52 protein-coding genes and 1 tRNA gene (1 of these 53 running past the window's edge) are annotated in these 57,671 nt (G+C 33.3%); 26 read left to right on the top strand and 27 right to left on the bottom strand.

Features of this window, described 5'->3' with window-relative positions; genetic code table 11:
* Window positions 1-48, top strand: partial view of an NAD(P)/FAD-dependent oxidoreductase gene (locus tag AB671_RS08565; RefSeq protein ID WP_066678740.1) — the 3' portion only. The gene continues 984 nt to the left of window position 1, outside the view; only the last 48 of its 1,032 coding nucleotides appear in the window; the start codon falls outside the window, past its left edge; the stop codon is at window positions 46-48.
* A gap of 30 nt (window positions 49-78) precedes the next feature.
* On the opposite strand, the gene AB671_RS08560 is transcribed toward AB671_RS08565, so the two are convergent.
* Entirely contained in the window at window positions 79-459 is a 381-nt protein-coding gene (locus AB671_RS08560) for a hypothetical protein (RefSeq protein ID WP_066678741.1), read from the bottom strand.
* Between the two features lie 246 nt (window positions 460-705).
* Between AB671_RS08560 and AB671_RS08555 the strand changes: the two genes are divergently transcribed.
* From AB671_RS08555 to AB671_RS08535, 5 genes are all read left to right on the top strand, one after another.
* Window positions 706-1,095: a hypothetical protein gene (locus AB671_RS08555; RefSeq protein ID WP_066678742.1), complete on the top strand. Its 390-nt coding sequence runs from the start codon at window positions 706-708 to the stop codon at window positions 1,093-1,095.
* A gap of 144 nt (window positions 1,096-1,239) precedes the next feature.
* Entirely contained in the window at window positions 1,240-2,322 is a 1,083-nt protein-coding gene (locus AB671_RS08550) for an efflux RND transporter periplasmic adaptor subunit (RefSeq protein WP_066678816.1), read from the top strand.
* Between the two features lie 74 nt (window positions 2,323-2,396).
* Complete coding sequence (locus AB671_RS08545; RefSeq protein ID WP_066678743.1) at window positions 2,397-5,591, top strand: efflux RND transporter permease subunit; 3,195 nt, start codon at window positions 2,397-2,399, stop codon at window positions 5,589-5,591.
* Entirely contained in the window at window positions 5,578-7,017 is a 1,440-nt protein-coding gene (locus AB671_RS08540) for a TolC family protein (protein WP_066678818.1), read from the top strand. Before AB671_RS08545 ends, AB671_RS08540 begins: the two co-directional genes overlap by 14 nt.
* A gap of 156 nt (window positions 7,018-7,173) precedes the next feature.
* On the top strand, window positions 7,174-7,872 hold the full coding sequence (locus AB671_RS08535) for a hypothetical protein (protein WP_066678744.1): 699 nt from the start codon (window positions 7,174-7,176) through the stop codon (window positions 7,870-7,872).
* A 224-nt stretch (window positions 7,873-8,096) separates the two neighbouring features.
* Here the strand turns inward: AB671_RS08535 and AB671_RS08530 are convergent, their stop codons facing one another.
* From AB671_RS08530 to AB671_RS08520, 3 genes are all read right to left on the bottom strand, one after another.
* Window positions 8,097-8,951, bottom strand: a complete 855-nt coding sequence (locus AB671_RS08530; RefSeq protein ID WP_066678745.1) for a TraB/GumN family protein — start codon at window positions 8,949-8,951, stop codon at window positions 8,097-8,099.
* 260 nt (window positions 8,952-9,211) lie between these two features.
* Window positions 9,212-9,298: transfer RNA gene (locus tag AB671_RS08525), tRNA-Ser, on the bottom strand.
* A gap of 60 nt (window positions 9,299-9,358) precedes the next feature.
* Entirely contained in the window at window positions 9,359-10,375 is a 1,017-nt protein-coding gene (locus AB671_RS08520) for an asparaginase (RefSeq protein WP_066678746.1), read from the bottom strand.
* 83 nt (window positions 10,376-10,458) lie between these two features.
* On the opposite strand from AB671_RS08520, the gene AB671_RS08515 reads away from it, so the two are divergent.
* Entirely contained in the window at window positions 10,459-11,133 is a 675-nt protein-coding gene (locus AB671_RS08515; RefSeq protein WP_066678748.1) for a TrmH family RNA methyltransferase, read from the top strand.
* On the top strand, window positions 11,133-11,768 hold the full coding sequence (locus AB671_RS08510) for an XAC2610-related protein (protein WP_066678750.1): 636 nt from the start codon (window positions 11,133-11,135) through the stop codon (window positions 11,766-11,768). The genes AB671_RS08515 and AB671_RS08510 overlap by 1 nt, the downstream gene beginning before the upstream one ends.
* A 1-nt stretch (window position 11,769) precedes the next feature.
* Here AB671_RS08510 and AB671_RS08505 read toward each other — a convergent pair whose 3' ends face one another.
* From AB671_RS08505 to tsaD, 3 genes are read right to left on the bottom strand one after another with little or no spacing between them, the layout of a single operon-like run.
* On the bottom strand, window positions 11,770-12,465 hold the full coding sequence (locus tag AB671_RS08505; protein ID WP_066678752.1) for an RsmE family RNA methyltransferase: 696 nt from the start codon (window positions 12,463-12,465) through the stop codon (window positions 11,770-11,772).
* Between the two features lie 50 nt (window positions 12,466-12,515).
* On the bottom strand, window positions 12,516-12,926 hold the full coding sequence (locus AB671_RS08500) for a hypothetical protein (protein WP_066678753.1): 411 nt from the start codon (window positions 12,924-12,926) through the stop codon (window positions 12,516-12,518).
* A complete protein-coding gene (gene tsaD, locus AB671_RS08495; protein WP_066678754.1) occupies window positions 12,926-13,942 on the bottom strand; it encodes a tRNA (adenosine(37)-N6)-threonylcarbamoyltransferase complex transferase subunit TsaD in 1,017 nt (338 codons plus the stop codon). The genes AB671_RS08500 and tsaD overlap by 1 nt, the downstream gene beginning before the upstream one ends.
* Before the next feature lie 4 nt (window positions 13,943-13,946).
* Between tsaD and AB671_RS08490 the strand changes: the two genes are divergently transcribed.
* The 3 genes from AB671_RS08490 (at window position 13,947) to AB671_RS08480 (ending at window position 19,803) form a co-directional block, all read left to right on the top strand.
* Window positions 13,947-18,746, top strand: a complete 4,800-nt coding sequence (locus AB671_RS08490) for a translocation/assembly module TamB domain-containing protein (RefSeq protein ID WP_066678755.1) — start codon at window positions 13,947-13,949, stop codon at window positions 18,744-18,746.
* 128 nt (window positions 18,747-18,874) lie between these two features.
* Complete coding sequence (locus tag AB671_RS08485) at window positions 18,875-19,345, top strand: Lrp/AsnC family transcriptional regulator (protein WP_066678756.1); 471 nt, start codon at window positions 18,875-18,877, stop codon at window positions 19,343-19,345.
* A gap of 68 nt (window positions 19,346-19,413) precedes the next feature.
* Window positions 19,414-19,803, top strand: a complete 390-nt coding sequence (locus AB671_RS08480; protein WP_066678758.1) for a hypothetical protein — start codon at window positions 19,414-19,416, stop codon at window positions 19,801-19,803.
* A gap of 227 nt (window positions 19,804-20,030) precedes the next feature.
* Here AB671_RS08480 and AB671_RS08475 read toward each other — a convergent pair whose 3' ends face one another.
* From AB671_RS08475 to AB671_RS08415, 13 genes are all read right to left on the bottom strand, one after another.
* Window positions 20,031-20,975, bottom strand: coding sequence for a transketolase family protein (locus tag AB671_RS08475; protein WP_066678760.1), 945 nt, complete (start codon window positions 20,973-20,975; stop codon window positions 20,031-20,033).
* 88 nt (window positions 20,976-21,063) lie between these two features.
* Entirely contained in the window at window positions 21,064-21,915 is an 852-nt protein-coding gene (locus AB671_RS08470) for a transketolase (RefSeq protein WP_066678764.1), read from the bottom strand.
* Window positions 21,916-22,261: 346 nt separating this feature from the next.
* On the bottom strand, window positions 22,262-23,263 hold the full coding sequence (locus AB671_RS08465) for a WG repeat-containing protein (protein WP_157444168.1): 1,002 nt from the start codon (window positions 23,261-23,263) through the stop codon (window positions 22,262-22,264).
* Between the two features lie 26 nt (window positions 23,264-23,289).
* Window positions 23,290-24,864, bottom strand: a complete 1,575-nt coding sequence (locus AB671_RS08460) for a sodium:solute symporter (RefSeq protein ID WP_066678768.1) — start codon at window positions 24,862-24,864, stop codon at window positions 23,290-23,292.
* A 348-nt stretch (window positions 24,865-25,212) separates the two neighbouring features.
* The gene (locus tag AB671_RS08455) at window positions 25,213-25,494 is read right to left on the bottom strand and encodes a GNAT family N-acetyltransferase (protein ID WP_185114093.1); all 282 of its coding nucleotides are present in this window, start codon (window positions 25,492-25,494) and stop codon (window positions 25,213-25,215) included.
* A gap of 2 nt (window positions 25,495-25,496) precedes the next feature.
* Window positions 25,497-25,895 carry an OsmC family protein gene (locus AB671_RS08450; RefSeq protein ID WP_066678769.1) on the bottom strand — a complete coding sequence of 133 codons (399 nt, stop codon included), beginning with the start codon at window positions 25,893-25,895 and terminating at the stop codon, window positions 25,497-25,499.
* Window positions 25,896-26,064: 169 nt separating this feature from the next.
* Complete coding sequence (locus AB671_RS08445) at window positions 26,065-26,595, bottom strand: NADPH-dependent FMN reductase (protein ID WP_066678771.1); 531 nt, start codon at window positions 26,593-26,595, stop codon at window positions 26,065-26,067.
* A 44-nt stretch (window positions 26,596-26,639) separates the two neighbouring features.
* Window positions 26,640-27,512, bottom strand: a complete 873-nt coding sequence (gene blaCPS / locus AB671_RS08440) for a CPS family subclass B3 metallo-beta-lactamase (protein WP_066678772.1) — start codon at window positions 27,510-27,512, stop codon at window positions 26,640-26,642.
* Between the two features lie 33 nt (window positions 27,513-27,545).
* Entirely contained in the window at window positions 27,546-28,445 is a 900-nt protein-coding gene (locus tag AB671_RS08435; RefSeq protein WP_066678773.1) for a pirin family protein, read from the bottom strand.
* 76 nt (window positions 28,446-28,521) lie between these two features.
* Window positions 28,522-28,839, bottom strand: coding sequence for a GNAT family N-acetyltransferase (locus AB671_RS08430; protein ID WP_066678775.1), 318 nt, complete (start codon window positions 28,837-28,839; stop codon window positions 28,522-28,524).
* 136 nt (window positions 28,840-28,975) lie between these two features.
* Window positions 28,976-29,851: a pirin family protein gene (locus AB671_RS08425; protein ID WP_066678777.1), complete on the bottom strand. Its 876-nt coding sequence runs from the start codon at window positions 29,849-29,851 to the stop codon at window positions 28,976-28,978.
* 103 nt (window positions 29,852-29,954) lie between these two features.
* Complete coding sequence (locus AB671_RS08420) at window positions 29,955-31,358, bottom strand: MFS transporter (RefSeq protein ID WP_066678778.1); 1,404 nt, start codon at window positions 31,356-31,358, stop codon at window positions 29,955-29,957.
* A 75-nt stretch (window positions 31,359-31,433) separates the two neighbouring features.
* Window positions 31,434-31,868: a GNAT family N-acetyltransferase gene (locus AB671_RS08415; RefSeq protein ID WP_066678779.1), complete on the bottom strand. Its 435-nt coding sequence runs from the start codon at window positions 31,866-31,868 to the stop codon at window positions 31,434-31,436.
* A 106-nt stretch (window positions 31,869-31,974) separates the two neighbouring features.
* On the opposite strand from AB671_RS08415, the gene AB671_RS08410 reads away from it, so the two are divergent.
* Window positions 31,975-33,039: an NAD(P)H-dependent flavin oxidoreductase gene (locus AB671_RS08410; protein ID WP_066678781.1), complete on the top strand. Its 1,065-nt coding sequence runs from the start codon at window positions 31,975-31,977 to the stop codon at window positions 33,037-33,039.
* 119 nt (window positions 33,040-33,158) lie between these two features.
* The gene (locus tag AB671_RS08405; protein ID WP_066678783.1) at window positions 33,159-33,884 is read left to right on the top strand and encodes a hypothetical protein; all 726 of its coding nucleotides are present in this window, start codon (window positions 33,159-33,161) and stop codon (window positions 33,882-33,884) included.
* A gap of 95 nt (window positions 33,885-33,979) precedes the next feature.
* Here AB671_RS08405 and AB671_RS08400 read toward each other — a convergent pair whose 3' ends face one another.
* The 7 genes from AB671_RS08400 to AB671_RS08370 form a co-directional block, all read right to left on the bottom strand.
* Window positions 33,980-35,317 (bottom strand): UDP-N-acetylmuramate--L-alanine ligase, encoded by a 1,338-nt coding sequence (locus AB671_RS08400; protein ID WP_066678787.1) that lies wholly within the window; start codon window positions 35,315-35,317, stop codon window positions 33,980-33,982.
* A 9-nt stretch (window positions 35,318-35,326) separates the two neighbouring features.
* Window positions 35,327-35,761 (bottom strand): hypothetical protein, encoded by a 435-nt coding sequence (locus AB671_RS08395; RefSeq protein WP_066678820.1) that lies wholly within the window; start codon window positions 35,759-35,761, stop codon window positions 35,327-35,329.
* 7 nt (window positions 35,762-35,768) lie between these two features.
* Window positions 35,769-36,575 carry a lysophospholipid acyltransferase family protein gene (locus AB671_RS08390; RefSeq protein ID WP_066678788.1) on the bottom strand — a complete coding sequence of 269 codons (807 nt, stop codon included), beginning with the start codon at window positions 36,573-36,575 and terminating at the stop codon, window positions 35,769-35,771.
* Between the two features lie 28 nt (window positions 36,576-36,603).
* A complete protein-coding gene (locus AB671_RS08385) occupies window positions 36,604-37,230 on the bottom strand; it encodes an NUDIX hydrolase (protein WP_066678790.1) in 627 nt (208 codons plus the stop codon).
* A 171-nt stretch (window positions 37,231-37,401) separates the two neighbouring features.
* Window positions 37,402-38,961, bottom strand: coding sequence for an Rne/Rng family ribonuclease (locus AB671_RS08380; RefSeq protein WP_066678792.1), 1,560 nt, complete (start codon window positions 38,959-38,961; stop codon window positions 37,402-37,404).
* A gap of 297 nt (window positions 38,962-39,258) precedes the next feature.
* Window positions 39,259-39,549 (bottom strand): HU family DNA-binding protein, encoded by a 291-nt coding sequence (locus AB671_RS08375; protein WP_034674127.1) that lies wholly within the window; start codon window positions 39,547-39,549, stop codon window positions 39,259-39,261.
* A gap of 140 nt (window positions 39,550-39,689) precedes the next feature.
* A complete protein-coding gene (locus AB671_RS08370) occupies window positions 39,690-40,361 on the bottom strand; it encodes a response regulator transcription factor (protein ID WP_066678793.1) in 672 nt (223 codons plus the stop codon).
* Window positions 40,362-40,539: 178 nt separating this feature from the next.
* On the opposite strand from AB671_RS08370, the gene tssO (AB671_RS08365) reads away from it, so the two are divergent.
* From tssO (AB671_RS08365) to AB671_RS08305, 13 genes are all read left to right on the top strand, one after another.
* The gene (gene tssO, locus AB671_RS08365) at window positions 40,540-41,070 is read left to right on the top strand and encodes a type VI secretion system TssO (RefSeq protein ID WP_066678821.1); all 531 of its coding nucleotides are present in this window, start codon (window positions 40,540-40,542) and stop codon (window positions 41,068-41,070) included.
* A 22-nt stretch (window positions 41,071-41,092) separates the two neighbouring features.
* Window positions 41,093-41,611 (top strand): type VI secretion system TssO, encoded by a 519-nt coding sequence (gene tssO, locus AB671_RS08360; RefSeq protein ID WP_066678794.1) that lies wholly within the window; start codon window positions 41,093-41,095, stop codon window positions 41,609-41,611.
* 36 nt (window positions 41,612-41,647) lie between these two features.
* Entirely contained in the window at window positions 41,648-42,559 is a 912-nt protein-coding gene (locus AB671_RS08355) for a PKD domain-containing protein (RefSeq protein ID WP_066678796.1), read from the top strand.
* A 48-nt stretch (window positions 42,560-42,607) separates the two neighbouring features.
* Window positions 42,608-45,007, top strand: a complete 2,400-nt coding sequence (gene tssR / locus AB671_RS08350; RefSeq protein WP_066678797.1) for a type VI secretion system protein TssR domain-containing protein — start codon at window positions 42,608-42,610, stop codon at window positions 45,005-45,007.
* Window positions 45,008-45,101: 94 nt separating this feature from the next.
* Complete coding sequence (locus tag AB671_RS08345; RefSeq protein WP_066678800.1) at window positions 45,102-45,605, top strand: DUF4280 domain-containing protein; 504 nt, start codon at window positions 45,102-45,104, stop codon at window positions 45,603-45,605.
* Between the two features lie 18 nt (window positions 45,606-45,623).
* Window positions 45,624-48,077, top strand: a complete 2,454-nt coding sequence (locus AB671_RS08340) for a peptidoglycan DD-metalloendopeptidase family protein (protein ID WP_066678803.1) — start codon at window positions 45,624-45,626, stop codon at window positions 48,075-48,077.
* Between the two features lie 16 nt (window positions 48,078-48,093).
* Complete coding sequence (locus AB671_RS08335; RefSeq protein ID WP_066678804.1) at window positions 48,094-49,488, top strand: tetratricopeptide repeat protein; 1,395 nt, start codon at window positions 48,094-48,096, stop codon at window positions 49,486-49,488.
* A 57-nt stretch (window positions 49,489-49,545) separates the two neighbouring features.
* Complete coding sequence (locus AB671_RS08330) at window positions 49,546-51,252, top strand: peptidoglycan-binding domain-containing protein (RefSeq protein ID WP_066678806.1); 1,707 nt, start codon at window positions 49,546-49,548, stop codon at window positions 51,250-51,252.
* Window positions 51,239-52,126, top strand: a complete 888-nt coding sequence (locus AB671_RS22755; protein WP_228390944.1) for a hypothetical protein — start codon at window positions 51,239-51,241, stop codon at window positions 52,124-52,126. Before AB671_RS08330 ends, AB671_RS22755 begins: the two co-directional genes overlap by 14 nt.
* 56 nt (window positions 52,127-52,182) lie before the next feature.
* Complete coding sequence (locus AB671_RS08320; protein WP_066678808.1) at window positions 52,183-54,678, top strand: peptidoglycan DD-metalloendopeptidase family protein; 2,496 nt, start codon at window positions 52,183-52,185, stop codon at window positions 54,676-54,678.
* Window positions 54,671-55,672 (top strand): hypothetical protein, encoded by a 1,002-nt coding sequence (locus AB671_RS08315; protein ID WP_157444167.1) that lies wholly within the window; start codon window positions 54,671-54,673, stop codon window positions 55,670-55,672. Before AB671_RS08320 ends, AB671_RS08315 begins: the two co-directional genes overlap by 8 nt.
* 128 nt (window positions 55,673-55,800) lie before the next feature.
* Window positions 55,801-56,832: an XAC2610-related protein gene (locus tag AB671_RS08310; RefSeq protein ID WP_066764759.1), complete on the top strand. Its 1,032-nt coding sequence runs from the start codon at window positions 55,801-55,803 to the stop codon at window positions 56,830-56,832.
* Between the two features lie 148 nt (window positions 56,833-56,980).
* Window positions 56,981-57,619 carry a hypothetical protein gene (locus AB671_RS08305; protein ID WP_066764756.1) on the top strand — a complete coding sequence of 213 codons (639 nt, stop codon included), beginning with the start codon at window positions 56,981-56,983 and terminating at the stop codon, window positions 57,617-57,619.
* Window positions 57,620-57,671: the final 52 nt, after the last annotated feature.

The following is a 57,671-nucleotide window of genomic DNA, read 5'->3' as shown; positions in this document are numbered from 1 at the left end:
GAAGAAAATATTCCATTACCTAAAGAGATTTCAATCGATAGATTTTAAAGAAAAAGACGCTTTAAAAAGCGTCTTTTATTATTGGGAGGCCATCTTTGTCGTTGGCTTTTCTTTTTTTGCATGAAACAATACCATATCTGCATCTTTTTTCAGGAAAGTGACTTCATATTTTGTTTCAGTAAATTGATATTTGTTATCGTTAGTAGAAAAACTGGGATTTTCTATATTTTTTTTAAGCTCATAGCTTTGTCCGTTCAGTCTCACAACAACAGTATTTTTAGTATTGTTGGTCATAATCTCCATTTCGTCACCGTAACGGTCTGTAACAGTTACTTTTGTAATATCATCTTGTGACTTGGGTGTTTCTTGCTTTACAGTGGATGTATCTGGGTCTTTAGCGGAGTGTTTACACGCTGATAGAGTGAGGATTATAAAAAATCCTAGGAAAAAATTCTTCATTTGTAATTTTGGTTTTTAAGGGTTTTCTAATATATTGCTTTGGTTGTGTAAAATTACAATTATAATTTATTAAAATGTGTTAATTTTTAATAAATTATAAAATTTAACTTTGTTTTGCTGGATTATTTTAATGTTAAATGTAATCGACTGCTTCTCTCATTCATTTTTCAGAAGATTTCAAGAAGAGTTAAATTTTGTTAATAGTGAATCGACTATTAAAATCTAAGCATACATTTGCATCTTCTAATGAGAAACTATATCGTATTTTTTTTGACCAGCCTTTTCCTGCTTTTTATGGTGGAAAGCAAGCTCAATGTCAAAACTTTGCGTAGCGACTTTTCGGGTCATATTGCTCACAACTATCCAAATAAAATTAATCAGTCTCATCAATCGGTTACAAAATTTTCGGTTAATCAAATCGCAGATACTACCGATGGTACTTCTATAGAGTTGGCTGAAGACGATTTTCAATTCTCAGATACGGTGCAGGCAATAATTGTTTTTGCCAGTGTTTTTGGATTGATTTATTCATTTGGATTATTATTCAAAAAAAGGTTTAAACCTTCAATTTCAGATTTTTTACAGCACTTCAATTCTGTAAAAACATTTATTCTGATTCGTTCTATCAGAATCTAAAATTTTATTTTCCGATTATCTTTTTGCTCCAAAACTGGGGCCAAAAGCATTACGTTATGACTATCCTGGTTTCATAATGTAAATATTTCCAGAATTATTTATTCAAATTAAACTTTTAACGATTTATACCACTCTAAAATTATGATGAAAAGAGTTGTCTCAGGTGCTGTCTTAAGCGCTGTTCTCCTACTGTTTAGCTGTAACGAGAAAAAAGAAGAAAAACAAGAAGATTCAGTGTATCCGGTGACTTCACCTGTAAAGATGGATACCATTATTAACAAAGATTTTGTAGCTCAGATCCAATCGGTAAAAAATATTGAGATTCGTGCTCAGGAAAAAGGTTTCCTTGAGAAGATCTATGTAGACGAAGGTCAATATGTAAAGGCCGGACAAACATTATTCAGAATTATGCCTCAATTGTATCAGGCTGAATTATTAAAAGCAAAAGCAGAAGTAGAGCAGGCTTCAATTGAGCTGAGAAATGCAAGTACATTATCCGACAATAATATCGTTTCTAAAAATGAAAGATTAATGGCTAAAGCTAAATTGGATGCAGCGAATGCTGAAATGAAATTAGCACAGATCCATCTTTCATTTACAGATATTAAGGCTCCGTTCTCAGGAGTGATCGACAGAATTCCTTTGAAACTGGGAAGTTTGGTGGATGAAGGTGACCTTTTGACGACGCTTTCAGACAACACAGATATTTACAGTTATTTCAATGTTTCCGAACCTGAATATCTTAATTATCAGAAGAATGTTGCAGACCGAGGAAATCAAAATGTAAATCTGGTAATGGCAAACGGAGATCTATTTAATCAAACGGGGCAGATTCAAACGATTGAAGGTCAGTTTGATAATGAAACCGGAAATATCGCTTTTAGAGCAAAGTTTCCAAATCCTGAAAAGCTATTAAGAAACGGTGAAACAGGGAAAATCCGTATGACTTTACCGCTGAAGAATGCTTTAATTATTCCCCAGAAAGCTACTTACGAAATTCAGGATCAGAAATACGTTTTCGTGGTTGATAAAAACGGGGTAGCAAAATCTAAGAATATTAAGGTTGCCTATGAACTTCCAGATATCTATGTAGTTGCGTCTGGTCTTTCAGGTGGTGATAAAATCTTGTTGGAAGGAGTTCAGAAAGTGAAAGATGACCAAAAAGTAAAAGTGAAATTCCAGGATCCGAAGAAAGTTCTTCAATCTTTAAAATTAAAAGCAGAGTAAAAATAAATGATAATTGATAAGCGGTCATTGATCCATCATTCATCATTAATAATTTATCATTTATAATTATTTTTATGTTTAAAAAATTCATACGCAGACCAGTTCTGTCGATTGTAATCTCTTTGATTATCGTTTTTATGGGAGTTTTATCGTTAATGAAACTTCCTATTACTCAGTTTCCTGCGATTTCGCCACCAAAAGTAAATATTACGGCAACCTATCCGGGTGCGAATAACGAATTATTGATCAAATCTGTAGTTATTCCTTTGGAGAGAGGGCTAAATGGTCTTCCAGGAATGAAATATATGACTTCTGATGCCGGAAATGATGGTGAAACTTCCATTCAGGTGGTGTTTGATCTGGGAACAGACCCGAATGTTGCGGCGGTTAATGTTCAGAACCGTGTTTCTTCGGTAGTGAATAAACTTCCACCTTTGGTGGTGCGTGAAGGGGTAAAAATTACCCGTGAAGAACCCAATATGTTGATGTACATTAACTTGTATAGTGACGACCCTAAAGCTGACCAAAAATTCCTTTTTAACTATGCAGATATCAATGTAATGTCTGAATTGAGAAGGGTAAGTGGAGTTGGTTTTGCCGATATTTTGGGAACTCGTGAATATGCAATGCGTATTTGGTTGAAACCTGACAGATTAACGGCTTACAATATTTCAGCTGATGAAGTAATGGAAGCTTTAAATCAACAAAGTTTGGAAGCTTCTCCGGGAAAAACTGGTGAAAGTTCAGGTAAACGTTCTCAGTCTTTTGAATATATTTTAAAATATTCCGGACGTTTTAATAATGAAAAAGACTACGGAAATATTATTCTTAAAGCTAAATCTGCCGGCGAATTTGTACGATTAAAAGATGTTGCAGATATCGAATTTGGTTCTTCGATGTACGATATTTATTCTACATTGAACGGAAAACCATCTGCTGCGATCACTGTAAAACAATCTTATGGATCAAATGCAAGTGACGTTATTAAAAATGTAAAAACCTTGATGGCTCAGTTGGAGAAAACCAACTTCCCGAAAGGAATGCATTACGACATCAGTTATGACGTTTCAAGATTTTTGGATGCATCAATTGAAAAAGTAGTTCATACTTTATTTGAAGCATTTATTTTGGTAGCAATTGTGGTGTTCTTATTCTTGGGAGATTGGCGTTCAACATTGATTCCGGCAATCGCAGTTCCGGTTTCATTGGTAGGAACCTTTGCGGTGATGTCCGCATTTGGAATTACTTTAAATATGATCTCACTTTTCGCTTTGGTAATGGCAATTGGGGTCGTCGTCGATGATGCAATTGTTGTGATTGAAGCAGTCCACGCCAAGATGGAAGAAAAAGGTCTTTCTGCATTAAAAGCAACGGAAGAAGCGATGCACGAGATCAGTGGAGCAATTATCGCGATCACATTGGTAATGGCGGCGGTATTTATTCCGGTGGCATTTATGTCGGGTCCGGTGGGGGTTTTCTATCGTCAGTTCTCCATTACAATGGCTTCGTCAATCATTCTTTCAGGAGTTGTTGCGTTAACGTTGACTCCGGCCTTATGTGCTTTAATTTTAAAAAATAACCACGGAAAGGCTAAAAAGAAAGGTCCGATCACGATTCTTTTAGATAAATTTAATAATGCATTTAATAAAGGAGCAGGTAAATATGAAAAGTTATTGAACAAAACAGTAACTAAAAAGTTTATCACACTTCCTTTGTTATTAATTTTCTGTGCTTGTACTTACTTTTTAAGCAACTCATTGCCTTCAGGATTTATTCCTAGTGAAGATCAGGGAATGATCTATGGGATTATCCAGACCCCGCCGGGTTCAACATTGGAAAGAACGAATCAGATCGCAAGAGAATTGTTGAAAGAATCTGAAGATATTGATGGAGTACAGTCTGTTTCATCTTTGGCTGGTTATGAGATCCTTACGGAAGGAACGGGTTCAAACTCAGGAACGTGTTTAATTAACCTTAAAAGTTGGGAAGAGCGTTCAGAATCTGCTGCCGAAATCATCGAAAAGTTGGAAGAGAAAGCCAAAAATATTCCGGGAGCGAATATTGAATTTTTCCAACCGCCTTCTATTCCTGGTTATGGTGCTGCTGGTGGATTTGAATTAAGACTTTTGGATAAAGCAGGAAGTGGAGATTACCATAAAATGGAGCAGGTAAGTACTGATTTTGTAAAAGAATTGAAAAAACGTCCTGAATTGGGTTCCGCATTCACATTCTATTCTGCGAGTTTCCCTCAGTATATGCTTAAAATAGATAACGATCTGGCCGAACAAAAAGGCGTAAGTATCGAAAAAGCAATGGACAATCTTTCTACTTTGATCGGTTCAAACTATGAAACAAGTTTCATTCGTTTCGACAGACCTTATAAAGTGATCGTTCAGGCGGGCCCACAATATCGTGCTTTGCCAAGTGACTTGATGAAATTGTATGTGAAAAATGACAAAGATCAAATGGTTCCATATTCAGATTTTATGCATTTGGAAAAAGTGTATGGTCTTTCAGAGATCACAAGACATAATATGTATAATTCTTCTGAAGTAAGTGGAACTCCGGCTCCGGGTTATAGTTCCGGACAGGCGATCAAAGCTATTCAGGAAGTTGCTGATAAAACGTTACCAAGAGGTTTCGGGATTGACTGGGCGGGAATTTCAAAAGACGAAGTAGGTCGTGGAAACGAAGCGGTTTATATCTTCTTGATCTGTTTAGGATTTGTTTATTTAATTCTTTCGGCGCAGTATGAAAGCTTTATTCTTCCTTTACCGGTAATTCTTTCGTTGCCTACGGGAATCTTCGGAGCGTTTTTATGTTTAAAACTTTTAGGTTTAGAAAACAACATTTACGCACAGGTTGCAATGGTCATGTTGATCGGACTTTTAGGTAAAAATGCGGTATTGATCATTGAATTTGCTGTTCAGAAAAAGGCTGAAGAGGGAATTTCGGTGGCGAAAGCAGCGATTGAAGGTGCAGCAGTGCGTTTCAGACCTATTTTGATGACCTCATTTGCATTTGTTGCAGGATTAATTCCTTTGGTAATGGCAACCGGACCGGGAGCTGTAGGAAACAGAACTATCGGAACCGCGGCTGCAGGAGGTATGCTTTTAGGAACCGTTTTCGGACTGATGATCATTCCTGGATTATATTACATTTTCGGAACGATTGCCGACAAAACAAGATTGGCAAAATACGAAGAAGAAAATCCTTTAACAGAACAAACAGAACCTTACCAACACGATGATAAACATGAAGATTTATAATAAATATATTACTGCCATTGCCGTATCGCTTGTTTTGGCGGGCTGTAAAGCTCCGATGGCAACGGTGATTCAAGACGACGTAAAAAATAATATCCCTGAAAATTTTAAGCAAGATGAACAGCAGGATGTTAACAACAGCGGAACAACACCTTGGAGACAGTTTTTTACCGACCCGAATCTGGTAAGTTTAATTGAAACTTCTCTTAAGAATAATCAGGAACTAATGATCACGCTTCAGGAAATTGAAATTGCCAAAAGTGGAGTCGTTGCTAAAAAAGGAAAACTTTCTCCAACCGTAAGAGCAGGTTTAGGAACTGGAGTAAAAAAAGCAGGTCGCTACACCAGCGAAGGAGCAGGTGATGCTTCAACGGAAATTGAGCCCGGAAAAGAAATGCCCGATCCGCTTGGGAATTTCGAAGGTGGCTTGATGGCAAATTGGGAGATCGACATCTGGAAAAAACTCAGAAATGAGAAAGATGCCGCTGTTGCGCACTATCTTTCAACCGTTGAAGGAAAGAATTTTGTGCTTTCTAATTTAATCGAGGAAGTTGCTGATAATTATTACGAATTGCTGGCGCTCGATAACCAAATGGATATTATTCAGCAGTACATCAAATTGCAGACGAGAGCTTTAGAAATTGCTAAGATTCAAAAACAAGCCGCTGCTGCAACAGAATTGGCAGTGAAAAAGTTTGAGGCTGAATTGGCAAAGTCAAAAGCGACAGAATACACGATCCGTCAGGAAATCACTGAAAAGGAAAATCAGATCAATGCGCTTTGTGGCCGTTATCCGCAACCCATTGTGAGAACGAAAGAGAGTTTTATGTCGACCATTCCGCAAACGGTTTACACGGGAATTCCGTCTCAGTTATTGGCAAATCGTCCCGATATTAAACAGGCTGAATTAGAATTAAAAGCTGCAAAATTAGATGTGGAAGCGGCAAGAAAAGAATTCTATCCAAGTTTGGAAATTTCTGCAACATTAGGATTGGAAGCATTTAAACCTTCGTATTTAGTGAAACTTCCGGAATCTATTGCTTACAATTTGGTTGGTGAATTGGCTGGTCCGCTGATTAATAAAAGTGCGATCAAAGCTAATTTCCAGACAGCAGATGCGAAACAGATCCAGGCTTTGTATGAATATGACAAAACCATTCTGAATGCGTATTTAGATATTTCAAATCTAATGTCGAAAGTGAAAAATATTGATCAGTATTATCAGCTAAAGTCTCAGGAAACACAGGCTTTAGACCAATCTATTGATATTGCGAATCAGCTTTTCAAAAATTCAAGAGCAGACTATTTAGAAGTTCTTTTAAACCAAAGAGATGCTTTAGATGCAAAAATGGAACTCATCGAAGCAAAACAAAAGCAATTAAGCACCGTTGTCGACATCTACAAGAGTCTTGGCGGCGGCTGGAAATAGGTTTAGTTTTTTTATTCATATCATTATTTCATTCATTGAGGTCCGGTTCTATTTTTAGAGCCGGGCTTTTTATTGAAAATAATTTATATCAAAATAAAACACGTCAAGTTTTGACGCTTTTCACCTATAGCTTTGCTGTATAAAATATTGAGAGTTATGGAAATCCCGTTTTATTTAAGTTTCAGAGAATTTGAAAATGATTATTATAACAATCTTGAGAATTGGTTTGAAAACAATCGAAACACCAATGAGACCGATTTTCTTCTTCATTTGAAAGAGATGTATAAGCCGTATTTATGTTATAATTTTTCGAAAGACAGATTGCAGGCAGATGCTGTGATCGAAATCAATAATTGTTTCTTTCCGTATCATGAAAATTTTGGAATTTCTTTTAATATGGATCATGAAAACGCCAAAAATTTCAATACAAGAATCAACAATATTTCAGAAATGAAAAGCATTACGATGATGGAATATGCTCAACATATTTTAGACAGGATCCATCAATATTTTCAGAAAAATAAAATTTCAATGAAAGAAAATGAAACAATCCTGGATTACATCGATCATTACGAATTAATCACTGCAAAAGAAAAAATAGGCTATTATCCTAACTACGATTTGCATCAGAGGAAACTTCCATTTTTAAAGGCTTTTCTACCCCTTTTCGGAAGTACAGTGAATATGTCTCTATACCGAAATTTTTATTTTTCGGTAGTACGAATTGCAGATTTTATAGACTCTAAACTGAATGAAGTTCAAGCTTTCGACCAAAGTATTTACAGCGAATTAAAATCTGAAGCGATGATAAAAATTCACATGAGAGGACAAAGTTTTTTAACGATTTGCAACTGATTTTTTAGGAGCTTAATCCGGCTTTCCACTATATCTTTTTTGCCAAAGCTTTTTTGCAAAGCCATCTCAGAAAAAGGATGTCGTTGCAATCCGGGCTATGAAAGAATTTCTTCATCAAAACACCAAACATTCATTCACTTCATTATATTGTCGAAATGCATTTTGATACTGCATTTCAAGCAGAAAACCAGATCAATCGATCTGGTTTTTGTTATATGTCTTTTTTATTTCATTTTTACAGGTTCAACCTTATATCCTGATTTTTTTAGTTGATTGATGAGTCCACATTTATATCCTAAATGAAAATATCCAACTGAAATAAAAGTATTTTTAATCTTGAGTAATGGCAGAAGTTCTTCAATCCATCTGTTATTTCTTTCTGTAAGAAGAACGTTCAAAAAATCACAAGAAGATTCAAATTTGTAATCAATATTTAATTTGACATAATTTGATACATCATCGCAAACTTGGGTTTTTATTATTTTTTCTTTAGTCAAATTATATAAATAAAAAATGATATTATTTTTCTCGGATTTCCAAGTTACATGTTGATATTGTTTATTTAGATTTTCGACTTGCTCTTCCATAGTTGCAAATCCCATTGTCTGAATTTTATTTTTTTTGGCTAAATAGTAAATATAATTGTCAAAGTCATCAAATTTATCATTTGAATTTATTGAACCACAAACTCTTTTCGTATATTCTTGTTGCAGTTTCCAACTCAATTCAATAGGTGTGTATTTGTAAAGTAGTGATGTATGATAAGAAGTTAATTTTTTTAGATTTTTAAGTTCTTCAGCATTAAAATTATCATTGATTTCATAATTTTCTTTCCGTAAATTAATGATGTTTTTTGCACTTAATTCTTCAGTTTCTAAAATGACTAAATCTGAATTTTTAATTTTTTCTTCAATTATAGGATATTTATCTATGAAACTATCTCCAATTTGATGAAAGTTTCCAAGCAAGTACGAAACAGAATTAGTTTCATTACTTGTTATTTTCCATAATATTGTATTGTTTTGCGCTAACGAAAGGTTAGTTAAAAGAATAAAAACTAAGAATGATATTTTTTTCATTTATTGTGTTTTTTTGGTGAAATTATAGCTAACATCCAAATTTACACATTGCGCTAATATAAATATGTACTGCTGCGTTTATTATTTTGTTCTTATGTGTAATTGTTTGATAAATAAATTGTTATTTTATTATATCTTTAGGTGGCACATAAAAAGTAATTAAATTTCTCACACTATTTTTAAATCACAAATGCTTAATTTATTAAAGAAAAAATCACAGGATTAAAAACAAAAAAAAGCGTTGAAAATCAACGCTTTTGCAGAGAGGAAGGGATTCGAACCCTCGATACAGTTACCCGCATACTACCTTTCCAGGGTAGCTCCTTCAACCACTCGGACACCTCTCTATGTTTTGAAGACTGCAAAAATAGGCTATTTTATTGAATCTACAAATTCTTAATTTAAAATTACACGCTTATTTCTCCACAAAGATTCCATGAAAAATTATCGGCAAAACTTCCGCTGTAATTGGGGTTATCAATCAAGTGCATTGCTTTGGTGATGGCAGCTTCTGCGGTCATATCTCTTCCACTAATGGCTCCGATTCTTGAGAAAATATTAGAGTTCTCATATTTTCCAAAAGAAATACCACCGGAAATACACTGACTTACCACTACGATCTCAGTTCCGTTATTTCTGATTTGCTGTAAAGTTTCCAGAGTTTTCTCGCTACTGAAAATTGTTCCCGAGCCGAAAACCTGTAAAATCAACACTTTCATTTTAGGGATTTCATTAAAATGATTCAGTTTCATTCCTGGGAAAATTCTCCAGAAAAGAACATCTTCAGAAATATGTTCGTCTACATGAAACTCAATTCTTCCATCACAACGAAAAAGATTATCCTTTTCAATTTTCAAATGAACTCCAGATTGCCCTAAAATAGGGTAGTTCGGACTTGCATATGCATCAAAATACTCTGCAGAATATTTTAAAGTACGGTTTCCTCTCAATAATTTATATTCAAAATAAATCGCAACTTCCTGAATAACGGCATCATTCTGTTCATAAAGACTCGCATAATACAAGCTCGTCAAAAGATTTTCTTTAGCGTCTGTTCTCAAATCTCCAATCGGAAGTTGTGAACCCGTTAAAATGACAGGTTTTCTTAAACCTTTTAGCATAAAACTCAATGCAGAAGCAGTATAAGACATCGTATCTGTTCCGTGAAGAATTAGAAAACCGTCGTATTTTTTATAATTGTCGAATATCAGATGAGCAATTATTCTCCATTCTTCTGGCCCCATATCGGATGAATCGAGAGGTTTTTCAAAAGGATGTACGAAAACTTCACATTCCATGAGTCGCATTTCGGGCATTTTTTCAAAAATATTTCCGAAATCAAAGGCACGGAGACTTCCGGTTTCGTAATCTTTTTCCATACCAATCGTTCCACCGGTATAAATTAGAAGGACTTTTCGCTTCATTTTTTATTTAAATTAGAGATTTTAAGTTCCTTTTCAGGTTCAGAATTTCAAAATTACGTTAATTTGCAAAGATTTGAAAGAAGATGAAAGATTTAGAGCAAACTTACGAGTATTTACAACAGTTTTTAACGGAGGAAAGATTAAGAAAAATTGAGCATTTTGCTCCTGAAAGTTCAGATTTTGTACTTCCGGTGGTTGAAGATGTTTATCAGTTTAGAAATGCAGCGGCTATTGTAAGGTCTGTAGAAGCGTGTGGTTTTCATAAAGTGGTGGCGCTTCAGGAAGAAAATAATTTTGAACCTAATTTAAGAGTAACGAAAGGTGCGGATACTTGGGTAGAAGTAGAAAAACTTCCCCGAAATATGGAATCTTTTCAGAAAATTAAAGATAAAGGGTATAAAATAGTTGCTGTTTCGTTAGAAAAGAATGCCAAATTTTTACCTGAATACGAAATTACTGAGCCAATTGCCTTAGTTTTCGGAACTGAAATGGAAGGTGTTTCTAAGGAAGTTTTAGATTTTGCAGATGAAACTTTGGCGATTCCAATGTATGGTTTTACAAGAAGTTTTAATGTTTCTGTTGCGGCCTCAATTTGTATGTATGAATTAAAGCAAAAGCTGATAAAATCGAATATTGATTACAAACTGAATGAAGAAAAATTGCTGAGAATGAAAATTCGCTGGACGGTAAATTCTATAAAAAGCGGTGAGATGATTTTAGCTAAATATATGAAAGATAATAATATTAGTTTTAGCTAATGAAAAATATCATTGCATTTATTGCTTTACTTTTAGTTTTTTCTTGTGAAAAGAAAAGGCAGGATAATATTTCAAAAAGTGATTCAATACATATTGCAATTGATTCTGCTGCTGTAAATATTGATAGTTCTAAAATTGGAAATATTGAACAAGAAAATGTGCTTAAAGAAGAGCCGAAAGATGGGAAATACTCTCAAATTATTAAAGATAAAGATATTTCTGCTGAAGTTTTTTATACCATAAAAGAGGGACGAGTCGATTATTACAAGCTAAAAGTTTATCAGGGAAAGGAAGTGCAAAATCTTAAAGCATTTTCGGATTGGGGATTTCGGAATATTGAAGAATTAGATTTTAAGTTTGAGGATGTAAATTTTGACGGAATTAATGATTTGACGATTTCAAAAGAAGTCGGAATGAATTGGTTTATTTCAAATGTTTGGATTAAGAAAAAAGGGAAATTTATTCAAGAAAAAAAATTCGAGAAAATCTATAATCCTATTTTTGATGTAAAGAAAAAAGAAATAAAGTCAGATTACAGAATCTCAGGAGTTGGAGAATTTTGGTCAACATACGAATGGAAAAACGATAAACTAATTCGTACTTCTTACACAGAAGATGTTGTTGATGGCAATTGACTTAAATCATCCTATTATAATTCCAAGCAGCAACAAAAACTCCAGCAGTTTCCGTTCTCAATCTTTGATTCCCAAGAGTAACTGCTTTAATTCCTTTTTCAGCTAAAAACAAAATTTCTTTATCCGAAAAATCACCTTCAGGGCCAATCAAGAAAGTGTAATTTTCTAATTTTGGAATTTCATTTAAATTAATTCTATCTAAATTTTCATTGCAGTGCGCTACAAAAGTAGTTTCCGAATCAATATTTTTCAGAAAGTCTTGAAGCTTTATCAAATCATTAATAACAGGAAAATGAAATCTCAAACTTTGCTTAGAAGCTGCAATTGCCTGTTTTCTTATTTTATCAATATTCAGATTTTTACGCTCCGTTTTTTCTGTTTGAAGAATGGTTATTTCAGAAATTCCCATTTCTACAGCTTTTTCTACAAAAAATTCGATACGGTCAATATTTTTTGTTGGAGCAATCGCAATATGAAGTTTAGGATTAAAATCAGGAGTTTCAGTTTTAATTTCAGCAACTTCAATGCCTGCTTTTTTACCTTCGATAATCAATGTTCCAGAAGCCAGATTTCCCTTTCCGTCGGTTACATGAATTTCTTCTCCATCTTTCATACGAAGAACTTTTACAATGTGCTGTTGTTCTTCGTCGTTGATAATTGCTTTTCCGTTATTGATTTCTCCAAAAAAAAGTTTCATAAAATGGAATATTTAAAATCTGTCTGAGTTTGATTAAATGAAATGGTCTTTTAAAAAAATATCTCATTTTCACTTATAAATGCCACTCCGGTTTTTATAGTGGTATAAACATCACCTTCGCAATCTCTGTAAGAACACATGTAGATTTCTTCAACCCAAAGATTATTCATGAAAATTAAATTTAAATATTCCTTTTTCCTTAAATTATTTTTGATGGATAAGTAATCTCCTTCTTTGGGTTCAAAATCAAAATTGAAAACATTTTCAGCGTTAATTTTCTCAATGATTTCTTCCTTTACATTTTGAATAAAACCCGTTTCCGAACCAATCATCTGAAAATCATCTTCATCAAATTCTGTTGAAGTATCATTTTTTCCTGTTATCGTTTCTAAAACCCAATAATATTTTGAGTTCTTTTTAGACTGTGTTCCCAGTACTTTTTCTTCTAATAATATCTTCATTATAAATCGTATTTTGAGGTTGCTGTAGTTCTTAAATCGGTAAATTCTCCTCTTTCAAATTTAAGTTGAGCAACCATTGCAATCATTGCTGCGTTATCGGTGGTATATTCAAATTTAGGAATGTAAATATTCCAGCCTAATTTCTCGTGATTGTCCTGCATTACTTTTCTCAATGCTGAATTGGCAGAAACTCCACCAGCAATCGCAACTTCTTTTATATTTAAATCTTTTGCAGCTTTTTCTAATTTATTCATTAAAATTTCGATGATGCATTTCTGAACCGAAGCGCACAAATCATTCATATTTTCTTTAATGAAATCAGGGTTTTTCTTTACTTCTTTCTGAATAAAATATAAAACCGAAGTTTTAATTCCACTGAAAGAATAATCGTAATTTTCTAGTCTAGGTTTATTAAATTTAAAAGCATCAGGATTTCCTTCTTTGGCTAATCTATCAATGATTGGACCTGCAGGATAATCTAAATCGAAAATTTTTCCGATTTTATCAAAAGCTTCACCTGCTGCATCATCAATTGTTTTTCCGATAATTTCCATATCGAAATAATCTTTTACCAAGACGATCATCGTATGCCCTCCACTTACTGTAAGACACAAAAATGGGAATTTGGGCGGCACAGGATTTGCATCGTCAATGAAATGCGCTAAAATATGCGCCTGAAGGTGATTTACTTCTATTAAAGGAACATCTAAACTCATCGCGAGCGACTTGGCAAAAGAGGTTCCTACAAGCAGAGAACCTAAAAGTCCTGGACCTCTCGTAAAGCCTATGGCTGAAATTGCATTTTGTTGTATATTTGCTTTAAGTATAGATTTTTCAACAACAGGAATAATATTCTGCTGATGGGCACGCGAAGCCAGCTCGGGAACTACACCACCATATTCTTTGTGGATTTCCTGATTGGCTGCAATGTTTGAAAGAATAGAATTTCCTTTGATAATAGCTGCTGAAGTGTCATCACAAGATGATTCGATACCTAAAATTATAGAGTCGCTCATAATAATGGCAAAGTTAGAGAATAATAACGAAAATGAGAACAAAAAATCGGTAGCTGAAAATCTGGGAGATCAGGTGCAGAAGACCGTGGAAAATGTTCAGGAGACCGTAAAAGAAGCTTCTGAACTAGCTTCCGACGCTATAAATCATCCGATAGATACTGCGCAAGAGTTTGGTAAACAGGCTGCTAAAGATGTGGTAAGCTATTCTTGGTGGGCAAAATTATTATTATTTCTTTTCTGGACACTCTTTTCGATCATCGTTCTTGTTTTAATTGCTATTAATTTACCGGTAACCAAAAGATGGGCTGCAGATCAGGCTTTACAAATCGTAAACAGAGATTTTAAGGCGAAAATGTCTACCGAAAGTGTAGAGGTAGACTTTTTTGGAGATGTTACTATTAAAGGTTTAAAAATAAAAGATTATAAAAATTTAGACTTTATTAAGGTAAGAGAATTCAAAGCTAATTCTGACTGGTTTTCTTTGGCAACCAATATCGGAAAAAATAATTCTTTGAGTTTTAATGGGTTGAAACTTAATGATGCTGATATAAAGGTGATCACTTATAAAGGTGATAGTATTTCAAATTTCATTCGTTTTACACAACTTTTCGACAGCGGAAAAAAAAGAGACCCGAAAAAACCTCCCTTTCAACTGAATGCACGTCTGGAAATTTTAAATTCTAAAGTTTCTATTGTTAACCAAAATTCTCCGGGAGAGCCTGGAAAATGGTTAACAGCAACAAACGTCAATCTTATTGTTCCAAAAGTAAAAGTAAAAGGCGTAAACATTGATGCGCGTATCGATAATTTTACTTTTACCACCAAAAGATGGGGGAAATCTCATTTTGTAGAAACTTTTTCGACAGATTTTTCGATGACAGAAGATTTTCTGGCTTTGGGAGACCTTACTTTAAATACAGACCATTCGCTTCTTCAGGGCGATATTAAATTTAATTTAAATAAAGGTTCGTGGGCAGATTTTACCAATAAAGTAAAATGGGATATGAATATGAAATTGGGAAGCCAGATAAGTGGTTATGATATCTCTTATTTTGTGACTAATTGGGATAATTTTATTCCGTTCAATGCAAGCGGAAAAATGATAGGCCCATTAAATCATTTTACTTTAGAAAACTTTCTGATCAGAAATCCTTCGGTAAATATTGCAACAAAAAAACTGAAAGCCAATCATTTGCTAAGAGGTGATTTTACCATAGAAACCGAAGATCTTTCAGCCGATTTTACCTATAAAGATTTGAAAGCAATGATGCCGACTTTCGTTTCTTCAAAGATGAAAAACTTTGCAGATGATTTTGGTAAATTAAAATATAACGGAACTGCGAAAGTAACTCCCAAACAGGTTTTTGTTTCTTCAGGAAATCTGATGACGGGAATCGGACAGGCAAAAATTTCTAATTTCTCTTTAACGGATTATAGTACGGCGCTGCCAAAGTATAAAGGATATGCCGAAGTTAATGACTTAAATACTTCTGTTATTACTAAAAGCAAAGCTGTTGGTTTAATTTCTGGTAAATTTAATTTAGACGGACAGAGTTTTGATGTGAATACGATGCGTTTGAGTACAAAATCTCAGATTTCAAGCATTGAGATTATGAATAAGGAAATCAATAATGTGGTTTTGGATGGTCTTTTAGATCATAAAAAATACAACGGATTGATTACTGTAAATGATGAACAGGCAAAAGCAACTGTAAAAGGTTTAATAGATTTTAGTACCTCAAGAATTTCTGCCAATGTAGATGCCGATGTTACTTATTTGAATATGAATTATTTTACCAACAAAGCCGGAAGTCAGATCGTAAGCGGTAGAGTAAATGGTAAAATGGCAATGTCTACTATCAATGATTTGAATTTGGACGTAGAGGCTTTCAATGTGAATTTTGCAACAGCAGATCAGAAATATCACATTCCGAACGCTAAATTAAAGACCTTTGTAGAAGGTGGAGAACGTTCTATTTTGGTAGATGCACCAGGTGCAGTAAACGGAAAAATTTCTGGAAAATATAATCTTGCCGATCTAACAGGAATGGTAGAAAATGGTTTAGGTAAAATTCTGGTGGGTCCTGAACCCAGAAAATTATACCGTAATCAGGCTTTTGCTATGAATTTTGATGTTGAACAAGGCTTGGTTGCTTATTTTATGCCTGATTTGAAACTTCCTCAAGGTGCAAAAGTGGAAGGAGAATATGATGGAAATTCAAATAATTTAATTCTGAATCTTGATGCAGCTTCTTTGAAGTATATCATGACGAAAAAGGAAGAAATTACCGAAGCAGACCACGCTTTGGCAGAAGCTAATCCTGATTATAAAATTGATGATAGGGTAGTCGTTACCCGCGACAGCGCGATGGTAGAGAGTGTGATGGTAAGAATTAATACCGCAAATACTGAGCAGCAACTTTACGCAAAAATCAACAGACTAGAATACAATAAAAACATTCTGAAAGATGTAATACTTACCGGCAAAAACGATAATAATTCAGTTTTAAGGATTGCAACCAGTTTTAAACATGGAAGTCCGGAAGACGAACTTAATGAAAGCCTTAAAGATTATGCAATCAATTTTAATCAGTCAACAAATCCTGAAGGCGATTATGTTTTCAGATTTGAGCCTACTGAAGTTAATTTAAATAATGTAAAATGGTCGATTGATACCAATCCGGATCTTGATCATTATATAAGTTATCGTAGAAAAACATCTGATTTTGAAATTCATAATTTGAAAATTTATTCGGATGATAGTTCATTGTTGATTAATGAATCTATTTTTAAATCGGCCAAAGATTTTTATGTAGATGCTGAAGTTCAGAATTTTGCTATAGAAAAGATTTTAGAAATGCAGTCGGGAGGAAACCCAATGGATATAAAAGGTCTGGCTAATGGTAATGTGAAAATTAAAATGGACAAAAGCACGTTGCAGCCCTTAGTAGATCTTACCGTTGATAACATTATGATGAATGGTAATGATATGGGAGATGTGACAATCTCTGCCGTGAATGGTTTCTCTCTGAATGTTTATGATGTAGATGTAAGAGTGGCTTCAGCGGGAGTTATTGGTAATAATAATCTGCACCTTACGGGAACAGTAAACAATAATACACCTTCACCAACAATTGATCTTACCACAGAATTAAGAGATTTTGACTTAGCTTTTACCCAACAATTTGTACAGACTATTTTTGGTAATTTAAGAGGAAAAGCAACCGGAGATTTAAAAATAAATGGTACTCTGAAAAATCTTGATTACAGTGGAGATATTGCTTTAAAAGAATTTGGGTTAAAACTTTTATTTACCGGTGTAGATTATTCATTTGATGATACCGTAATTCCGCTTTCTAAAGGTTTGGCGATTTTAAATAATATTGGTGTTCACGACGGAAGATCAAATTCTTCAGGAACAATTTCCGGGGCGATACAATTTGAAACTTTATCGTCAATGGGAGTCAACCTCGTAATGAGAGCTGATAATTTATTGATGCTGAATACTACACAAAAGGATTACGATCTGTTTTGGGGAAGAGTTTACGGACAAGGTGATTTATATGTTGATGGACCGGTTTCTGCATTAAACCTTTCTACTCCAAATATGAAGGCTTTAAACGGGAGTACATTTACTTTCAACTCTAGTTCTACTTCTAATGTTGAAGAATTTAAAATGTTGAGGTTTTTGAAAGAAGGAAAAGATGGTTTAGTCACTTTAGATGAAAAGAAAAAGACCGGAGCCAATATGAATATCGATTTTAGTTTAGATGTTGATAAAGGAACTACGGTAAATGTTTTGGTAGGTGATGATGTAGGAAATATTACAGTGAAGGGGATGGCTAATAACCTGAGATTCCAAATGAATCGACAAGGAAATATTGCAATGAACGGATCATATATGGTAGACAGTGGAACTTTCGTCTCTAAAGCGATTCTTAACAGAACTTTCCAAATTCAAAAAAGTAGCAGCATTCGTTGGGATGGCGATGCGATGAAGCCCGCGTTGGATATTTCTGCCAATTATGTAAGAATGGTTTCTAATGCCGGACAATACCTTAATATGGGGCAATTGCAGCCGATTAGTGTATTGTTGCAGGCCAATATCACTAATACTTTAAATGATCCAAAAATTGCTTTGAATGTTACAGCTTTGGATGTTTCCAGTCAGGTAAAAGAGACTTTGGCAGCAAAGATTAATCAGACCGAAGGTGAAAACGTTTTACAATTTGGTTCTATTTTGTTGCTTAATATGTTCAATGTTACCAATTCTGGAGGTGGACTTACTATTGATGCTGCAGGAATAGCAGAGTCTTCCGGTTATAATATGTTATTAAAACAGCTTGGTTCTGTTTTGAATACGGTGAGTAATGAATTTCAAATTGATTTGAATTACGTAAAAGGGAACGATCAGTTTTCGAATAGTGGAGACCGTGCTAATGCTGGTGTTAGTTTTGATTTATCACCCCGAATTACAGTGAAAACAGGATTAGGAATTCCACTTACTAAAACAGAAAGTACGAGCAACAACTATCTTTCTGGAGAAGGATCGGTAGAATATGATATTTCTAAGAAAAACGATGGTACATTGGTCTTGAGAGGCTATTCTAAACCCACCAATATCGGAATGGGTGTAGGAACTGTAGGTACGAATGGTTCTGCAAATCAGGCGTATGGTGGAGGTATTGTTTGGAGTAAAAGCTTCAATTCTTTGTTCAAAAAGAAGAAAAAAGACAAAAAGTTGACTCCTTCCGAAACTGAAATAAAAACAGATTCTGTAAAATCAAGTGCCAAAAAGCCGTAAATTTTTAATGATTTTTATCATATGTGTTAATTATTGTTAATGTTTGATATTATTTTTTTAGTTTAATTATTTTTTTTAATTTTGTAAAAAATTTATCGATTTTTTAGGAAAAATATAATTTCACTAATATGAACTATCAACTGGACGAAATAGACAAGAAAATTCTTGATTTCTTAGTAGAAAACACAAGAATGCCTTTTACAGAAATTGCTAAGCAGATGGACGTTTCTGCGGGTACAATTCACGTAAGAGTGAAGAAAATGGAAGATGCAGGTATTATTTTAGGATCATCTCTTAATCTTGATTATGGTAAATTAGATTACCATTTCACCGCTTTTATCGGAATTCTTTTAACAAAATCAAACCGTACGCAAGAGGTTTTGAAAGAGTTAGGAACAATTCCAAACGTTATCGAAGCGAGTGTAATCTCTGGAAAATACAATATCTTCTGTAAGGTAAGAGCTAAAAATACAAACGACGCAAAAAGGATCATCTATCAGATCGATGATATTCAGGACGTAATGAGAACTGAATCTATGATTTCTATGGAAGAATTCTTAAGCGATAAAAACAGATTGATCAACGCAATCTCGATTTAATCAAATTTTAGACGATATAAATACCTAAGAACTTATGAAATCATTCATAAGTTCTTTATTTTTGCACTATGGAAAAGGAATATAAAGAATACAGCTATTTTGATGTAGATCCAAAGAAAGGATGGGGTTTTATTTTGGCTTTGGCCTCTCTGCTCTTGTTTACAATTATGGGGATGGGGATCGATGTTGACGAGTATCTTCAGCATGAATATCTTAATATACCAAGATGGTATTTCTACGTGATTTTCACGATTGATGCCTTAATGATGATAAGCCTTGTTCTGATGTTTTTTTACAGAAAAATAGGGATGTTTGCCTTTCCTATACTATTGGTTTTCCATTTCCTGATGCATAATTATTATTTATCAACATTTTTATACACAGATGTTACCAACCTTTTCCTTTTTACAGGATTTGGAATGTTGGCAATTATCCCAAAGTGGAAATTTTTCAAATAATCTTTTAAAGATATTTTAGATATAAAAGCCGACAATAGTCGGCTTTTATAGTTACAATCTTATCTGAAAATGTATCAACGAAACTAATAAATGAATTGCTCCGTAGGAGCAATATCTGTGTAGAGATAAGATAGAATAGGTAAGACGCGCTGCGTAGGAGCGCTACCTTTGTGAAATAAAAAAAGCATCCAAAATTTGGATGCTTTTCAATAGTATTGAGAAAAATATTATGCTAAAATTCTTTTTACCGCTTCTTTTACAGCAGCAGCGTCAATTTTATATTTTTTCATTAATTCAGCTGGTGTAGCAGACTCTCCGAAAGTGTCGTTTACCGCAACAAATTCCTGTCTTGTAGGTCTTTTTCTTGCCAACATTCCTGCAACTGATTCACCTAAACCACCTAAGTAGTTATGTTCTTCAGCAGTTACAATTTTACCTGTTTTTTCAACAGATTTTAAGATGATTTCTTCGTCTAAAGGCTTAATCGTGTGAATATTGATTACCTCACAAGAAATACCTTCTTTTTCAAGCTCATCTGCAGCAACCAAAGATTCCCAAACCAAGTGACCTGTTGCAACAATCGTTACGTCAGTTCCTTCTTGCAAAAGAATTCCTTTTCCAATCTCGAAAGGCATATCTTCCGGAATGAAAACTGGAACAGTTGGTCTACCAAATCTTAAATATACAGGACCTTGGTGATCAGCAATTGCTAAGGTTGCAGCTTTTGTTTGGTTGTAATCACATGGATTGATAACCGTCATTCCAGGAAGCATTTTCATCATCCCAATGTCTTCTAAAACTTGGTGTGTTGCTCCGTCTTCTCCTAATGTAAGACCCGCGTGAGAAGCACAAATTTTAACGTTTTTATCTGAATATGCAATTGACTGACGAATTTGGTCATACACTCTAGATGTAGAGAAGTTAGCGAAAGTTCCGGTGAAAGGAATTTTTCCCGTGATGCTTAAACCTGCAGCAAGACCCATCATGTTTGCTTCTGCAATCCCCACTTGGTAAAATCTTTCAGGAGCTTTTTCGATGAATTTTTCCATTTTCAAAGAACCGATAAGGTCTGCACACAATGCAACTACATTTGGGTTTTTATCAGCCAATTCAGCTAAACCAGCCCCAAAACCTGAACGTGTATCTTTTTTTTCTGTATATGTATATTTCATGAGAATTTAAATTTTGATAATTGATAAATGATGTGTGATCAATGATATTGAATCGTATCATTTATCGATGATAATTTATCATTTATAATTAATAATCAGCTGGAGCTTCTAAGTACAATTGTTTGAAAGCAGTATCCAATTGCTCGTCATTTGGAGCTTTTCCATGCCAAGCGTGAGTTCCCATCATGAAATCTACACCAGCTCCCATTTCTGTATGAAGGATAATTACAACTGGCTTTCCTTTTCCTGTTTCAGTTTTTGCTAATTCTAAAATTGCAATTACCGCTTCAAGATCGTTACCGTTTTTCTCTTCCAAAACTGTCCATCCGAAAGATTCTAGTTTTGCATGAAGATTTCCTAAAGAAAGTACATTTTCTGTGCTTCCGTCAATTTGTTGTCCGTTGTAATCGATGGTAGAAATAATGTTGTCTACTTTGTTGGCTGCAGCATACATCAAAGCTTCCCAGATCTGTCCTTCTTGTAATTCTCCGTCTCCGTGAAGAGAGTAAACTAAAGAGGTATCACCATCTAATTTTTTTCCCTGTGCAACACCTAAAGCTACAGAAAGACCTTGTCCTAGAGATCCTGAAGCAATTCTTACTCCTTCCAGACCTTCGTGAGTGGTTGGGTGACCTTGCAATCTTGAATCTAATTTTCTGAAAGTTTTCAATTCGTCAACCGGAAAGAAGTCGAATCTAGCCAATGTAGAATAGAAAACTGGCGAAATATGTCCGTTTGAAAGATAGAAGTGATCTTCATTTTTACCTTCCATTGTGAAAGGAAGATTGTAGTTCATTACTTTACCATACAATGCTGTGAAGTACTCAGTACAGCCCAAACTTCCACCTGGATGCCCTGAATTTACAGCGTGAACCATTCTTAAAATGTCTCTTCTGATTTGTGTTGTAAGAGATTTCAGCTCTTCAATACTTTTACTCATATATTAGGATTTATTTGCATGCAAATTTACAATTTTTTGTCGGCTTATGGAAATAGAAAAATCCAGACATTAAATCCGGATTTTATGTACTCTTTGTCAAAGTTGAAAATCTTTGAAAAGTTTTTATGAGTGATATTTTATAAAAAAAAGCGAGCCTTAGTCAAATTATTAAAAGTTAAGTTAAAACGATTTTATCAAAAAAATTAAACAAACTCAGAATAACGCCTTTTTGATAGAATATTTTCTTCTTTGGTTTCTCCGTCGTCGCTTCGTCATCTCTATATCTGAATTATACTAAAAAAAATGATGGGAAATATTTAAACAGACACTTACTTTGACAGTAATTTTACTTTTTATAAAAAATATAAAAATTAGTTTTTGAATTAAATATCACGAGTGAATTGTTCATAATACCCAAAGTTCCCTCTCCACTAATGTAATCGAAGTCTTGAGATAAATTTTCACCATTGATTTTTAATATATTGTATTTTTTATCTTTTGAATATACACCAATAGCATTGCTTTGATAAGTCGGACTAGTACATTGAAATTCGGAAGAAATAATTAAGTTTAATTTGTTATTTTCAAACATGTAGTATTTCCAAACTTTATTTTCAAGTAACATTATATACTTTCCTAAAAACTGAATTTTTTCATGTTTAATTTTCAAAATTTCCTGACCATTAGAAAGAGATAATCCATATTTGTCTTTATTTTTCAAAATGAGTAAGTTAGGTCTTTCATCATACATCATGAATTCCTGCGGAACAATTGAGTCCATTTCTGTTTTAAAAATAGATTTTTCTTCTTTTCGGTAAATCAGTTTATATTTTCCTGCTTTTGTTTTGATAATAAAATAATCAGGAGTTACAGGCTCGGCGCAGTTGATGAATCCGGATTGTTGTGTCCCACTTTTTAAATCGTATATAATTCCTCCGTTATCAAAAATTTCTCCATCATCAAAAATTCCATATTTTTCATAAGAAGATAACTTTATTGGAACAGGAAATTGTGAATGATAAATAAATTCACCGAGGCGATTGATAAGCCCCCAATTGCCGTTGTTTTTAACAATTGCCGTTTTTCCTGTAAAGGGATAAGCAACTTCATAACCCATTTCAATTGCTTTATTTCCATTTTTATCATAAAAATAGAAAAGACCATCTTTTGATAAATGATTTGTGTTGCTAACATACACTGTATCATCTGACATTTTAATAATTTCATTAAGAATATTAAAATCTATTTTATTGGAAAATTGAGCCATGTAATCTTGGGCAGAAACTTTACTTGTAACAACTAATAATGTAATTATTGTGATTAATAATCTTGTTTTATTTAATAACATCTTTAAGTTGTTTAAATGATTAATAATTAAACCACCTTCAAATAATTCTTGTTTTTCACCAACCACAATCCAATGAAAGTTAACAATCCATTCAAGATAATCAGTTCTACACCGATTCTGTAATCTGTATAATTAGTTACTAACGTGTTGATAATATAAGTTGAAATCGGTGCTAAAATTGTAACCGTAAGGATAGAATATTTTTTAGAAATTCTAAATTTGGTGAAAATTCCGAAGGCAAAAAGTCCTAAAAGTGGTCCGTAAGTGTAACCTGCGATTTCCATGATTAAATAAACGATCGACTTGTCATTCATTGCTTTGAAAACCATGATTAAAATAAAGAAAACAACGGTAAAAATCAAGTGAACTTTCATTCTCAGGCGTTTTTTCTCTTTTTCGGTTTTGCTTTTGTCTTCATTAAGACTTAAAAGATCAACACAATATGAACTTGTAACCGCCGTTAAAGCTCCATCCGCAGAAGGGAATAAAGCGGAAATTAATCCGATAATAAAGATGACAGAAATAATCATAGGAAAATGCCCTTGAAGAGATAAAGACGGGAATAGATCATCGCCCATTACGTTTTTGATATTTCCTGCAGAATCTTTAAACCCAAAAATATTAGAAACGACTTCTTTTCCATCTACCATATTCGTGATTTGAGAATATTCTGCACCATTTTGTAAAGCAAAAAGATAAAGCAAACCTCCTAAAAATAAGAACGCAAGATTTACAAAAAGCAAAGTTCCCGCAAAAGTTAACATGTTTTTCTTTGAATTCTGAAGATTGTCAACCGAAATATTTTTCTGCATCATTTCCTGATCCAATCCTGTCATGGCGATGGTAATAAAAATTCCACCTAAAATAGTTTTGAGGAAAAATGTCTTGGAATTGGGATCAAAATTGATGAAATGAGTATAATTTTTCTGTTCTAAGATTGTGTAAGCTTCGCCAAAAGATAAATTTAAATTGGATAAAATGTAAATAATACACGCAATTAAACTGATAATCATGAATGAAGTCTGCAAGGTATCGGTAATGACAATGGTTTTTACACCACCTTCAAAAGTGTATAAAAGTACCATTAATAAAAGCACCAAAGCGGTTACCCAAAATGGAACACCCAAACCTTCCAATAAAAAGATCTGTAAAACATTGACTACCAAATATAATCTTGCTGTCGCTCCGATTGCTCTTGAAACGATAAAAAATACAGAACCAATTTTATGCGCTTCTACATTGAATCTTTTTCCTAAATAGGTGTAGATCGAGGTCAGATTCATCTTATAATAGAGTGGAAGTAATATTGCTGCCACAATAAAATATCCGATGAAAAACCCGATCACCATCATGTAGTATTCAAAACCACCGAAAATATATTCGCTTCCGGTCATTTTACCGACCGTTCCAGGAACGGAAATAAAGGTAACTCCACTTAAGCTGGTTCCAATCATCCCGAAAGCAACGAGCCACCATTTACTTTTTTTGTTTCCGATGAAAAAAGACTGGTTATCAGAATTTCGGCTCGTAAAATAAGAGATCACCAAAAGACCAATGAAATAAACAAAAACAAATAGCAAAAGTATAGTTCCGGAATTCATGTTTACAATTTAAATTTCAGCAAATATAGTTTTTTTTCGAATGTAGCTGGATGTTGGATATTTAATGATGAAAGTTTTGGACAAATTGTAATTTACATGAACTAAGATTTGATTTAAAATAAAAAAATCCGTGAAGAAAAATCAATTAAAATTCTTTCTTCACGGACGAATAACTTGTAATTTTTTTTGCCACGAATGCACGAATTTTTGTTAATGAAAATAGTAACGGTTAAATTCGTGTATTCGTGGCGATTTATTTTTTTCTCACAGATTGCACAGATTAGCACAGATCTTATTCTCAATCATCTGCGAAAATTTGTGCAATCTGTGGGAGCTTAATATCCCGCTTTATAAAACATCCCGCAAGTCTTCGTTTTTCTGGAAAGTTGCTTTTGCAAACGGACAAAGAGGAATGATCTTTTTGCCATTTTCTCTTGCAAATTCTACTGCTTTTATCAGCATTTCTTTTCCTACACCTTTTCCGTTGTAGGCTTCTTCAACTTCGGTGTGATCGATGATGAATCGGTCTTCACCTGCCCAAGTATAGGTCATTAACCCAGCTCTTCTTCCATCTATCAATGCTTCAAAGCTTCCGTGTTTTTCGTCGTTGTTTTGTTTTACGTCTATCATATTTAAGAAAATTTGGTTTGTATTTCTATTTCGTTATTTAACATTTTGTGTACTGGACAAGCATCTGCAATGGTGTGAAGTCTTTTCAGTTGTTCTTCACTCAGATCATTTCCTTCAAAACTTATGTTTCTTTTAAAAACCGCGAGTTTTGTTAAAGGGAAGTTTTCCAGCTCGACTTCTACGTCAATTTTTTCAACGTCCCATTCTTTTCTGTCGATGTACATTCTTAAAGTGGCTGCAGTACAGCTTGCCAAAGAAGTTGCGAGAATCTCAAAAGGATTAAACCCCTTGTTTTGTCCGCCTTTGTCGATGGGTTCGTCAGTGATCAGACGGTTTTCGCCTGCGACAACTTCCGTATAATATTTTGTTTTGCCTAAACTTGCTTTTACAGTTACAGCCATATTTTTGTTAGATGTTAGATGTTAGATGTTAGAAGATTTTCAAAACTTATATGTTCTTTATCAACATTATTATTTTACTTAAAATTTATGTGAATTATATGTCTAAAGCTTTTGTGGCTTTTGTGGTTAAAAAAGTCCCACAGATTTCACCGATTCACACCAATCTTAATTAAGCAATCTGATTTTTAAAACTTTCTATTTTATTATTTAAATCGTTCAGCATTTCAGGATTGATAACTCCGCTTTCCAAATCGAAATTTTCGTAAAATTTAGGTAATGAAAAAGTTTCTTTCACCTCTGCAGCAAACTGCGGGAAAAAAGTTTTTGCAGTATTCATTACATTTCCGCCTCCATAACCTCCCGGAGATGTGCTCATCAAAAACATCGGTTTATTTTGGAAAACTTTTACATTGATCCTCGAAGCCCAGTCGAATACATTTTTAAAAGCCGCCGAGTAAGAACGGTTGTGCTCAGCTAAAGAACAGAAAATAACATCGCATTCTTCAATTTGCTTTAAAAAGTTATGCGCTTCATCCGGAAACCCTTTCTTTTCAAGATCAACAGAAAATACAGGCATCGTGAAATCATTAAGGTCGATCAAATTGATCTCGTGTTCCTGAAAGTTTTTCAGAACAAATTTTACCAGCTCTCTGTTGATAGATGTGGAAGAAGTACTTCCTGCAAATGCTAATATTTTCATGTTTATTTGTTTTAAATTTTAAAAAAGAAAGATCCTGAAATTAATTATTTTTTCGCTGAATCTTCTTTTACTTTTTCAAGATAATCGTTTTCCAGATTTTTAAGTCTTTTAAAATAATTTTCTTTATCCATAAATAATTTCGGATTGTAAGCATCTCCTTCTTTCCGCTTTTTATGAAGATCAAACTGACTTGCATGTGAAGCTACCCAAACATCGAAATTTATTTTTTTCATCGCTTCAAAAGTATATCCATAATCTTTTTGAATGGTAGGATATTTTTTTACATCCGAAAATTTATGATCAATGATGATCGAAGGTAAATTGGCGATCAGAACTTTATAGTTTTTATTTCCTTCTTTGGACTCAAATAAGAAACTGCAAGATCCTTTTGTATGACCGGGATGATGAAGTAAAGTCAATACCGTATTCCCCAATTTTATTTTAGCATTGTTTTTTAAAAGAAAATCAGGATGTACAGGTTCGAAAGTAACGCCGTATTTTCCCATTTCGTAATCAGACTCCCCTCCACTTTTCAGCTCTTCTGCATCTTTTTCGTCAACATAAAGTTTTGCACCGGTTTCTTTTTTTATTTGAGCCATTGCTCCCATGTGATCATAATGAGCCTGCGTTAAAGTAAGAATTTTAACGTCTTTATATTTAAAACCCAGCTTTTCGATATTTTTTTTAATGGTAGAATAAGAATCTGCCAAACCTGTGTTGATCAAAATATTGCCTTTATCGGTCACGATAAGATAAGATGCAAGATCATAAGTTCCGACATAATACAAATTACCCACAATTTTGAAAGGTTCGTAGTCTTTTGACCATTCTGTCGGATTATTTTTAGGCTCTGTTACGGTTTGTGCAGTTCCAAAAAAAGATAGGCATAGTAAAAATAAAAGTGTCAGGTTTTTCATCTGTAAAATCGAGCTGTTTATAAAATATTGCTTCTATTTTCTGTTTAAAATGGCTTTAGGAAGCGGAACATATTCCTGTTCGTCTCCGGGAACCAAAGGAAAAGCGTCATGATTCTGGTCATTCCAGTTTACTTTTGCCTGATCAATTACTTCTTTGTCTGAATTTACAAAATTCCAGAAAATGAAACGTTCTTCATCAAAAGGTTCACCTCCGAAAAGATAAACGGTTCCGTTTTCACTCATTTCAAACTCACAAAGTTGCGTGTTTTTGGCAATCAGCAATTGTTTTGAACCGTAAGAATTATCTTCAATGTTTACTGTTCCGTCTAAAACATACATTGCCGCTTCACCATAAAGATCTTTTCCGATACTGATCTTTTGTGCTGTTTTAGTTTTAATTTCAATAAAAAATAATTTACTGTGAACAGGAACCGGAGATTTTTTACCAAAAGCTTCACCTGCAATCAATTTATAATGAACTTCGCCTTCTTCCCAAACCGGAAGGTCATTGGCTTCAATATGATGAAAAGTAGGTTCGCTTTGCTCCAAATGTTTTGGAAGACCTACCCAAATTTGAAATCCGTGAAGTTTTTTATCTGTATTTCTTAAATATTCAGGAGTTCTTTCAGAATGTACAACGCCTTTTCCGGCAGTCATCCAGTTTACAGCGCCCGGTTTTATTTCAAGAGCGCTTCCAATGCTGTCTCTGTGAAAAATAGAACCTTCCAAAAGGTAAGTTAAAGTAGAAAGACCAATGTGAGGATGTGGCGGAACATCAAGATTTTGATAATCTTTTAATTCTGCAGGTCCCATATGATCGATAAAAACGAAAGGACCAACCGCTCTTTTTTCACGGAAAGGCAACAATCTTCCCACTAAAAAATTTCCGATATCTGCGGATTTTTCTTCTAATATAAGTCCGATATTTGACATGAATATTGTGATTTTAGTTTTTGTGGATAGCTAATTTAATTAAAATTTATTCTATTTAAGGCTACTTTAATAAAAATTAAAGTTTATCGTAACCTTCAAATTTTTCGTCTACAATACGTTTCCAATCCGGATTTTTTTTGATGTATGCAAAAACATACGGACAAAACGGAAGCAGTTTTTTGCCACTTTCTTCAATATAGATCAACGTTTTTTCAACCACTGCAGCGGCAGCTCCGGTTCCAGCTAATTCAGGCTCAGCTTCGGTATGAATTAAAGCGATTCGCTGACTTGTTTCTTTATAATCGATAAATGCGAAATGACCGTTTACTTCAATTTCAAATCTCTTTTTATCTTCGTTTTTTACTAATGGAATATTTTCAAATTCTGGTTTCATGATGTTTATATTTTTAAAGTTGTGATTTTATTTTTAATTTTTGTCATTCTGACGAAGGAAAGCATAGTGAATAATCTTATTTAAAAGAGATTCTTCCTTCGTCAGAATGACAAATAGTATAATTAATAATTGTAAATTAATCTTCCAAATACCCGAATTTTCCGGTATTGAAATCTTCAAAAGCCTGCATGATTTCTTCTCTGCTGTTCATTACAAAAGGACCATGTGGAAAGATTGGTTCATTTAAAGGTTCTCCGCTGAGAATTAATACTACAGAATCTTCTGTTGCTTCAATCGTAAAGTTTTCGCCTTCATTTTTAAACAAAACCAAATGGTCAGTTTTTACTTTTTCTTCACCATTCACTAAGATGTTTCCTTCAACCACCAAAGCTGCGGTATTAAAATTGGCAGGAAAATTAAATTCTGCTTTTCCACCGGATTTTAATTTGGCATTCATTAAATTCACGGGACTGAATGTCGTGGCAGAACCTTTTATATTTTGATATTCTCCGGCGATAATTTCTACTAAGCCGTTTTCACCTAAATCTGCTCTTTTTATTTCTGAGTTTTTAATCGCCTGATATTTTGGCTTGCTCATTTTATCTTTTGCAGGAAGGTTTACCCATAGCTGCACCATCTGGAAAATTCCTCCCGTTTTTGACCATTCTTTTTCGTGATATTCTTTATGTAAAATTCCACTTGCTGCAGTCATCCACTGTATATCTCCTTCACCAATGATGCCACCGCCTCCTGCGCTGTCATGATGCTCTACTTTTCCTTGATATGCGATCGTTACTGTTTCAAAACCTCTGTGTGGATGAACTCCAACTCCGCGAGGCGTTTCTGAACCATTGAAATGAAATTTAGAATTATAATCAAGCATAATAAACGGATCCATTCTTTTCATATCTAAATGATAAGCTCCCGGAATAAAATTGTGCACTCTGAAACCATCACCTACAAAATGAGCAGGTTTTGGCGGAACTACGATTTCTATTTTTTTTGTTGTCATAATAGATGTTTTAATTTTAAACAAAATTAGAACAGTTTGTAATCAATTACATTGATGTGTGATAAGTAAGTTTGAGGGTTATAGAGTGGGAGGGTTTTAGAGTTTATTCTTGGGATTTCATGTTTCTGCCATCGAACGTATGAAGTCTTCTGAAAACTAAGCTTGATAGAATGGTTAAAATTCCTACGGTAAGGAAGGTGTAACGAAATGCGTTGTGGGTTTCATGTTTAATTAATTCAGGGCTGTTTTCGTAAATTTTTAAAACAATTAAACCAAAAGCAATCCCAAATCCGATGGCTAACTGTTGATTAACCGAAATCAAAGAGTTTCCGCTGCTCGTTTGAAAGTTTCGTAAGTCTGCGATAGAAATGGTATTCATCGATGTAAACTGTATTGAATTGAAAAATCCTAAAATAGCAATCACCGGAACAAACCAAAATATGGAACTGTGAATATCCGGAATGGCAAGGCAACAAATTAATACTCCGATAATGAATGTATTGACCATCAAGGTTCTTCTGTAGCCAAATTTATTTAAAATTTTAATGACGGAAGATTTCCCGAACATCGCAGTTAAAGCCATTGGCGCAATAATCCAACCTGAAGTTACGGCTGATTGACCGTACGCAATCTGAATCATCAAAGGAAGCAATAACGGAACCGAGCTGATCCCTAATCTTGTCGCAAGATTTCCTACGATCCCAACACGGAATGTACGCACCTGAAATAAACTTAAAGGAAAAATAGGATTGTTGCCTCTTTTTGCGTGTCGGTAGTAATAATAGAGGAACAAAAATCCTAATATGAAAACGAGTAAAACCGGTGTGATATTCTGCATGTCTCCGAAAAGTTCCAGAGAAACCGAAAGGAGAAGTGAAGCTGCTGCAAAAATCATAAAGCCTTTTAGGTCAAAATCGGTTTCCCGTGCATTGTAATTGGGCATATATTTTAACCCTAAAACAATTCCTAAAACTCCGATCGGAATATTAATAAGAAAAATCCAGTGCCACGAAAGATAATCTACCATGTAACCTCCGACAAGCGGACCGAGAACCGGGCCAATTAAGGCAGGAACGATAGCGAAGTTCATAGCTTTGAGTAATTCGTTCCGGTTAAAAGTTTTAATTAAAGCCAGTTTTCCAACAGGAGTCATCAAACTTCCACCAACGCCCTGAATAACCCTTGAAATAACCAAATGAGTAAGGTTTTGAGAAAGTGCACAAAATACAGAACCTAAACTAAAAAGTACCAAAGCAAAGATAAAAACCCTCCTTGTTCCGAAACGGTCTGCCAAAAATCCGCTTGCAGGCATGAAAACTGCAAGTGTCAAAACATAACTGATAATTGCATTTTGCATATTCAATGGAGATTCATTTAAATCTCTTGCAATTGAAGGCAGGGAAGTGTTCAGAATCGTAGAATCGAGCATCTGCATAAAAATGGCAGTTGCTAAAATCAACGGAAGAACTTTTTTTACAGTTTGGCGTGGAGAAGTTTGTGTGGGCATTTATCGAAAAATTGATATGATTTGCCATACCAATTTACGAAAAATTATAGGATGAACCTTTTAAACTTAAGATAATTACAGACTCATATGAATCAACGGATAATCTTTACCCGAACCATCTTTTTCTGATCTTCCTGTTTTTCTGAATCCCATTTTTTCATAGAACCCTATTGCCTGCGGATTTTGCTCGTTCACATCTACTTTTGTACAACCGGTTTTATCACATAAATATTGAAAAAGAATTTTTCCTAATCCTTTTCCACGAGCATCATTATGTACAAAAAGCATTTCTAAAGTATCGTCAGAAACTGCACCAAATCCTTTCGGATCACTGTTCTCAGAAATAATGTAGACTTCAAGATGAGGGAAATATTGCTCAGGAATTACTTTTTTGAAATATTGAAAATCACTTTCCGATAAAAAATCATGAGTAGCTTTTACGGCAGACTCCCAAATTTGAACCAGTTTCGGATAGTCGTCTGGAACTGCTATTCTAATAGTATAAGACATTTTATTTTTCGGTTAAATTTAAAAAATTAATCAATGAAAACGAAAATCATGTTTTCAGAATGATGAGAAAAAAAATAATTGACTAATTTTAAGTAAAAGAAATCTTATGCCTTTTTTAGAAACCATCAGCAAAATTTTAAAAATAAAATATCCAATCGTACAAGCGCCAATGTTTGGAGTAAGTACTCCGGAAATGACTGCAGCTGCTGGAAAAGCAGGATGTTTGGGTTCGTTGGCTTTAGCTGATCTTTCCGCTGAAAAATCTGTTGAATTGATTCGTAAAACCAAATCACTGACAGATCAACCTTTTGCGGTTAATATTTTTGTTCATCAAATTCCTGAAATTACCGATGAATTAAAACAACAATATTCTAAGACGAAAAAACATCTTGAAAACCTGGCTCAGGAAAATAATATTGAAGTTCATCTTCCTGAATTAGAAAATATTAAAATCAATTCTTATCATGAACAGATTGATGCCATTATCGATGAGAACTGTAAAATTCTGAGCTTTACTTTTGGAAATCTTGACCATCAAAGCATTCAGAAATTAAAAGAAAACGGAACAATTTTAATTGGAACCTGTACATCTGTAGAAGAAGCTTTGGCTCTTGAAAAATCGGGAATTGATATTATTTGCGTTCAGGGAATAGAAGCCGGAGGTCATAGAGGAAGTTTTGTTTCGGAAAAAATTCCTCAGATTGGCGGATTTTCTTTGCTTTCTCAGGTTTATGATTCTGTAAAAGTTCCTCTGCTTTATGCAGGCGGAATTTATAACGGAAAAACTTTGGCTGCTGCAAAACAATTGGGTGCAGAAGGCATTCAGGTGGGAAGTATTTTATTATGTTCACAGGAAAGCGCTTTGCAGGATTTTGAAAAAGAAAGACTGAAAAATGTCAATGAAAAAGATATTGTATTAACGAAAAGTTTTTCGGGGCGGTACGCAAGAGGAATTAAAAATAAATTTATTGAAACGATTGAAAATTCAGAATATATTTTGCCGTACCCATATCAAAATAAGCTTACAGGAGAATTGAGGAACATCGCAAGAACGGTGAAAAATGATGAGTTTGTCAATTTTTGGGTAGGGCAATCAATTGTTAACTACAGCAAACTTTCAACTCAAAATATTTTAGAAAAATTAATTAGAGAATATTCAGGATCTATTTAGTTTTAAGGCTCTCGCAGATTTAAGTGATTTAGCAGATCTAATAAATGAAAAAAACAGTTTTATGAAGTTAACGCGATAATATTTAAGCTATATTTATATCATAAAACCATACAATATAAATGAGATCACCATCACAAAATTTTGAAAAACCAATAAGAAAAAAATCAACTGCAAGAAAAATATTGAAAATCGTTGGATTCGGATTCTTAGTTTTAATCCTTGGTTTAGGCATCACAGAATATGTTTACCGAAATGAAAAAGAAACACCGCTTTATAAAATTCAACAATATTTAACGTACAGCAAAGAAGATTGGGCGAATTATGAAAACAATAAGCGAATGTTGGCAAGTTCTCCTGCAGAATCGAGTATGACCGATATTGCAAGTCCTGCTCCTGAAAGCCCGATTGATACTTTGATGTGGGAAAATGCAATTAAAAATAAAGATTTTATTCCGGATGAGGTTTTGGCGGAAATAAAAAGGTACAAAGCACGAGATTTTTCTAAACTGATCTTGGCGGAGAATAAACCGACCAGTGAAGAAGCTCAAAATGCCATTATTAGTCATTATAAAAAAGAAGTAAGTAAACTTTTAGATGAATATAAAGCCCATATTGAAATCGGAACAGCTTATAATGCACCATTGCGATCAGGAGACGAATTGGTAAGAGTTACGGCAATGGTTTCGGCGTTTAATAAAGAACGCGGAAATTTGGGAAATATTCAGATGCCGCTCGATGTGATCTATGATTTTGTTCAATATAAAACTGAACCTAATGTTTGGTATGTATCAGATCTTAGCCAGAATATTCCTTATGATTATAAGCTTAATAAAGACCCTTGGTAAAGTTTTCATTAAAGTTAATATCAAAAAAATAGCTTTCAGAAGTACTGAAAGCTATTTTTTAGTGTGTAAATTAAGAGTTTATTCTTCTCAATTATTTATTTCGTTAGATCTAAACCACCGAAATTACCTGAACTCATCATCATATAAACACCTTGAGTTTTATCTAGTACATCCCAATATGCATGAAGCTCTTCAGCGTTGGTAAACACTTTTAGGTTTTCATTTTTGAATTTATCTTTGATCAGATCCGGAGAAATCGGCTCCATTCTTTTTATTTTTAAAGCATCTTCAGAATAGAAAACAATGGCTTCATCCAATCCGTCCATTGCATGGTCATATTGCTCAAGAAAAGCTGGGTTTAAACTTGAATATGTGTGAAGCTCAAGAAAACCGTATTTTTTTTCATTTTTAAACTGTTCACAAAATGCTTTTACAGCCGCTTTTACTTTACTCGGAGCGTGTGCAAAATCTTTGTAAAGAATTCCTTTATCTTCTCTTTCTACTTTTTCCAGACGCTTTGAAGCTCCTTTAAAGTTCATAATCGCATCATAGAAATCTTCATCCATAATTCCCAAAGTATGGCAAATGTGTCTTGCACCTTCAAGATTTAATAAATTGTGCGCTCCAAAAACAGAAAGCGGAATATCGCCCATTTCCGTCTTAAGAAGTACTTTTCCGTTGCTGATTTCGTATTCAGGAGTTTTATATGGAATTTTTCTGAAATAATTTTCAGCATTTTCTACCACTTTTACTACTTCTGCATCTTCTTCATTGTACACCAAAACTCCACCCGGAGTAATGCTTGCTACAAATCTTCTGAATTGCTCTATGTAATCGTCAAATGTTTTGAAAACATTGATATGATCCCAAGCAATTCCGCTCATTAAAGCAATATTCGGTTGATATAAAAGAAATTTTGAACGCAAATCGATAGGAGAGGAAAGGTATTCGTCACCTTCCAACACCATAAAATCATTGTCTTCGGTCAGTTTTACCATACAGACGAAACCTTCCAACTGAGCTCCCACCATATAATCTACATCTTTCTGATGGAAATTCAGAACATGAAGAATCATTGAGGTAATCGTTGTTTTTCCGTGAGAACCGGCGATTACAACTCTGGTTTTAGTTTTCGATTGTTCGTAAAGAAACTCAGGATAAGAATATATTTTTAAACCTAATTCTTTTGCTTTTGCTAATTCAGGATTGTCTTGATGAGCATGCATTCCCAGGATTACCGCCTCAATGTCAGACGTAATTTTTTCAGGAAACCAACCCATTTCTTCGGGAAGAATTCCTTTTTTTTCTAATCTCGATCTTGAAGGTTCAAAAATAGCATCATCCGAACCTGTTACTTGATATCCTTTATCTTTAAGTGCAATTGCAAGGTTGTGCATCGCGCTTCCGCCAATAGCAATAAAATGAGTTCTCAACTTATTTCCTTAGTTTTTTACGTTATTGTTTATGAGTTTCTGAAATTCAGCGGTAATGTTTTCCCAATTGGTTTTGAAGTTGGGCATGATCATACTTCCATCGTTCTTGCTTCCTTCATTTACACCTTTCTTAATGTTGATCGAAGTTGTCACGTTATCATAAACTTTTTTATGATCTTCCTGAATTCTTCTGAAATTATTTTTTGAAAGTGTTTCTTCCAAATTTTTCAAATCTTCATTAGATACTTTGAAACTTTTCTTGATTTTTTTACCCTGTCCTTCGAAAGAATAATGAGCATCATTTCCTTTAATTAAAAGGTTCTCGTAAGTAGGAGCATAACCTCCGCTCTTAGAATAACTGATATCAAAATCCTGGTAAACCTTCTGACTGTTGCAAGAAAACATGGTCAGAATAATTAAAAATACGCCTAAAATCTTCTTCATTATTGTTTTAGTTTTGTGAATTGCGTTGTTCAGTTTTTTTAGCCTTAATTTCTTCATCATACGTATGTAGAATATTAAAGTCTTCGGTCTGCTCAATGGCTGTCATTATTTTAAGAAGAATCTGCTGTGCATTTTCTTTGTCGTAATCAATATCTAAAGGTTTTTTAAACTCCATGGTAGGTTTTACACCGGTCACTTTTACACGAAGTCCTTTTTTATCAAACGCTCTTCTGAATCCATTTATTTTAATAGGAATTACAATCGGGCGCTGATTTTTAACCAATTTTGCCGTTCCTTTTCTTCCCTGAGCAAAAGCAGCTGTTGTTCCTTGCGGAAAAGTAGCTACCCAACCATTATCCAGGGCTTTCATAATGTTATCAATCTCTCCAAGGTCTACCATTCGGTTAACATTTTTACCTTCAGCTCTCCAAGTTCTTTTTACGGTAACTGCGCCTGCAATTTTAAAAATTTTTGGAAGAATACCTTTATTCATAGTTTCTTCGGCAGCTACATAATAAAAATCTACTCTTGGATTTAAAAGATAGATAGGGTTTTTAATCGTGTTTAAATAACCATTATTTACTGCGCAAAATGCATGATACATCGCAGCAACATCAGCAAAATACGTTTGGTGGTTTGACACAAAAAGGACATTAGAATCCGGAAGGTCTACCAGATTTTCTGTTCCGGTGATTTTAAGCTTGTTAAAACCATTGAATCTTCTGTAAGAAATAATTCCCAGAATAAAAATAATTAATCTTTTTAAAAAATAAGGTGTTCCGAATGAATCGGTAAAAATGTTCTTCTTCGCCATTTTTCAATTAAACATAATAGTTGCAAAGTTACATTTTTTTAATCAACTGGCTGAATTCGCTTAAGATCATTGCTGTAGCTCCCCAGATAATATATCCGTTGAAATTGATGACCGGGACCTCATGACCTCCGGCTCCCGGAAGTGCCATTATTTCAGGGCTGTCTGGTAAATTTAAAAATGAGGTAATAGGAAATTCTATCACCTCTACAGCTTCACTTTGCTGCAGAATAAATTCAGGATTTTTTTTCGTGTATGAGATAAAAGGATAAACATAGAAATTGCTTGGTGGAATATAAATAGGGGAGAGCTCCCGTATGATCCTCACATAATGTTTTTCAATGCCAATTTCTTCGGAAGTTTCGCGGATGGCGGTTTCAGCAAAATCTTTGTCGAGCTCCTCACGTTTTCCGCCGGGAAGAGAGATTTGACCGCTGTGACGGTCTCTTTCGTTTGTGCTTCTTACAATTAAAGGAAAATGCCATTCATTGTCTTTTAGATATAAAACGATATTTACAGCAGCAAATTTCGGATTTTTTTCTAAAACCTGGTCATATGTAAATACAGGACGGGATGGCGGTGAGAATATTCCGTGTGCATTGTCACCTGCCAATTCTGCATTTTTTATTTTTCGTAGTAAATCTTTTCCAAAACTCATACTTCAAATTTACTAATATATCTTGTAGAAAGGAAGCGTGAAAATGTTAATTAAAAATAATTTTAATTATAAAAAGTTGGTCTTTTATTAAAAAATAGGTTGATTTTGTTGAAGTATAAGGTGTCTAAAAATAAAAAAGCCTCCAAAATCTGGAGGCTATAAAATGTTTTTTTAATTAGAATATCCGCTCAATTCTTCTTTATTAGAATTGTAGATTTTGTATTCTAAATACTTGAAAGAATCCCTAGGGATAATGGTGACCCATTTTTTATACTTCAAAAACCATTTCATTTGAATGCTTTTAAGACCTTTAGTAAGGTAAGCTTCTACGAAAGGGTGTACATGCAGGAAAAGTTTTCCTTTTTCTTTCTGCATAATGGTTCTGATGGTGTCTCCCATTTTCTCAACAATTACGATCGGAGCTACTATTTCTCCGTCTTTGTTGGGGTTTTCTTCTTTGGTGTCGATTTGTTTTTCCGGACGGTTTCTCTGTCTTGTAATCTGTATCAATCCAAATTTACTTGGAGGTAAGATCTTGTGACGGGCTTTGTCGCGGCTCATTTCTGTTTTAAAATGCTCATACAAATCTCTTCTGTGATCGGGGTTGGTCATGTCGATAAAATCTACAACGATGATGCCCCCCATATCGCGAAGACGCAATTGTCTTGCTATTTCTGTGGCTGCCATTTTGTTCACATTCAGTGCGTGTTCTTTATTGGCAGTGTTTCCGGCGGTAATATTATTTCCGGAATTGACGTCGATTACGTGCAGCGCTTCTGTGTGTTCTATCACCAGATAAGCGCCTTTTGAACTTGGAATATTTACGTGTTTTCCGAAGCTTTGTTTAAGCTGTTTTTCAACGTTATAATATTCGAGAAGAGGAATGTGGGAGTCGTAGAACTGAACGATATTTTTTCGTTCCGGAGCTATTACTTCCAGATAATTTTTCATTTCGTCTACCATTTGCTCATCATCGCAAAAGACATTTACAAAATCCTGGTTAAAGTTATCTCTCAAAATAGACGATGCTTTATCATCTTCACTCAAGACTTTAGAAGGTACTTTGTTTTTCTGAATATTCTTAAAAGTATTTTCCCATTTCTGAATCAATTGATTCATGTCATTGTGGAGGTCAGCTACTTTTTTGCCTTCTGCTACCGTTCTGATGATGACACCAAAACCTTCCGGCTTTATACTGTCAATCAGGGTACGAAGTCTTACTTTTTCTTCAGAACTGCTAATTTTTTTTGAAATTGATACTTTGTTATCGAAAGGAATCAAAACCAAAAAACGTCCTGTTAAAGAAATTTGGGTAGAAATTCTAGGTCCTTTTGTGGAGATAGGCTCCTTGGTAATTTGTATTAAAACGATATCATCTTTGGCGATGATCTTATCTACAGTTCCGTTTTTGTCGATTTCAGGTTGAATCTCGAAGTTTTTCAAGCCTGATGAAGTCTGTTTTTTAGAAACCGAATCTTTTAAAAATTTTCGGTAGGTAAGATATTGCGGGCCCAAATCCTGATAATGCAAGAATGCATCTTTATCGTATCCGATATTTACAAATGCGGCATTAAGGTTTGGAGCAAGCTTTTTTACTTTTCCTATAAACAGATCTCCTACTACAAAATCATTTTTGTCTTCTTCCTCATGAAGTTCACATAGTCTACCATCCTCCAGCAAAGCAATCTTTGTAAGATCATCTTCATGCGAAACTATTAGTTCTTTCTTCATTTTTAAAATTAAAGATAAAAAGATTGGTGATGAAATTTGAGGTCATGATTGTTCATTTCACTCAATTCCTGACTGTTTTACATAACAAAATATAGTCGGTGAATTATTAAAAACTTAAAAAACACCAACTATATTATTATACTAAAAATCCCGAAGGAGATTATTTTTTCTTATGTCTGTTCGCTCTTCTTCTTTTCTTTCTTTTGTGGGTTGCAACCTTGTGTCTTTTTCTTTTCTTTCCGCTTGGCATAATGTTAATTTTTTTTAGTAACTAGTTAATATTAATTATTTCTCTTTTTATTTTACTGCAACTTTAGTTTTCACTTTCTCCACAAAAGATTTTGATGGCTTGAAAGCAGGAATATTGTGTGCAGGAATTTCTATTGCAGTGTTCTTAGAGATGTTTCTTCCCGTTTTTGCTGCTCTTGTTTTTACGATGAAAGATCCAAAACCTCTTAGATAAACGTTATCTCCATTGTACATAGAAGTTCTGATCTCCTGCATAAAAGCTTCTACAACTTTCTGTGTTTCATTCTTTTCGGTCCCCAATTTATTTGAGATGGTGTTTACCAATTCTGCCTTTGTCATTTCCTTTGTAAATTTTAAATTTTAGGTGTGCAAATTTAGTCAAAAAAATTGAATATTAACAATTTCAGTCGAAAAATGTTTCACATAAACTACTGAGAATTCTGTGTTTAGTATAGTGTACTGCTAAAAGAAGGATATTTTTACATGCTAGAATTGTAATATCCGTTTTCTACACAGAAGCGGATGAGGTGTAGTTTTGTTTTTAAACCAAGCTTTTCTGTAAGTCTATTAATATAGGTATCAATGGTTCGCGTACTCAAATTTAGTTGCTCACCAATCTCTTTATTACTGAAGCCTTCATAGCAAAATTTCATCAGCTGAATTTCTGTTGACGAAAGCTCCTGTTGACTTTTTTTCTGACGGTTCATATATTCCTGAACGGCCAAAGGTTGCTGTTGCCAGCTTTCGGAATAGGCTTGATAATCAAATTCTTGAGAGGTGATTTGTCCTTTAATGATATCCTTTATAATATTGCTGTTTTTTTGGCAATAATAGGTGTTTGGAATATTTTCTAAAATATCTGCCATGTCTTCCTGATACGTTCCGGAATAGGTAATGATGGGGGTTTCGCTGTTGTTTTTACGGATAAATTTTATGGCTTCAATGCCACTCAAGACCGGCATGAATAGTTCGATGATAAAAACATCTTCCTGTTTTCGGTAGATTCGGTTAATCAACTCATGACCGTTATTGCAGTCATTAAGCAGCATATTGAATGGATTTTCTAAAAGCGTTTTGATCATTATCTTTTTAAAATAAAAATCGCTGTCCGCAATAGAAAATCTTACCGTATTGGTCAGTAATTTACTCATTTTATTTTCGTGATTTGGTATGGCAAAATAAAATTCTGCTCACTAAAATAAGAAAATCTTTCGAATTTGAGTCTTAAACTTCACATTAAAAAATTGTAAATTGTATTGTATGCATTGAATTTAATTTTGTGAATACATGTTTTTTTCCTATTTTCACAATCCAAATCAAATCGCAAACATGTCTTCTAACACAGAAAAAAAATTAAACAAATCTGATGTAAGATTAGGTATATGGAAGTTTATTCTTTCATTTGTTATCTTATCTGCAATTTCATTTACCAGTGTATTCTTCTTTTTTAAGAGCTATAACCGGCAACTTACAGGTGTCGATGATGAAGTTCGTGCTTACCGCGATTTACTCAATCGTGACAATATTCTTCATACACAAGTCGACAGTATCTATGCTCGAATGGAAATGCTGGATTCAGACAAAGCTTATAATGACAACTATTTACGTACTTATATTCTTGATAACGTACGTGAAGCTCAACAAATCATGGGTGCCGACAGTGCTAATAATTTTAAGCATTATGCTGTACTAATGCAGAAAATCAAGCCCATGCTTAATCTGAAAAGCCAAATTATTAATGTTTCTTTTAAACAGCAGATTGCCATACGCAACGTTCAGGAATGTCAGGGGAAATCTAATCAGATTAACAACAAAATGAAAATAGATCCTACTAGAAACTTCACAGGTAGAAGAAGATAATTATAATTAAAGTTTAGAAATTATGCAGGGACAAATTACATTATCAAAAAAAGAAAAACATTATCAGTTTTTTTACCTCATACTAATGCTTATTGTAGCACTTTTCTTTCTGGGAGTTATTTTTCTCAAAGGTTTTGCATCGCCTTTTTCTGAGGCAGATACCAATGCATTGCAGATCTTGGATCAGAAAGTGAAGTTTGATCAGCAACAAAAAATTGGTTTAAAACTAATAGATACAGCTTCAGCAAGAGTAAACAGATTATCAGTAGAAATTCAGCAACCTGTAGAAAGGAATGATGCAGAATATGCGGTGCAGGATTTAGCCAATACTTTCCAGAATGTCGTTGTTCACGATTCACGAAAAACGGCTTTCCCGCAAATAGGGAAATTCTTGAAAATGAATATGGTCGATAAAGATAGGATCATGAAGATGAACGAGACCACCAAAACATTCGAAAAACAGTTTGAAGACTGTCAATTAGGATACAAAGAAAAAAGCCAGACTCTGAGAGATCGGAATAATGCTTTAAACTCAAGATAACACCATAAAATACAAAACACATCACAAAAAATTACTATGAATTATTTTCAAAAGAACAGGAAAAACATCATTATTGGTGTAATTGCCACATTGCTTATTGCCGCACTCGTCGCATTGTGGCTGCAAAAAAAGGTCATTCATTCGGCAGATGATATTGAAGGAGTAGTTTTCCCGTCTTCGCTTTCTACAGGTGATACTTTAACGTTTCAGGATAAAACTCCGTTTGCAAAATTTAAAAAATGGGATTTTGGTGACGGCCAGACTTCAGATAAAGATAAAGGAATTCATTTTTACAATAAACCGGGATATTACAATGTTACCCTGATCATTGATAATAAATATTCTAAATCTTTCCCAATTATGGTGTCCTCAAGAGGAATTCCAAAACCGAAAGATAGCGCAGCAACAGTAACTAAGATCGATGCACAAACTCAGGCAATGCAGTATGAAAACGTACAGTTTCGTGCCCTTTCGGATGCTTCGCAGTTTACCTGGAGATTTGGAGAGACCGGAAAAATTGATGCTAAAGATAAATTGGCTATTTACGCGTTTCAAAAACCTGGAGATTATGTGGTAACGCTTTATACCGAGAAAGATTTGGAGCCTATTCAGCACCATATAAAAATTTTACAGGCGTATAATTCTATGCAGGATGAACAGCCTACTTTAGATGAATTGTATGCTAAAAAAGACAATGATTTTAAATATCATCTGCAGCAAATTGCGAATGGTAACAGCTTTAATATGCATTACAATTATCTTTTAAAAACCTATCTGTGTAATAACGAAAATGCAATTGTAAAAGTTACCGACAGCAAAGTCAATAATTTTTATCTGTATTGTGCGGGCCTTCAGTTTGATAAAAATACAGTAATACAGTCTGTAAAATTAAATTTTGATGATGGAATGACTTGTGTAACCAAAGTTGACATCAACCAAAGTAAATAAAAGAATGTTCGTTTATCGGACAACACACCAATTATAAAGAAAATTAAGATGAAAAATAAATTTCCTCTAGCGGCATATTATATAGGGCTTTCGGTTTTGCTGACCAGCTGTCAGGTAAAATTGCCATCAAAAAAAACTCCCGAGCCACAACAGTATGGGCAAATCGATAATGCTCCTGTGATCAATGGTTTTCCGAAAAAATCAGCTCCATGGATTGTTATTTCAGATCGTTCAAGAAATACAGCTTATCTCGATAAGAGTGATGAGAAATCATATAAAGAAGTGAAGTTTTTGGAGCCTTTAATGGTTTTAAAACACCGAGACGGAATGGTGAAAGTAGCAGAATATATCCCTGATGCTTTAATGAAAAAAATTTCGTCGAAATCAATAAAAACTTACGGCTGGATTCCCGAATCTGACCTTTTGCTTTGGAGTAATTCTTTGAAAAGCGAAAAGACAGGCTATCCGGTAAGAGTAGCTGTTGTTCCCAATAGTCCTGATGTTATTAAAAGTGCAGAGAGATACTATAAGAACGATTCTATTATGGTCTTTAATTCGCCAACTCTCATTGAGGCTTCGAATGTGAAAATTCCGAACGGACAGATGGTGTACGTTTATAAACAAGCGGAAAATAACAAACGCTTTTTAGTAGGAAAAAAGCCTAGTATCGATATGGATAGTATAAGTACAGGTCTATACGGATGGGTAAGTTCTAATGTAATTTCAACCTGGGGTGAGCGTTCTGCTGTAAAAATGAAAAATCCAACAGGTATTAAAGAAAGTACTTTAGGTATTCATGAAGGTTTTTCCGGAGCTGCTGATAAAGAAAACCGTACTGCTGTTTTGTTGACAGATGTTGATAAAAGACCTCCGCTTGAAAATATTTACCCTGTAACATTGGCTTTAAACGAAGAGACAAAACCAGACCTCAAAACTAAATATTTTACCAATGTTTTAGATTATAGTAAAAACTTCATTTATAATGTTTTGGGTGAACCTATTTATTTCGATAGATACAGAGAAATTACAGAGCGAAATAAAAAGGTGAATATTGTTTTTGTTTTAGATGTTAGTGCTCCCAATTTGCCTTATGCACCGATTGTAAAATCGCTTTTGCAAGATTTACAGTTGAGGTTTGAAAAGCCATCTTATTTTAATACAGTTAAATATGGAGTGGTTTTATATAAAAATAATTCTTGTGGTGATAATGTAGCTTCATCAACTTTAAATAAAGATTACAACAAGATTACGGCTTTCATGAATGATAAAATGAACGAAATGAATTGCCCAAGTAATGTAGGAAATCAACCTCTGAATGAAGGATTAATTGCGGCAGGAAATTTACTTTCAGAAATTCCTGATGAGACCAATATTGTTGTTACCATCGGTACTTCTGCTAACAGAGGAGGAAATATGTATGGAGTGATCAATTCTCTTACCCAAGCTCAGGCAAGGTTGATTATGTTTCAGACAAGCGCAAGATCATCAGATACTTATAACGATTTTGTGTTAATGGCTGAAAACATTGTGACCAATACTGCAAAAAATGTGGCAGAACTTAAAAAGCAGAAAATAATCAGTCAAAATGATGTTTTAACTAAAAATAATTTTAGTCTTGTAGAAGGTGAGGCTGGATATTTCTCTTTAGACTTCCCGAAACAAAGTATGGCTCAGGGATTTGTGATTTTTCCTAAAAAAGGAGATATCGCAGCTCCAGGTTATCTTAAAAAATCTTTAGACAGTTTAATTGCACAGGTTACTTTAGATAATACTTCGATCGATAATTCTTTACACGACTATTTCCACTCTTCGGTGGGAGCCGGGAAAACCGAGGTAGATTTTAAGTACAAATATTTGTATCCGGGATTGACGAATCCGGTTCCTTCAGGGATTGCGGCGCAGTTAATCAACTATGGAAATCCGTTTTTAGCAAAAGGATATATTCCTAAAGAATTGATGGATTATAAACAGAATATGGAAAAAGGTATTCTTGTTTCTGAGAGTGAATATGATCAGTTGAAAGCTTTCTATAAAGAAGTTTATGAAAATACAGGGGCTGCAAGAACAGACTTTAAGCAGGGAAGAGCGATGAGGGAATATATTAAATTATTAAAAAAATACAATCCAACGCTGAAATTCTTAGATAAAAGTGAATTGTATAAAAAACCAATGTCTTATGCAGTGGGAGTAAGCACAGGTTTTGATAATTCTGATGAAGAAAAAATGTCAAAATATATGCTGAAAGGCTGGACGAAATCAGATATCATTACCAATGAAGAAGCAAGAACTTATTTTAAATATTACAAAGATCTTGCGGACAGAATGCTTACGTACAGAAATAATCCTGCGGTGAAAATTAAACAAAACGGACAGGAATTTTACTGGCTTAATGAATATTTTATGCCAACAATGCTTCCTGTAGATGAGCCGGAATATACTCAACATTAATTAGTTATGACATAATAAAAAAACGGAGAATTAATTTTCCGTTTTTTTTATGTTAGAATACTTTTTGTTATCTTTGAGTACCAAATCTCACATTATGTCTACTCAATCATCATCTCATGATGGCAAACACTTCGTCGTTCAAAAAGGAACTTGCCAGTGTAACCAGGGAGACCGGTTTCCTAAGCATATCGTCAGTGCTCACAACAAACATTTCTGGAATGATTCTGCCGGAAATTCAGATTATTTAGCTGTTACAGAAGACGATCTTCAGTTTAATCCGCCAGGTCCGAGTTTTGGAAAATGTAAATTAAAACCCAGTTCGGGAGGATATCTTCCATGCGCTTATGCTCCTGCCGGAAAATGGCAGAAAACTTACGAAAAAGTTTTAGTCATGGGCAAGAAATGCCTGACAGAAGTTTCGGAACTTCAATGTACAACGGGTGGAAAAATTACGATCAAAAATCACGGACAGCGTGGTGAGATGAGTAAAAAGAATGTAAAAAATGCTGATGCAAAAGTAATCAGACATGTAAATCCTTTGGTGGATGTGAATGACTTTAAAGAAACAGTAATGGAAAGCGAAATTGACGCTTATTAATCTTTAATCTTCTCTGAAATGTCTAAAAAAGGAGTTTCAAAAATATCCGGAAATCCTTCGCCAAAAGTTGGGGAAGCTGTTACGTATACTGTTACAGATTGGTATCCTTCCACTCCTCAAAACCAAAGGAATCCAGCAAATGTTATTTGGGAGTTATTTAAAAAAAGAAACAACGGAAGATTTACATCCACCAACATCAAAAAAACGGGTGTTGGGAATTTTACATTCGGAGAGGTTGCACAAAAACATACCTATCGTTTAGAAGCCTATCTTTTTGAATCTGAAGGAAGAGGTGCATCAACAATTGAAATCAATCCTCAACCTGCAGCCGTTCCGAAAATTGAAAAAGTTGAGCTTCAGTATGTAGACGATTCGCCGGGAACGGTGTTCAGTTTTACAGAAAAAATGAGAGCTCGTGCACAATGTGTGAATTTGAATGGTAAAAAATTAAAGTTTACTCTTTGGGAAGATGATGCAACTGGCGAAGGACACGATGCAAAAAACCTTTTAATTGAAACTAAAGAAGCTACCGTAGACAGAACTGGTGTTGCTATAGCCGAGTTTATACTCACCCGAGCTTTGATGCAAAAGGCGATGCAGGGAGAAACAGACCCTAAACAACTTGAGTTTTATGTAACGGTAGAATATTTTTCTCACAAAAAACACGCAACAGATAATGTAAACATCAACAATCCTTTTCCTCCTATAAAAGGTGAGATTAGAGAAGATGAAAGTAAAACAATTCCGAAAGCAGAAGGTTCTCCTGCTGCAGAAAAACCGGCATCTAAAAAAGAAGAAAAAGGAATCTTAGATCAAGTCTCTGATTGGTGGAAAGATTTTGATCTTTGGGACTGGGGAGAAAGTGGAGGTACAGTAAAAAAAGAACAACCGCCTACTGTGCAGAAATCGGAAGGTAAATCTACAACGATAGTGGAAGAGCTGAAAGTGGAGAATACTGAGGAGGGGAAATGTGGACCATGTCAAATATTCTTAACCGTTAATGATTTAGATAATTTTATGAGTGCAACACCACATGGCTCAATTTTAAAAAAGGCTCCTTACAATTCTAGAATTCCGGCCTATATTTATTATCTCAACCAATATATGACAGAATTTGAAATAAATAAAAACTGTTACAGAAGAGCTAACTTTTTAGGGCAAGTGGCAAAAGAAACTAAATTTTGGAGTTATAAAGAAGATTTTGTTTATAAATCAAGTGTTTTGAAAAGTAAGTTTAGTAATTTTAAAACAGAACAAGGAAAAAAGAATGCTGATTTATGGGGTTATAATATAGAAAAATCTGAAATTACTAAAGAAAGAGAAATTAAAATTGCAAATTGGGCATATGCAAGAGGAAATAAAGCATCAGATTTAGGAAATAGAATTTGTCCAGAAAATGATGTAGAAAACCCTGAACAAGATGGATACAAATATAGAGGAAGGGGGTTAATCCAATTGACTGGAAGAAATAATTATACCAATTTTCAATCATGGTATAATGAAAATAAAACAAAACTTAAATTGCCAAATGCTGATTTTATTTCAACTCCGGACTTGGTTTTTGAACCACAATATATTGTTTTATCAGCGATATATTTTTGGACGAAAAATGGACTTAATGAAATTGCTGATGTAGGTGTAGAAAAAGAAACAGTTCAAAAAATTAGCAATACAATTAATTCAGGCGAAGAACAAGTGAAAAAAGATATGCGTTATGATTATGTTCGTTCAGCTCATTCGATGTTAAGTGAAAAAGCCAGAGATTGTCCTCTTGAAACTAAATATGAAATTCCAGAAGGAAAGTGGCACGATCCAGTAGATAATCCAATTTGTACTCTTTACATGCAAAGCGGCGGTGGCGGAGAAGCTGGAAAACATTGGGGATTATTTGGTCAAACAAGAAATGGTTCTGATCACGTCGGATTAGATTTATTTGCAACAAAGGGAACTAATATTTATGCTTGTGTTGATGGAACCATTTACAACAGAAGATGGCATGGCGGTTATGGAAATACAATCACAATAAAAGTCAAAAATCCCCAAGAATTTTTGAAATTCAAAAAAAATTACAGTTTGCAATATGCAAGTAAAGGAGAAATAAACAAGGGGAGTAGCTGGAGTGAAGATGGAGACATTTATTTATTTTATGGACATTTAGATTCTGTTATAGATAATAAATTTGGGCAAGAAATCACTTGTGGAGAGGTGTTGGGAACAACAGGTAGATCAGGTGTTGTGAAAGGAACATGCGCACCACATCTCCATTTCGAAGTATTATCTGATTATGTAATGGGATCTAGAAGCATAAGAACTAGAATAAATCCTGCATTTTTTGTTGATTATAAAGGATACAATGAGCAATCAGCTGCTGAGAAAAAGAAACAAGAGGATGAAAAAAATAAAGGAAAAACAGTTCAACATGATGGTGTTAAAAAACTTCCTTATGCAGATATGGACGGCTTTATAAAATAAATTAGATTTAAAAATTATGGAAAAAATACTTTTAGTTATACTGAGTATTATACTATTAAATTGCTCTAATAAGGAGCAAAAAAAGGAAATTATTGCAAACAAGACAATAACACAACCTATTAACAATAATTTTGAAGAAATAAGTAACAAAAGCAAGGTGAAAAGCAATGAAACGCTTTCCATTGCTGACTTTACAGAAACTGAGTTTGCCTTATCCTTGATATTTTTTAAAGAATCAGAAAAAACTTTTTTAAATATCAATGAGTATTATTTTAATGTCAATTGGGATTACACTATCCAAAATGAATCGATTAATAGTAATAATGTACTACTGTTCAAAAACAGTACAGAACATATTATACTTATTCCAACATTTTCGGAAGAATTTCCAACATTTCAAATGATTGGGATTAACAAAAACAAAGAATTTATAAATTATGGAGAATATACGTACAGTCTCGCTGATTTTGAAAAATTAGGAAATACAACATTTGATAAAATAAAATATCAAATTGTAAAACAAAAAGAAGGCTTAAGAATTAAGGCGTTCGACGGACAAAAAGAAATTTTACTTTCAGATTATTCAAAAAATGAAAATAATGAAGCGCATATAACTCAAAGTGAAAAAAATGAGATTATACTTTTAAGAAATGAGAATTTGAAGAAGGTAGTTCACAATATTTCATTAGACCTTAATTCAGATGGAACAAAAGAAAATTTTGAAATTAATTTTAATCAAAATACAATAAATTCATTCAAAAATCCGAATAATAAAATTTACTTTGAAAGCAATAGCTTAATCGTTAAAAAAGAAATTGAAGAAAATAATCCGCATGACTTTATTAGTTACAAATATTACTTCCAAAATTCAAATAATTCTATCGTTTTAAGTAAAGTTGATTTCAAAAAAGAAACCTATATAGAAAATGATGACTTATGTAATCTCAGTTATGTTTATCTTCCAAATAAAACAATCCACTTTTCAGAAGTGGATTTTTTTGACAAAAAGTTTTTACAATCATTAACTAGAGATATGAGTTTAAATCAAGCAATTGAAATAGTGACCAAAACAAACCAAAATTATAATTGTACTTCAAATCTTAGCACGATAGAACTCGAATTTCTTTTAGAGAAAACTTTTTTAGATGATAATTCTGTAAATAATTATAATAACTTAGCTTATTATCTTGAGCAAAATAAACAATATAAGGAATCTTGTTATTTGTTAAAAAAAATAACACAAAAATATCCAAATCGTATAGTTGCCTGGCTGAATTATGGCGATGCCTTATGGATGTTGGCCGAAAAATCATATGCAAAAAATGCTTATCAAAAATATACTTGTTTAATGAAATCTCAACATAAAGATGTATCAAAAATTCCTCAACGGGTTTATGATAGGGTGAAATAGTCTATTTTTATTTGGATTTACAGATGATAGAATAAAAGTAGCTAGAAGAATCGTTGGATGTGCGAGGGAAAAGAAATTAGAGAAGATAAAACTACTCCCAGAGCCGAAAATTCTCCTGCAGCAGAAAAGCCAGCATCTAAAAAAGAAGAAAAAGGAATCTTAGATCAGGTCTCTGATTGGTTGAAAGATTTTGATCTTTGGGACTGGGGGGAAAATGAAGGAACGGTAAAAAAAGAACAAAATCCTACAATACAAAAACCTGATGGGAGAAGTGTGAGTATTGTTAAAGATCAACCAAGTCAAATAACTGCTAATTGTGGTGAAAAATATTGTATTAAAAAAGGAGACAAAAATGAGCTAATAAGAGAAATAAATATTCGACTTTCAGGCTTTGGAGGAAATTTACCGACAGATGAATTCACAGAGAAAACTGAGAATATGGTTAAACAGTTCCAAAGAGATTATATGAAAGTACCTGAAAACGGTAAAGTTTGTGGAAATGTTTTGAGAGCTATTGATGAATTTCAGAACAAATTTACTATTGATTTCAAGGAAGCAAAATGCAAATGCGGTAAATGTACTGGTTTTGGAGATGAGAGTAATAAAGGAAAATATTTAAAAGGAAATATAGAAGCTTATCATAAATATGAATATCCCGGAATTCATAGATTCCTACTATCGTCCCTTAGAAGTGTGAAATTTTATCTTTCAAAAGACGGAAGATATAGTTTTAATAAAATAAGTTCAGGATATAGATGTAGATTTCATGCTGAATATTTAAAGAAACCCACCACTAATCATATGGGAAAAGCACTAGACTTGCATTTCAATAATAAGAATGGTAGGACTAAAGAGGTTTCTGATATGGAAGTTATAAGAAAAGATATTTTTAATAAATATCTTGGTGCAAAATGGGATTGGAAAGAACGAAATATTTTTAATTTAGAATCTACAAGAGTTGGAGCAACCACATGGGTACATTATGATGTAAGAGAATTTGATTCTGTTTATTTAGAGGATAAATTTTTTGTTAAAGATATTACTTCTCTAAATTGTAAAACTATGGTTACTTTAGCTTTAGAATTAGGGTTTACCGATACCTGTAATTGTATGGGGGGAGGGGCTGCTAAAGCTAAAGAGAAAGATACAACAAAAAAAGATAATAAATATAAATGGTCACATAGCGAATTTGGAAATATGATTGCGAAAAAAGAGTCATATAACAATTATAACAAATGTAACAAGACAGTTAAAGTTAAAGGTATTACAAAATACAAACGTGTTGTAAAAGAGGTTGACAGCGTAAAAGTTATTGAAACTACAATTAAAGAAATCCAGAAAAAGCAAGAGAATAAAGATCTTTTTGCAGTTGGTAGATATCAATTAATTCCAGCGACATTGAATGCTGCTATTGTAAGTTTAGGACTTAATGTTGATGAAAAACTAAGTGAAGAAATGCAGGATAAAATTTTTGACGAATATCTAATCACAGTAAAACGACCTAAAATTATCGCGTACCTTGAAAAGGATGGAACCGTAGAGGATGCAATGTATGCTTCAGCACAAGAATGGGCAAGTATAGGTGTAGAAAAAGGAAAACGCATAAGTGATAAAAAAACTAAAATAGACGGAAAAACCGTTATAACAAAAAGATATGCAGTAGGAGGAGAGTCTTATTATGCCGGTGATGGACTTAATAATGCCCATATCACTCCCGAACAAATAAAAACAGCACTAATTAACTCAAAAGATGAAAATAAATAAAATTTTAATATCCATTTTTTTATTAATCATTGTTGGTTGTAAAGAAAACAATACAGAGACAAAAAAAAGTATTGGAATTGATACGGCAAAAATTCAGAAAACAGACAATTCTTCAACAAATTCTAATGAACTGAATGGCTTTATCAAAGAATCTATTGTTATTAGCTGTGGTTCTGGATGTGCCATAAGTTATTCACCAGAAAATATTCACCAGCTTGGTCATAAAATAGAGGTGAAATTCAATGTAGAAATGTATGAAGATGAAGTAGTGACTGACACTTACAAGGAAATTTATACTTTTATCTATGATGATAAATACAACCTTCTCCAAGTAAAATCTGAAGGAGAAAATAAAAATTATTTAGACACTTTGAACCCCGACGCACGAGAATCTTTTGTAAATTTCGGAAATGGTTTGATAAAAAATAAATCGAATGCTAATGAAACAAAAACGTCAGCGTATGTTGAGAATCGTATAAAATTGCCTTACAATAAGACAATTAATTTAAAAACAATAAAATATAATGTTTTAGATTCTGGATATTTTAAAGGAATCACAAAATTTATTTGTGATCCAAATAATCCCAGATATTTACCCCTTCCGCAAAAAGATGACATTGAAGTAATTCTTGTTCCTCAAGATTGTGGAGATTTTCCTTATCGTTTTTATTTATTGACTATAAAAAACAATAACGTTATTGGAAATCTATATGTAGAAGGAGAATGGTATGAACCAGATGATGAAGAAAATAAAGAAATTTCATCATTTTCAATTGATAAAAATTACAATATTAAAGTAGAGACAAAGTTTTTAGATTCTTTTAAATCTGATATTTATAAAATTTCAGATAATGGTAAAATAATCAAGCAATAAAAATATTCCCATAAAGAGGAGTTGCTGGTCAGAATCCAAACCCGTCTGAAGGAGAATTGCACGATTATCAGGAGGCTCAAGGAACAATTGACGCTGAACAACCATCAACTCCTCAAGCTAATGAAGGGAAAACAGTAAGTATTGTACAAGATTCTTCGGTGGAAGAATTATTGGATGCTTATTTTGCTAAAAAAGAATACACTAAACAAACTGGTGAAGCTGCCGGAACTTTAGAATATCAATTTGGAAGCAACGGAAATAAAACGGCTACTGATGCAGAAAAAGAAAAGATCGCAAAAATTATTTTAGGAAAGCCTGCTGTAAAAGCATTGGCAGACAAAAAAGAATATACAATTCTGGAAGCCATTAAACAGGTTCTCTCCAAAGAGGTTTATAATAAAGATGAAAAAGTAAGTTTCCAAACCTTTAAACTGGGAGCCGAATTAAAGAAAATTACTTCAGCGCCTTTAGACACAAAATTATATTTGGTAGCAAAAACAGCAGGTTCAGGTTTAAGTGACAAACAGGCTACGATAATTATTAAAGAAAAAGATGGATTAATTAAAGGTTCTGCAGGAGCTGTTCTACCCATCTTAGAAATTAGTGAAGAACAAATGGATCAGGCTACTCGGACCACAGGAGAAGTTCCGGGAACCGAAAAAAGTGAGTTCACAGGGAAAATAGAAAACGGATTGGTGAAAATTCCTGTTCATCTGAGACCGAAATCGGATGATGAACTAAAGCAATGGAAGGAAAAGGTTTCCAGAGGAAAAGAAGATGGGGAATACACTTACAAATTTGGAGGTGAAAATAAAGTCACCGATGAAAATTCTAAAAAAAGAGTGGCTGAAGCCATTTTGAAAAACGCAAAAAATGGAAATACGAATAATGAAAAAATAGCTGATGCTAAAACTGCTTACATTGATGATATCGAAAAAGCTCTTGAGATAAAAACATATCAGAAAGACCAAACAATTAAATTTAAACTTTATAAAAAAGAAAAAGAACTTCTTTATCTTCAAGCTAAAGCTCAAGGCGAAAAACAACATGATAAAGAATTTTTGAAAGCGGATGGGGCTTATTTTGAGGTAGGAAATAAGTGTCCTAGGTGCGAAGCAGAAATTACTTTAAAACTAATTGAGGACTTATATGGAGTACACTCTCGATCTACAGCTTTCAGAGTAGAAGTTGTTAAATACTTAAATCAATATATTGAACAAAGGAAAAATACGGATAAACCAATACGTATTGATACTTGTTTGCGGAAAGCTCACTTTTTTGCTCAAGTAGGTGCGGAAACTTTAGGAATAAATACAGATTGGATTGTTGAAACTGATGTTATGCCATATACACCTGCTAATGTCCGAAATACTGCAGTATTTGGTGATAGGAGTGGGAAATTAGATGCAAGACATCAAGTAGAAATATTTTGTGCTGAAAGACCTCAAAAAAAATTACTGAGCTTTTTGTATGCTCAAGAAAATGGTAAAGGAAACGGAAACGGAAATGAAGCAAGCGGGGATGGGTATGTTTTTAGAGGAAGAGGTTTAAAACAATTAACAGGAAGAGGTAATTATAAAACCGCTTCAGAAACTTTACAGGAAATATTTCCTGATGAATATATAAACTTAGAAGCTAATCCAGATAAGGTAAAAGAAGCGAAATATGCTGTTTTATCGGCATTGGCTTATTGGCAAAAACATAAAATATGGGAAATTGCTGATGAAATAAAAATTTCCAACGAAGAAAATATAAAAAGAATAAGAAGAACTGTTAATGGAGGAACAGCTGGTTGGAAAGATGCGAAAAAATATTTTGAAAAAGGAATAGAGGTATTTGAGGTTAATAATTGTAGTCCTACAGAGAAGAAGTCAGATGGTAAATGGCATGATCCAGTAGATAATCCGAAATGTACATTATATATGCAAAGTGGTGGAGGTGATGAATTTGGAAAGCATTGGGGATTATTTGGGAAAACAAGAAATGAATCAGAACATCATGGTTTGGATCTGTTTGCAAATCCAGGAACGCATATTTATGCATGTGTGAAATGTGAAGTTTATGATATAAAGACTGATGGTAATGTTCCTGCAGGATATGGAAAGCAATTATTCCTTAAAGTTCTGGATAAGGAAACTTTTTTAAATCATTATAAAGAGTATACTAGATTATACCCTAATCTCGAATATAATCATATTGGAGCTTTCTCTAAAGAAAATGATATTGTTTTACATTACGCCCATTTAAGAAAAATTTATGTGAAAAAAGGATGGGTAATTTCCAATGTTGACATTCCAATAGGAGAAACAGGAGTGTCTGGAGTAACGAAAGGAGGAAGGAGAGATGGAACCGCAGCACCACACTTACATTTTGAAATTAGAAATAAAGATACAAAAAATAGGATTAATCCAGGTTTCTTTATAGATTTTAAAAATTTTAGCACAATGAGCGAAATTGAAAAAAATGAGCAAAAAAATAGAGCAGAAGGTGGTAAAATATTTGAATTTGAAGGACTAACAGATATATATATAAATGAAACAGATTATGAATAAAATTACCATTCTAATAATACTATTTTCTTTCTTACTCATTAATTGTCAAAAGAAGCCAATTCTGAAAAATGATAAAATAGATAATATTGGTTTATATAATAATCAAGATTTTTATAAAGAAGCTAAGTTTGATATAAAAAAAATAAAAAGCGTAAATAATACGGAGATGTATTTATTGCATCATTATAAAATTGCTCTAAATTCCGAAAGCGAAAAGGCAACAATTATAATTAATAATAAAACCTACCCTTTAAATTTAAATTTCACCTATGATACAAATTTGGAAAATGCATTGTCTAACATTAAAATTTTTGAAGATAGAAAATCGAATGTTTTAATTTTCATCCCAACTTTCGGTTCAAATGATGAATATACCTATCAATTACTTTTAGTGAAAAATAATTTACTTTATGAAAATACAATAAGTTACTCGGTCTTCAACAATAGTTCAATGCAAAAAAATATTGTTATAAATGAAGAAAATGAATTATTCAACATTAGAATTGGAAAAGTTAATATAAAAACAAAATTTATAAAACAGCTCACAAATTTATCCAATCAGGGCGTTGTCACAAAAGAAGAAAAAAGTTTTCCTTCGAATTTAAAAGGATCTTGGGCGGTAAATTGTCAAAATGAATTAACTGAGTTAAATATTAATAAAAACGAAGGATTTTTATCATTATATGATTTTAATGCCATTTATATTAATTTAAAAGTAGAGAAATCTTCAAAAAAAGATGAATATGTATTAAAATTTGCTAGTACATCTTCTCAACGAGATTACTATAAAAATATGCTAATGATTGTAGATGAAGACATTTCAAAAGATGATATTATAGGTAAATTAGTTATAAAAAAAGATGGAAAAGGTGAACTTTATTGGTCAGGTTTATACAACATTAAAAAGAAGAAATTAGAATTTGTTGGGAATGATTTTCTTTTAATTAAAGAAAATGGAGGTAAAACACCTTTAATTCTTGAAAAATGTGAATAAGATTTATTAGAAGAAATAATTAAGAACAAAATGAATAATGTCATAAAATATTTTGGTGATGAGAAAAACCTCATTTATAAGGGCTATAAATATTAATCCCGATCAGACCACACAAACAGGAATTTAATATGAAAAAAGTAACCTATATCTATATACTGTCAGTTTTATTAACTTTTTCATCTTGTGGTAAAAATACCAACAAAACATTAACTGATTCCGAAAAAACCAAAGTTAACTCAATAGAACAGCTTAAAAGAACAAAGGGACAAAATGATATCTATATAAATAGAGAATTTAACGAAATGACAGAACTTGTTGACGTAAAAACCTTAAAATTCAAAGAAACTGCTATTGATAGTATATGGTATGGTTTATATAATATAACAAATAGTGAGAATTATATATTTGCAGTTCATAAGTTTTTGCAAAATCCAGATGTTGCAAAGTATCGAATTATGGATACCGTTAATCTCAAATCAAAATATATTGATGTGAAAATTGAAGAATTTTCTAATCACAAAATTTTAAACTTATTGTTGGATGAAAAACTTGTAAAAAAATGGACATTTAAGTTGAATTCTAAAAATGAAAAAAATAGCGTCAATGGAAAAGAGAATCAGCTTCGTACAATAACTGATGATAAACAGCTATTTAAAACCGCTAATTTTACTTACTTTATTAAAACAGTTTCCTTTACTGAAGAAAAGAAGCCGAGAGCTCTCCAAATAAAAATAATTAATAAAAGTGCTCAAAATCAATTGATTAATTTTAATCCTGAATATATTTATTCTGTACCAGAAGAGGCGGTTTCTTTTTTTAATGATCCAGGTATAAATCAGAAGATCAATAAGCAAAACTTACCGGAATTTATAATTGTGGATATCAATTTCGATGGCTTAGAAGATTTCGTTATTGCAAACTATGTGGGTGGAAATGCAGGAACACTATATGCATATTTTATTCAGGATAAAGACGGAAAGTTCAAAATTGATCATTACTTGACAGACCAGGTTAGATTTTTTCCAAGAAATATAGATTTTAAAAATAAAACGTTGACATTTTTACATTTGAGTGGCTGTTGCAGCCAAGTTAACTTCAAGGTTCATTTACAAAATTCTAATAAATGGAAGCAAACTTTTTATGAAGAAAAGCCTTTGTGATATTTTTGAAAAGATGTGAGACTAAAGTATACATTTTGCTATAGATTTATACGCTCCAACTGGAACTCAAATTTATATTTGTGTAGATTGTGAAGTCAATGAAATATATACTTCAGGAGGAGGTTACATGAAAACAAATTTGATCAAAATGGGAATGCAATTAAATAAATTTTTCTTAATAATTTTAGTCTTATTTTCTTCGTGTAAAGGAGATGCACAAGAAAATTATGTAGTATCAAAAAAAACTAAACAGACAGTGACCACTGCAGGTATTAATTTTTTTGATAAAAAATATGCAGCTCAATACACTATGATTGTTGATGAATCTACTCCTGCAGATCATCCTATAAAAATATTTTTAGATTGCACAGATAGCTATTTCACAATTCATTATATTCCAAAAACTCAAACATTAGAAGGTTATTGGAGAAATCAATATTTCAAAAATAAAGATATTGATAAAATAAATTTTGAAACGGAAAGCAAAATAATTGAAAAGAAAATAAATGAGAGTAGTAAGGATTATGCAATTTTCTGTTACTATGTTCCTTCAAAATTTCTAAAATCGAATGCTGGGTGTTCTAGTGAAAGTGTGTATTTGGATGATAGAACAAATGCTGAAATTTATTATTATGATAATCAAGAAAACAAATGGAAATTAATTAAGCAAAAATTATCAAATATTCTTCCTAAGATACTAGAATCGAAATATTTTAAGACTAATTTTCCATCGTATTTTTCTCAAAATAAATGTAATCTCACCCATCTTAAGTACACTCAAAAGTAGAGCTTTTGGTTAATAATTTCTTGTTGTCGTTGTTAAAATTTTGTTGAAATGT

The organism is Chryseobacterium sp. BGARF1 (assembly GCF_001677955.1).
Lineage (GTDB): Bacteria > Bacteroidota > Bacteroidia > Flavobacteriales > Weeksellaceae > Chryseobacterium.
The sequence above is the reverse complement of the archived record's forward strand: the minus strand, read 5'-3'. Positions and strand labels throughout refer to the sequence as shown.

Coding starts and splice junctions, on each gene's coding strand:
- AB671_RS08560 (WP_066678741.1), bottom strand. CDS start 459: ATGAAGAATTTTTTCCTAGGATTTTTTATAATCCTCACTCTATCAGCG.
- AB671_RS08555 (WP_066678742.1), top strand. CDS start 706: ATGAGAAACTATATCGTATTTTTTTTGACCAGCCTTTTCCTGCTTTTT.
- AB671_RS08550 (WP_066678816.1), top strand. CDS start 1,240: ATGAAAAGAGTTGTCTCAGGTGCTGTCTTAAGCGCTGTTCTCCTACTG.
- AB671_RS08545 (WP_066678743.1), top strand. CDS start 2,397: ATGTTTAAAAAATTCATACGCAGACCAGTTCTGTCGATTGTAATCTCT.
- AB671_RS08540 (WP_066678818.1), top strand. CDS start 5,578: ATGAAGATTTATAATAAATATATTACTGCCATTGCCGTATCGCTTGTT.
- AB671_RS08535 (WP_066678744.1), top strand. CDS start 7,174: ATGGAAATCCCGTTTTATTTAAGTTTCAGAGAATTTGAAAATGATTAT.
- AB671_RS08530 (WP_066678745.1), bottom strand. CDS start 8,951: ATGAAAAAAATATCATTCTTAGTTTTTATTCTTTTAACTAACCTTTCG.
- AB671_RS08520 (WP_066678746.1), bottom strand. CDS start 10,375: ATGAAGCGAAAAGTCCTTCTAATTTATACCGGTGGAACGATTGGTATG.
- AB671_RS08515 (WP_066678748.1), top strand. CDS start 10,459: ATGAAAGATTTAGAGCAAACTTACGAGTATTTACAACAGTTTTTAACG.
- AB671_RS08510 (WP_066678750.1), top strand. CDS start 11,133: ATGAAAAATATCATTGCATTTATTGCTTTACTTTTAGTTTTTTCTTGT.
- AB671_RS08505 (WP_066678752.1), bottom strand. CDS start 12,465: ATGAAACTTTTTTTTGGAGAAATCAATAACGGAAAAGCAATTATCAAC.
- AB671_RS08500 (WP_066678753.1), bottom strand. CDS start 12,926: ATGAAGATATTATTAGAAGAAAAAGTACTGGGAACACAGTCTAAAAAG.
- tsaD (WP_066678754.1), bottom strand. CDS start 13,942: ATGAGCGACTCTATAATTTTAGGTATCGAATCATCTTGTGATGACACT.
- AB671_RS08490 (WP_066678755.1), top strand. CDS start 13,947: ATGGCAAAGTTAGAGAATAATAACGAAAATGAGAACAAAAAATCGGTA.
- AB671_RS08485 (WP_066678756.1), top strand. CDS start 18,875: ATGAACTATCAACTGGACGAAATAGACAAGAAAATTCTTGATTTCTTA.
- AB671_RS08480 (WP_066678758.1), top strand. CDS start 19,414: ATGGAAAAGGAATATAAAGAATACAGCTATTTTGATGTAGATCCAAAG.
- AB671_RS08475 (WP_066678760.1), bottom strand. CDS start 20,975: ATGAAATATACATATACAGAAAAAAAAGATACACGTTCAGGTTTTGGG.
- AB671_RS08470 (WP_066678764.1), bottom strand. CDS start 21,915: ATGAGTAAAAGTATTGAAGAGCTGAAATCTCTTACAACACAAATCAGA.
- AB671_RS08465 (WP_157444168.1), bottom strand. CDS start 23,263: ATGTTATTAAATAAAACAAGATTATTAATCACAATAATTACATTATTA.
- AB671_RS08460 (WP_066678768.1), bottom strand. CDS start 24,864: ATGAATTCCGGAACTATACTTTTGCTATTTGTTTTTGTTTATTTCATT.
- AB671_RS08455 (WP_185114093.1), bottom strand. CDS start 25,494: ATGATAGACGTAAAACAAAACAACGACGAAAAACACGGAAGCTTTGAA.
- AB671_RS08450 (WP_066678769.1), bottom strand. CDS start 25,895: ATGGCTGTAACTGTAAAAGCAAGTTTAGGCAAAACAAAATATTATACG.
- AB671_RS08445 (WP_066678771.1), bottom strand. CDS start 26,595: ATGAAAATATTAGCATTTGCAGGAAGTACTTCTTCCACATCTATCAAC.
- blaCPS (WP_066678772.1), bottom strand. CDS start 27,512: ATGAAAAACCTGACACTTTTATTTTTACTATGCCTATCTTTTTTTGGA.
- AB671_RS08435 (WP_066678773.1), bottom strand. CDS start 28,445: ATGTCAAATATCGGACTTATATTAGAAGAAAAATCCGCAGATATCGGA.
- AB671_RS08430 (WP_066678775.1), bottom strand. CDS start 28,839: ATGAAACCAGAATTTGAAAATATTCCATTAGTAAAAAACGAAGATAAA.
- AB671_RS08425 (WP_066678777.1), bottom strand. CDS start 29,851: ATGACAACAAAAAAAATAGAAATCGTAGTTCCGCCAAAACCTGCTCAT.
- AB671_RS08420 (WP_066678778.1), bottom strand. CDS start 31,358: ATGCCCACACAAACTTCTCCACGCCAAACTGTAAAAAAAGTTCTTCCG.
- AB671_RS08415 (WP_066678779.1), bottom strand. CDS start 31,868: ATGTCTTATACTATTAGAATAGCAGTTCCAGACGACTATCCGAAACTG.
- AB671_RS08410 (WP_066678781.1), top strand. CDS start 31,975: ATGCCTTTTTTAGAAACCATCAGCAAAATTTTAAAAATAAAATATCCA.
- AB671_RS08405 (WP_066678783.1), top strand. CDS start 33,159: ATGAGATCACCATCACAAAATTTTGAAAAACCAATAAGAAAAAAATCA.
- AB671_RS08395 (WP_066678820.1), bottom strand. CDS start 35,761: ATGAAGAAGATTTTAGGCGTATTTTTAATTATTCTGACCATGTTTTCT.
- AB671_RS08390 (WP_066678788.1), bottom strand. CDS start 36,575: ATGGCGAAGAAGAACATTTTTACCGATTCATTCGGAACACCTTATTTT.
- AB671_RS08385 (WP_066678790.1), bottom strand. CDS start 37,230: ATGAGTTTTGGAAAAGATTTACTACGAAAAATAAAAAATGCAGAATTG.
- AB671_RS08380 (WP_066678792.1), bottom strand. CDS start 38,961: ATGAAGAAAGAACTAATAGTTTCGCATGAAGATGATCTTACAAAGATT.
- AB671_RS08375 (WP_034674127.1), bottom strand. CDS start 39,549: ATGACAAAGGCAGAATTGGTAAACACCATCTCAAATAAATTGGGGACC.
- AB671_RS08370 (WP_066678793.1), bottom strand. CDS start 40,361: ATGAGTAAATTACTGACCAATACGGTAAGATTTTCTATTGCGGACAGC.
- tssO (WP_066678821.1), top strand. CDS start 40,540: ATGTCTTCTAACACAGAAAAAAAATTAAACAAATCTGATGTAAGATTA.
- tssO (WP_066678794.1), top strand. CDS start 41,093: ATGCAGGGACAAATTACATTATCAAAAAAAGAAAAACATTATCAGTTT.
- AB671_RS08355 (WP_066678796.1), top strand. CDS start 41,648: ATGAATTATTTTCAAAAGAACAGGAAAAACATCATTATTGGTGTAATT.
- tssR (WP_066678797.1), top strand. CDS start 42,608: ATGAAAAATAAATTTCCTCTAGCGGCATATTATATAGGGCTTTCGGTT.
- AB671_RS08345 (WP_066678800.1), top strand. CDS start 45,102: ATGTCTACTCAATCATCATCTCATGATGGCAAACACTTCGTCGTTCAA.
- AB671_RS08340 (WP_066678803.1), top strand. CDS start 45,624: ATGTCTAAAAAAGGAGTTTCAAAAATATCCGGAAATCCTTCGCCAAAA.
- AB671_RS08335 (WP_066678804.1), top strand. CDS start 48,094: ATGGAAAAAATACTTTTAGTTATACTGAGTATTATACTATTAAATTGC.
- AB671_RS08330 (WP_066678806.1), top strand. CDS start 49,546: ATGTGCGAGGGAAAAGAAATTAGAGAAGATAAAACTACTCCCAGAGCC.
- AB671_RS22755 (WP_228390944.1), top strand. CDS start 51,239: ATGAAAATAAATAAAATTTTAATATCCATTTTTTTATTAATCATTGTT.
- AB671_RS08315 (WP_157444167.1), top strand. CDS start 54,671: ATGAATAAAATTACCATTCTAATAATACTATTTTCTTTCTTACTCATT.
- AB671_RS08310 (WP_066764759.1), top strand. CDS start 55,801: ATGAAAAAAGTAACCTATATCTATATACTGTCAGTTTTATTAACTTTT.
- AB671_RS08305 (WP_066764756.1), top strand. CDS start 56,981: ATGGGAATGCAATTAAATAAATTTTTCTTAATAATTTTAGTCTTATTT.